Genomic DNA, 56,959 nt, shown 5'->3' on the forward strand with positions numbered 1-56,959 from the left:
TCGGTGTATCAGTTACACCTCAGTGATGCCATCGCAGGCAAGCCAGCTCCCACATAGACCGCATTCTGCTTCAAATCGCAAAGGCATGTTGAGTCTGACCCTGGTGATAACGCAATCGGCTGACCGGCCGCTCCGATTTCAGAAACCCCACGACGGCCTCCCGACTGTCCCGGCATGCGGCCTTGTGTTCCATGTCCAGGAAGTGCCCCGTCGCCTGGATGGTGCTGAAGCTGCTGTGGGCCACATGCTGGCCGAACAGCTTGGCGTCCTGGGCGCTGGTGTATTCGTCCCATTCGCCGTTCAGGAACAGCACCGGAATGTCGATCTGCTTGGCCGCCTTGAGGTAGCACAGCCGATCGCTGTTGAGCACTTGGCTGATGTGGAAGTGCATCTGCCCATATTCGTGCTCGGCCAGGCTGCTCACATGCTTGTAGTTGAAGCGCTTGAACAACGACGGCAGGTGTTTGCCGATGGTGTTGTTGACGAGGTGCCCGACGCGGTCGCGGTCGAGGTTGCCGAGGTAGTCAACGCCACGTTCAAGGTAGTCGCGCATGGGCGTGTTGATGACCGGTGAGAACGAGCTGATCACCGCCTTCTCCACACGTCGCGGGCGGTGGGCGAGGGCGACCAGGGTGGCGGCGCCGCCCCAGGAGAACGACAGCACGTGTTCGGCGGCGAAGTGGTCGATGAGTTCCAGGAGGATCTGGCCTTCGACGTCCTTCGTCAGCATTTGCTCATGGCGGTTATGGATTTTGGAACGGCCGGCGTAGGGCTGGTCGTACAAAACCACATTGAATTGCGGGTGCAGGCTTTTCACGGTTTGGGCGAAGGATGCCGTGGTGGCCATGGAGCCATTGACCATGATGATGGTCTTTGCAGCAGCGTCCGCGCGATAGAACTCCGTGTAAACCCGATACTGACCCTGTATATCCAACACAGCGATTTCTGGCCTCATGTCGTAAGACTCCTGGCAAGCGGGTAGGGCGCGCAGATAACTCTGCACGAGCTTTGTGACAGGTAGGCATACGCCTGGAAAAGGGAGGCCCATGTCGATCCGATGACGGCTGGTCGACGGGTGTTGTTATGGCGGGCGGTTTTGCCTGGAAGGCCCGTAGATCAAGCGCGGGCGGGGCAAAGTGTTTCTTGGAGGTTATGGGCGACTCGCCAGTCATATTTCGGCTGACGGTTTGATTCAAGCAGCACAGGCGCCACCTCGCAAGGCGCCCAACTGGTTTTTTGCCATCACCGGCTGAACGGTCGTCAGACCTGTCGGATCTCGTCGTCGGTCAGCGCCCGATACGCTCCTGGCGCAAGGTCCGCATCCAACACCAAAGGGCCCATCCGTTCGCGATGCAAGCCGATCACCTTGTTGTCGAAATGCCCGAACATGCGCTTCACCTGATGGTAGCGCCCTTCGACAATGCCCAATCGCGCCGTCGTCGGTCCTAGCAACTCCAGGGTGGCAGGTTGGGTGGTGAGGTCTTCAAAGGCAAAGTACAGGCCGGCGGCAAATGTCGTGGCGTATTCGGGGCCGATCGCTTGCTCGGTTTCCACTAGGTAAACCTTGGGCAACTTGGTCTGCGGTTGCGTCAGGCGCCGGGACCACTGGCCGTCATTGGTGAGCAGCATCAGGCCGGTGGTGTTGAAGTCCAGACGGCCGGCGATGTGCAACTCGTCTTTGTCTGGCACATCCAGCAGGTCGAGGACGGTCGGGTGCTGTGGGTCCGCTGTGGCGCTCACACAGCCCTGCGGCTTGTGCAGCATGAAATAGCGCGCCGGTTTGCCGGCCTGCAACACCTCATCGTCGACGCATACGCGGCTGAATTCGCGCACCTCGTGATGAGGATCGCTGACCGCCACGCCATCCACCGTCACACGCCGTTCAACCAGCAACACGCGTACTTGCTGGCGATTGAAGCGGGGCAGGTTGCTGAGGAACCGATCAACGCGCATTACGGCTGTTCTTCGCCGCGCAATTGCGCGTCCACTTGGGCGCAGCGTGGGCACAGGCACGCCTGGTTGCGCAGCGCATCGGGCAAGGCCTCAAGCACGGCCGGGTCGATGGTGACGCTGTAGCACCAGCAGGCTTGATCGGCCGTGCGTGGGTCGGCCAGGGTGCAGTCGTTGCGGGCGCCGCAGGCGGGGCAGAGGGTTGGCGTGGTCATGGCTCGGTTCAGGCTGGATCTCGGTGGGGTGGCACGATACAGCGTCGCCGCAGACCGTGCCAAACAGGCTGGAAAATGCCGACGCTCCGGTCGTCCGATCTACGTGTTTCAAGCTGTGTCAAAAACGCACCAGATTCGGTTTTTGATGTCAGATGTTTCGTCATTCAGTGAAAGCTGAATGCCGCCCCCCAGCGTCGCTGGAGGAGCTCTTCCGCGGTCCAGGAGGCCGCCATGTATCGACGACTGTTACTCACTGCCTTGCTCGGCCTGACCTTGTCCGCGTGTGTGCCCTATTACGACGGTGGCGGCACTTACTATCGCTCCGAGGTCTACACCACCCCGGCACCGACGTATTACTACGGCGGCGGTTCTTCCTACTACGGGCGCAGCTATTACACGCCGGCACCGCGCTACTATCCTGCGCCACGCTACTACCAGGCGGCACCGCGTTATTACCAGCCAGCGCCGCGTTACTACTCAAGGCCTGGCTACCGGCCCTATCCGAACCAGGGTTGGGACAATCGCGGTGGTCACGACCGGGGGGGCCGTGGTGACGGCGGCCATCGCGGGCACCGTTAACGCTCAGACAAATCCGCCAGGGGGTGCCGGCCTTCCCACGCTTTGTGGAAATGCGCCTGCACCACCGCTTCCGGCACCGCCTGCACATCCGGCCAATGCCAATGGGGCTGCTGATCCTTGTCGATCAGCCGCGCACGCACCCCTTCGGTAAATTCCGGGTGACGGCAGCAGTTCAGGCTCACGGTGTATTCCATCTGGAACACCTGGGCGAGGGACAAATGACGGCCACGCTGGAGCTGTTCCCACACCAGGTGCGCAGTCAACGGGCAGCCTTCGCTCAGGGTCTTGCCGGCGCGGCTGAATAGCGGGTCGCTGTGGTCGCGCAACTGGCTCAAGGCGCGCCAGGCGCAGCGCACATCGCCGACATCCAGCCATTCGTCGATCTTCGCCCGGCGCGGCAGCCACTGCGCTTCGGGTTGCTGGCTGAGCGCTTCCTGGGCCAGGGCCTTGAGCAGGCTGTTGAGCTGCATCGGCGTTTGTTCCTGCCAGTTCAATTGCAGCAAACCGTCGATCAGTTCGTCTTGCTGGTCATCGCGCAGGAAGCGGTCGGCCAGGCCCAGGTCCAACGCATCGCGACCGTTGATATGCGCGCCGGTCAGGCCGAGGAACAACCCGAGCTTGCCCGGCAGGCGCGGCAAAAACCAACTGGCGCCCACATCCGGGTACAGGCCGATGCTGATCTCGGGCATGGCCAGGCGGCTGCTCGGCGTGACGATGCGCACCGCCGCACTTTGCAACAAGCCCATGCCGCCACCCAGCACGTAGCCGTGGCCCCAGCAGATCAGCGGTTTTGGATAGGTATGCAGGCGATAGTCGAGACGATATTCCGCTGCAAAAAACTGTGCAGCCAGCGCCGGAACAACGCCGGGTTGCTCACGGCACTCCATCGCGAGGCTGCGCACTTCGCCACCGGCGCAAAAGGCCTTGGGCCCGTTGCCACGCAAAAGCACGCACACAATATTCGGATCTTTCGCCCAACCGTCCAGGCGCTCGCCCAAGGCCAGGATCATCGGCAAGGAAAGGGCGTTGAGGGATTTTTCCGCGTCCAGGCTGGCGATACCGAGGCGGGCACCGTCGCTGCCGGTCAGCTCTTCGAAGTGCAGGTTCATCGTGACCTCATTCGGGAAGGTAGAGGATCAGTATGATCGCTTCGCAGGAAAGTGCCGGTGGTGTGTCAGATCAATTGACAAGCGGGGTCGGCTTTCCTAGGGTTCGCCTCATTCTTTTTGACAAGACCATTCCAACATGACCGAAGGCGACCGTATCAAACTCGAACCCACCTGGAAGCACGCCCTGCGCGATGAGTTCGAGCAACCTTATATGAACCAGTTGCGCGAGTTCCTGCGCGAGGAACATGCGGCCGGCAAAGAAATCTATCCACCCGGCCCGCTGATCTTCAACGCGCTCAACTCCACGCCGCTGGACAAGGTCAAGGTGGTGATCCTTGGCCAAGACCCGTACCACGGCCCCGGCCAGGCTCACGGTTTGTGCTTCTCGGTGCAACCGGGCATCCCGACGCCGCCGTCGCTGCTCAATATCTATAAAGAACTCAAGCGCGACCTGAACATCGACATCCCCAACCACGGCTGCCTGCAAAGCTGGGCCGACCAGGGTGTGCTGATGTTGAACACCACCATGACCGTGGAACGCGCCAACGCCAATGCGCATGCGGGCAAGGGCTGGCAGTTCTTTACTGATCGGATTATCGAAGTGGTCAGCGCGCATCAGCCGCACTTGGTGTTTTTGCTGTGGGGTGCCCATGCCCAGGGCAAGCAGAAGCTGATCGATGCCACCAAGCATCTGGTGCTGACCTCGGTGCACCCGTCGCCGTTGTCGGCATATCGCGGGTTTTTGGGGTGTGGGCATTTCAGCCGTACCAACAAGTTTCTTGAACAGAATGGCGAGACGCCGATTCAGTGGGCGCTACCGCCTGTCTGATTGACACAGTTGCTGCTATGCCGCCCTTCATCTCGATTCTGCTTGTTTAGTCATGGGTTTCACGATTTTGCACGGATCAGGCAGTAGGCGTACCTGTTAGATCTGACAGTATCCACGTTCAGCTCGAGCGAATTAACTATTCTCCCCGGCCCGGGAATCTGGTGCATGCCAGCCCTTGGTCGACGTCGGCTTACTGCTGATTGCCAAGGAGAATAGACATGCCTAAACCCACCGTATCGACTCCAATACTCGCAAATACCAGGGCGCCCGGAACCCTTGAAGCGGATGCCCCGGAGGCGCCCGACGCGCTGCCGCTCATGCCTGACGATGTTGGTTTTAAAATCCCAGTGCCTTTTCAAAGTACGGGGTTGCCGGTAAGGGTGCCGGTGCTGTGGGGGGGGACTGGTGCGCTGTTTCCCGGTGACGTCACTGCCGTTGAATGGAATTTGGATGGCGTACCGTTTGACACCAAACGGGTGGAAGCACCTTACGATGCCACTGACTTGCCCCTCGTTGATTCGGTGGTACCGCCCCATTTGATGGACAGCCCTGGCCTGCATAGCCTGAGCTATCAGGTGTTCCTGAGGGAAAGCAGTGGGAACCCCCCCGAGCCTTCTTATGTAACCTTGCTGGACAGTGACAAGGTTGGGCCTAATCAGGGGCAACGCGGCCCACGCTTGCGATTTCCGCCTGACATTGAGCTAAACGGTGTCACTGACGCCTACCTGGATAACCCCGCCAACAACAACGGTGTGGTCGGCACCATCGTATCGCCGACCATACCGGCCTGGCTGGACATGCGATTGGGCGATATCGTCGAAGCCTACTTGACCCTTTTGCCGTTGCGTCGCCCCGCGCGCAAGCATCCACGGCACCTGGATGTTGTCGCCACGACCACCATTACCCAAGCACACAAGGACGGGGCCCCCGTTGAAGTGTTTTTTCCCGGGGACGTCCTGCGTACCCTGGCTAATCGAGAGTACAACGCACATTACTTTCTGAAAGACCGTTCCGGCCGGGAATCTGGCCCCTCTTTTACCTCTGTTTTGTATATCAACCTGACAGTAACGCCAGCTGAGCTACGCGCGGTTGAGGTGCCCCAGTTGAGCGATGGGCGTATCACGCTGAGCGATGCCCGCCAGCCCGGTGGCGTGTTCATGAATATTCTTGAAATATTTGGCGCTGCACCGGGCGATATTCTGCGTCCTATCTGGAACTTTATTTCTCTGCCTGAAATTGAAATCGCGGCTATCCAGGCTTGGCCCATCTGCGTGCCAATCCCGTATTCAGTCCTGGCCACGGGTGGCTTTGAATTTACGCCGGGTACGATACGTGCCGGGTACACATGGAAGCGAGGCGTGGCGCCGGACAGGCCATCGCTACCTCGGTTTGTGCCTGTCAACCTGACGGTAGCCGGCAACGTTAGCCCGGACAATCCGGATCCGATCAACCGCTTGCTGGAGGTGGTCACCGTCAAGGGGCGAGACGGTGACAATCTGGTGACCCTCAATGACGTGGGCTTTCCTCTCAGGGTCGTGACCTTACTGTTCGACGACCCTAATGCGGGTGAAGTCCTGGAGTTGATGGTAGGCACCCATCCGGCACCAGTGGCCACCTATACCGTGCAGCTAACCGACGTCGCCGGGCAGGAAGTCGAATTTTTCGTCGATTGGGATCTGATCGAACCCATCTTTGGCAGCGGCGGCATCTTCCCGTTCTTCTATTGGACCTTTAACGGCGTGAACCGCCAGCGTGCGGTGGACACGCCGGTGATTGTCAATCTTGTGCCCATCGTCGGCTTGAAGAACCTTGAATACGTTGGCGTCACCTATGGGCCAGAACCCGATGCCGGGTTTATCAGTTGCCGATTGCGGCCTTGGGTGAACGGTGTATTCGTCCTGATTCCGGGGGACGTTCATCTGCTGGCAGCGGGTGATCTGGTGGTTCTGGAGTGGGCCAGTTACGCCAACCCCAATGGTCATCCGAGTGGCGTCATGCCGGAAACAATTGCAACGTTCCCCCATACGTTGACTGCTGACGAGGCTCGAGATGGGTACGAGTTCAGGGTTGCGTTCGACCCCTTTATCCTGCATCCAGGGCTGGTGAAACCAGCTGCCGGGCAAACAAATCCGCGGCATGGTTCCGCTGTGGCACGGTACCGGGTGATGAAACCCGCAGGAGGAGGGATGGGCTTCTCTCCTCGCCGATTGGTGGCTATCACGTTGATCCGTCCCGGTGGCCTCGCGCCTTGTACTTCGGACGATTGAAATTGCGCACGGGTGTTAAACCCGTGCGTCTCAAATGCTCGTCACCTGTCAAGGTTCACAGTTACGAGTAATCGAAAACTCACATTTAATGGTGACGAGATCAGCAGGTTTGCAAGGCCAGGTAGTTGTCGGTCGTAGTTCGTTCTTCTCGCATAGACGACCCCGAGTTGTCCGGGTGAAAACGTATCCCTACCAGGAGTGTGCACCATGTCCAACACGCCCCAAAACATCGGCAATAAAAAAACCTGCGGGGAACCGCAGCAACCCATGGAAGATTGGGAAGACCCGGTAATCGACCCCAACCTGCGGCCTGCCCCGGTGATCCCCGGGTTATTACCCGCTATTACCGGGGACCCGCATAGGAATATTATGGATCGGGACATGCAACTGACAGGCGCGGTACTCCGGGTCCAGCGGTGGGATCGGGGGGGCTTTATCAATCCCTTCGAAACACTCACCGTATACGCCAACGACAGGCCTATACACGTTGAGACCTACGAGGCCAGCGACGTTTTGCCAGACCCTGTGGTGGTGAATCTGGGGCCTAAATCTGCGTTGCAGACCCATGGGCTCAAGGACATACGGGTGCTTGTACTCAATTTCGGCAACAACGAAGAAAACTACAACATTATTCGGGTCTACGTGGATAAGCAGGACCCCAACTATAACGCGCAACCTGGTTTGATTGGATTTGAAGATTATGGCTCGGAACTGACCCCTGCTGACCTGGTAGGAAAACTCGGTCTCGAATTCACCATTCCTGATCCTGCCGATCGTCGTGGGGGCGATATCCGTAGGGTTTTTGTCGGGACGAACCCGATTCCGCTCGAGGATGACGTGCCACTGACAGGCCCCATCGAAGGGATCATTCCCACCGCGATGATCCTGGAAAAGGCAGGCGAAATTCCCGTGCGGTACAGTCTGGAGGATCGAGCAAAAAACGCCACCGTGCTTTCCCACCCGGCTTATGTACGAGTCAGCCTCAACAACCCACCGACATTTGGTACGGTCTCGGTGGTGGAGGGGCCTTTGGTCAATAAAGCGGAAGCCCGCGAGGGTGCAACGGTACGCTTGGTAAGCCTCACCGGCCATCTACCCAGCGATACCTTGGTGGTTCGTTGGGGAATAGTTGAAATCTACCGGCAAACCATCGGCATGGGCATCTTCCCGCTAGACATTCCTGCGGAGTTTGCGGCCATTGCAGCGGGCGGTGACTTTTACACGGCGGACATTGTGCTCACCATCGAGCGCACGGACGGCAGCACTTACCCTGGGCCCGATACGCAGGTAGACGTTGACCTGCGTGAGCCGGGTGTCACCAACCCGGGCGAAGGCCCGGTAGACCCGGCCCTGGCCAGGCCTGATCTGATTGGCGGAGGGCCGCCGCCAAACCCACTGAACCATCTCTCCGATAAAGACCGTGGGTTTGATGCAACCGCTACATGGCTGTTAGCACCCGGCCTGGAGTCAGGTGATTTCGTTGATTTTGTCTATAAGGGCAAGGTTGTCGCCACCTACCCTGTGACGGGCTCGGAAGCGCCGGGGTTTATCGTGACGCGCACCGTGGCCTGGAGCGACATCGAAGAGCCGGGGAACGGCACTGTTCCCCTGTTCTGTCTCATCCGCGATGCAGTCAATTTCAAACATTCGCCACATCAGGACGTCATCGTCGACGTCTTCAATCTGAGCGGCCTCGCCGATGCGATTTTCAATAATGCCCAGGTCGTTCCAGGGCAGCCGAACTTCAGCTACTACTTCAACTGCACACATCAACCTTGGCTGGGTGTGCCGATCAAGGTCCTGGATCCTGGAGTGCTCCAGATCAATGACGAAGTGATGATCGAGGCTGTCAGGTACGCGTTTGTCCCACCTGGCACACCGGTCGGTACGCCTGTTGGTACGCCCATAGAGAGTGCGTGGTTCACAATCAACAGTCCTGAAGTCAATCTCGGCCTGGTTGTGCCCATGGACTTGAAAGCCTGGTTCGAAGACCACACCGGCACTCTGGGCCGGGGCTATGTCGGTGTGCGCTGGAGACTCCATCGCCCTTCTACGGGAGACCGGGGCATCTCCGATGAGGTCCGGGCGGCCTGGGATCTCGTTGGCTCTGGCGGCGGTGTGCCGGGTAGTTGCGTTCCGGGGGCGTCACGTCGTAGCGGGACGCTTTGAAGCAAGCGTGAAGCCCCATCCTTTCTGTTGGAAGGGTGGGGCTTTTTTGTGCGTGATGACCTGTGGTCGCGATACAAGGAGCATTAAGGAAAGTCCTACACGCTTTGGGAAATCAGATCTTTAGTCTCTGCGCCGAAGAAAACGGAAACCTATTCGATACGGGGTCCGGGTTCGAACCGGTATTTACTTTTGAGGCTACATGACATGACTTCTATTACTTCTCCTCGTTTTCGCTTGTCGCGTTTATCGTCAATCATCAAGCTCATGGCGGTTGCCCCGCTGTACCTTTTGAGCGAGCAAGCACTTTCCGCGATTGTTGTCGACGGTAACGTCGGTAGCGGCAAACTCGACGTCTATCCCGGAACAGGCGCTACCGACTACATCGCCCAGAACGGTGCGACGCTCAACGTCCACGAGGGCGCAACGGTCAAGGAAATCCGCGCTACGACCGGCTCCAATCTGACCCTGACCGGTGTCAACGTGACCTCTGCACACGCTACCCAGGCGGCGATTTCGCTGTCCAACTCGAACGCGGTCATTACCGGCACGAAGATTACCAGCCATAACAATGGCGGCTTGAACGTGGTTCGCCAGCCGAGCACGACTACGGGTTCTTACGCACAGGTCAATGGTAGCGAAATCATCGGTGCGACCTGGGGCGCCAACGTCACCACCCATAGCTTGCTGGAGCTGAACAACTCCACGTTGACCGGGAAAAGCCAGCAGGGCCTGGTGCTGCAGGGAGGGGCGGCGATCGCAACCGGTAGTGAAATTACAGGGGCTACCAGTGGTGTGGTGATGACCGGTGAGAGCCTGACCGCGCCTGCGACACCTCAATTGACACTGGATGGTTCGCGGGTGGTTGGCCTCAGTGGCCCGGCAATCAGCGTGCACAGACCGTTCACGGCTGAAATCGATGTGCGCAATGGTTCTACCCTGGTCGGCGGCAACGGCAACATGGTCGAGCTGACGGGTGGCGGCAACGCCAACATGCGTGTCAACAACAGCGAACTGGCCGGTAATATCCAGGTGGGTACCGACAGCGCGCTGGACCTGAGCCTTGACCGCGCCATCATGAACGGCGACGTGATCAACAACGGTGGCACGGCCAGCGTCGGTTTGAACAACGGTTCGGTCTTGACTGGCCGCCTGGAGAACGTCGACAAGCTCGCGATCAACAGCGACGCCACCTGGGTAATGGTCGATAACCAGCAAGTGGGCGACCTGTCCATGAGCGGCGGCAACGTCAAGTTCGGCGACCCGGGCGTGTTCTACCAACTGGACGTGGAGAACCTGTCGGGCAACGGCACCTTCATCATGACAGCGGACTTCGCCACCTTGACCGGCGACTTCCTCAACGTCACCGGCACGTCCTCGGGCGACCACAAGCTGTTGATCGCCAGCAGCGGTGCCGACCCGTTGAGCGATGATCGCCTGCACGTGGTGCACACCGAAGACGGTGGCGCCAAGTTCAGCCTGGTGGGTGATCGTGTGGATGTGGGGACCTACTCCTACAGCCTGATCGATGACAACGAAGGCAAGGACTGGCTGCTGGCCCCGGGCAGCAAGGTGATCAGCCCGAGCACCAACTCCGTACTGGCGTTGGCCAACGCGGCGCCGAGCGTGCTCTACGGTGAGATGACCAACTTGCGTACACGCATGGGTGAGTTGCGTCACAGCGACGGCAAATCGGCCGGGCTGTGGAGCCGTGCCTATGGCAACAAGTTCGAAGTGAACAACAGCGACAAAGAAGTGCACTACAACCAGACTCAGCGCGGTTTTACCCTGGGTGCTGATGTGCCGCTGTCCGGTGGTGACGGTCAATGGTTGGCCGGCTTCCTGGCCGGTCACAGCACCTCCGACCTGGACTTGAGCCGTGGCAGCAAAGCCACCGTCAACAGCTACTACGCCGGTGGTTACGCCACGTGGCTGGACGCTGAAAGCGGCTTCTACTTCGATGGCGTGCTCAAGTTCAACCGCTTGCACAATGAGTCCAACGTGGCGATGAGCGACGGCAAGAAAGCCAAGGGCAACTACACGCAGAACGCGGTAACCGCCTCGGCCGAAGTGGGCCGTCACATCAAGCTGGACGACGGTTTCTTCGTCGAGCCTTACGGCCAACTGTCCACGGCGATCATCCAGAGTCAGAGCTACGAGCTGGACAATGGTTTGCAAGCCAAAGGCGCACGTACCTCTTCGGTAGTGGGCAAGGCCGGTGTGACCGTTGGACGTGACATCCAATTGGACGCTGGCAGTGTGCTGCAGCCGTACTTGCGCACCGCGGTGGCGCACGAGTTCGGCCAGAGCAACAAGGTGTCGGTGAACGGCAACAGTTTCAACAACGATCTGTCGGGTTCTCGCGTCGAGATGGCGGCGGGTGTGGCGATGGCGGTGTCGAAGAACTGGAAGGTGCATGCGGATGTAGAGCGCAGCATGGGCAAGAGTGTTGACCAGCCTTGGGGGGTGAATGTGGGGGTGCGGTATGACTTCTAAGGCGACGTACGAATAATCTGTCATTGAAAAAAGCCTCGTGTCGTGAGATACGAGGCTTCTTTTTTTACACAGTATTGATGTGAACTTGAGGTCCGTGAACGAACCGTTGACGTTGTTTAAGCGTTCTATACCAACTGTTGCTAAGAGATATAGTAAGCGAGTTTTAAGCCGCTACCGTGCGTATGAGCATAATAAGGAGGTATACCCGTACCCGTCTGCGGATTTGCGAAGCGATAGTTGTCTGGAAACGGCGCTGCTTCTGAACTCCACGCGTCTCCTCCGTAAATGGGTGGAGAAGGGAAGTTACTGCCAAATCTGTTTCTGATGGATGTGAACTCCGCGAGTGAGGGCAGCCTGCCATACGACGACTCACCTACTTTGGCACTGTACCAGTCACTCCCCCCTATGTAGGTAAGTCTCTGATAGGCGCCACTTACTTGAATCCGATAGCTGGCAGTTTGTGCAGGTACTGAGCTGTCTGTCACCGTTATTGTGACCGTTCCAGGGTTAAGTATGTCGACAACTCCCGTAGATGCATTCACTCCAATGATTGAAGGAGCGCTGCTACTGTATTTGTAAGGCGTTTTTCCACCGCTGGCTGTACGAGTTGATGGAAGGTACGCGCGTTCTGTGCTGCCGTACAAATTAAAACGAACCAACAACCACCCACCGAGATTTACAACCCTGGTATCACCGGGAATAGTTAGCGCTGGCACAGAACTCAGCGTGTATGTTCTGGGCTCCAGGCTTATCGCGGTACCTTCAACGTTGCTCCCGTCCAGCGATACCTTCGCTTCAACTGTCAACGAGCTACCATTTGGCAAGGGTGCAAGGTAGGTACTCAGTATCGAATCAAGCGTTTTCTTATCGGTGAACTCCTGAGCACTAACGACTCTCCCATCACGCACCGTATGGTCACCGGCAGTGTGTTTAAGCTTAATGAATACTGCTTGCCCGGACCTGAAGAAAGGCCATTGTTCTATTTGTACATCGTTAGAGATTTTTACATTGATGGTATTGCCTGATGCCTGGGGCACTGAAACCACATCCAGGGTGCTGGACGGCAACGGATCGACGTTCAGTTTCAGGTGCGCCGACTCAGTGGGGTTGCCGTTGCGCATTACCGTGAAAAATATCGTGCAGAAACTGTTCAGGTAAGCCGCAACGAAATGGCTCAGAAGCGTGAAGGTAATGTAGTTTTGCCCGGCGTCCGGAACCCCCGGTTTTGACGGAATAATCGGTTCACCCAAGCCCGGCATACCCAGAATACGAACGGTTACATCGTCAGTAGGGAGAAGGTCGGTAGCCGGTACCCTGATGGTGAGAATGATGGGCGATGGAGGCAAAACGTGCAGCGGGTTCAGCACCGCTTCTTCAGGTGAAATGGCAGTTGCCTCCAGTACCGTTGGTGGAGTCGGGAGCCTCAACGCCATGCCGACATTGATGGTGAGATCCCTGGAAAACAGAGGAGTAGCACCTGGTGCTGGAATGACCTCGTAGTACAACCTCATCGTGCTGTTCAGGTTGGCCAGCACGATCATTCGTGGAACGGTAAACGGCAGGACTGAACCCTCCCAGTTGAGGTCCACGTCGAACCAGTTGCTTATAAAACTGCCGCCTGACTGAGTGCCAATGGCGATCAGCCGTACCTGGGCCCCTTCGACGATTACTGGATGGGGGTCAACGCGCACGTTGAGGTTTGCCAGGCTGATGGCGGGGTCGAACGTGAGGTCTGGAGGTGTTGCTTGCACCGTCCACGGCCTCGGTAGTACTGCTTGTGCATCGCCGACCGGTACAGTGATCGCCTTTGAGGGCGGCCGTTCGGCAGCGCCGTTGATTTCGTAAAACGCAACGAAGTAGCCACCCTCCAGTGCGGCGAAGAAGGCATTTTCCAAGAGGAACATCAGATCGTCAGTGCCCGCCATGTCGGTAAACGTTGCGTATGCGGGTCTTCCATCAGCAGTCAGGCCTGTCACGATCAGGTCGATGCGGTCATTCGGCAACTGACCGAAATAGCGCGGAACCACAATTCTCACCGGGTTGGTGTCGGCGGGTAATGCACCCTCTTCGAGGTCCAAAACGGTCGGCGCTTTCAGGCCATCCTCGATCGGATCACCATCGATGGCATACAACACCCCTTCGGAAGGGCGATCAGGGACGTCTGCTCGAACCCGTTTGTAGGTGATCAGGATCAGCCCTCCCGATAGCTGCAAGAGAAAACCAAGGTCCAGAGGGATGTACACGCGAATCGGCGTAATCGAGGTGACCGGATAGTTGATGACTTTTTCAGAGACACTGCCATCTGCGGCAAGCCCTCTTACGGTTATGACCACCGAATCGCCGGCGAGGTAGCCCTGGTTGCGGATCAGTAGTTCCAGCGGCGTATCGACTACAAGACCTCGGGTGTCGATGAAGTCTTGGTTGCGTACAGGATCGTAGTCGGATTCGGATGCAAACATCGCTGGCAGCAGCGGCTCGGTCGAGGCGCCAGAGTCCACTTGTATCAGTCGAGGCGGCGATGCCCCGGGGGAGTTGTTGCCGACCATATCCCGCACATTCCATTCGGCTAAACGAACGCCGTCGGGCACTTGGCTCCAAAAACCGAAATATAGGGTGAATTTGATGGAGGCATTGCTCGAGGCTTCAAAAGCGGTGACCGTATGGCTGTACGTTGCTCCGCCAATACTCACGGTGATGACATCATGTTCATTGCGCCAGTGAACTTGCGGCAATGACCTGTCCAGTGGGTAGTTGTCGATTTCTACCTCGACGCCGAGCTGCATCTGGGCTTGGGTTACGAGACCAAAGGCTTCAATCAACGGGTTGGTAAACTTCAACACGGCCATGTTTTCGTTATAGGGCTTGTTGAAGGTTGGGAATGGGCTGACCGGCAGCTGACGATCAACGTGGATATTAAAGAGCGGGGATTGATCGGAATTGCCACCAAGCGGCGTTAGAAAGGCTTGTATTGTATTGTTGGCCTGGTCGGTAAAGCGACTGCTGTTGATGAACAGGACAATCGCCTTGGCATTGATGGCTTCATCGTCGGTGACCGTGTGGAATGCAACCTGGACTCCGTTGACCCTGAGGCTGATGAAGTCGAACTCGTTTTGGCCCAGGTACGCATTTACAATACAGATCACACCAAACTGGTTAACGATCAAGGCTGCCGCATTGAGTCCTCCGTCGTGGCCCGGAACCGGGTTCCAGAGTGTGGGGAGGTACAAGGGCAGAGCGGTGAAGGGCGTATTGATAAACGCCTTGCTATTTAGTATCGCCCCGGCGGGCGGCGGTGATGTGAAGCCTTCACGTCGATAGAGGTTTGGTGGCAGTCCACCTGATGATGAGCTGCTGACGGGGGCAAGTTGTTGATTCGTTGCACTGCGAGGTTCTGCACGTAGAGCTGGAACATTGAGCTCTTCATCACTAACGGGTTCAGGGTTTTGATCGAGAGTCATGATAGGCATCCTGGTAGATAGGGTTGAGGCGATCTGGAGCCTGTCTGTTCAGGCGAGAGATGCTGTTTCGATTCAACGCCGTTACCCGTTGTGCAACTAGCTGTGAAAACTGACAGTGCCGACGAATGGCACTAACCCGCTAAAGCACGACGAACGCCACCGTGTCGTCGCCAATACTCGCCACGTACCCCTGGGAGCCATCCGCTGCAACCACCACACCCCGTGGCTTGTTGAAACCTGCATAGGCACCGATGACTCGCTGCAAGCGCGTGTCGATAATGCCGAGTCGGTCGCCCTCGGTTTGCGTCACGTACGCGAGGTCTCGCCCGCGCTGGAAGACGACATCGTACGGCCCTTGCAAACCGGTTAGGGTCTGCTCGATACGTTGGGTCTGGGTATTGCCGATGGCCACGCCGGTGTCTCTGCGGGTTATGTAAACCTGCGACGCACGGGGGCTGTGGACAATGCTGGTGGGGTTTGCAGCGGCAACGCTACTGATCAGTGTGTTGTTAGTCAGATTGACAATGGCCCAACCGCTGAGGGTAGCGATATGGGCGCGGCTATTGTCGGGGCTCAGTGTGATGTCGATAGGGTTGGGGACCGGCACCGAGGCCAGCCGTTGGTGGTTGGTGGTGTTGAGGATGATCAGCATTGCGGCGCGATTGTCCGCTACATACAAGCGCGAGCCCGTGCTGTTGAAGGCGATCCCGTTGACGGTGTCGAACCCGGTCAGCGTATCGACCAGTGAGTGATCCTGGGGGCTGTAGACGCGAATTGGTGTCTGGGTTGCGACGCTGTTGTCGGTGACATACAAACGCCCGGTCGTTGGATGAACGGCCATCCATATGGGTGACCCGGGTACTTCGAAATTGTCGATGACCCGGTTGCGCTGTGTATCGATCACCCAGATCGAAGGCTGCCCAAACAGGCAACTCACGTAGAGCCGGTTTTCGTCGGGGCTGAATGCCAGGGTGTTCGGTCCCCGGCCTACCGTAATACGCTCAAAGATGCCGTGGGCGTTGTTGATTCGGTAGTTGACGGTTCGCAAGTCGGTGGCGAAGTACTTGCCGATGTTGCCGTTGAGGGAGACCCGTACCTCCACGCTCAAGTTGCTGAGGGTGGGCAGCATGCGCAGGTAATCGTTGGGCAATGGCAGCTCGATACGTCTGGCAGCGAACTCCTGTGGGCTCACGGGTGTGCCTTCGCGGAGCGCGAGGCCAGCAGGGCCGGGGCCATTGATATCGATCCAGACGGCTTGGCCTGCGCGCATGAACGGCCATTCGCGCACTAATACGGTACATGTCGAATTGACGTTGATGATGCCGCCAACCGCTTGAGGCACGCTGACCAGATCCAGTAATTGAGCGGGCAGTAGGCTCACCGTCAAGGTCGAGACCTGGGAAGCTGTCGTGGCTCCTGCGCGCGTTACTTTATAAGACAGCGCGGCGGTCTTGCGCAGGTTGGCGGCAATCGCCAAATTGCCGACGGTGAAGTCGACGTAGCCCTGCGTTGGGTTGCCGGGCAGAGGATTCAGGATTGGTGTTCCTGGGCCGGGTGTACCACTGAATGTCGGCTTTATATCATCGCTGGCCAGCATTGGGCTGTAGCTCACCCGAAAGGTACACACTGGCGGAGCAGGGGGCAGCACGTGAATAGGGTTGAGGGTGGCGGTGGCAGGCCCGGTGAACGTGCTTTCCAGAACTCGTGGTACCGGCAACTGGAGCCCGCTGCCGACTTTCATCACCAGCGCCTGGGAGTAGCGGGTGCGTTGGTTGGGGCTGTCCACCCGGTAGTAAATACGTGCCGAACCGTTGAGGTTGGCGACGATGAATACCCTGGCGATAACGAAGGGCAAGTCCCGGCCGACCCAGGGTGGCGTGATGGGAAATGCAGCGGGAGGCACACTGCCGCCCAGGGCACTGCCTTCAACATACAAAGTGACCGCGGCACCGTCGGTGAATGATGCGTGGCCTGGGACCGTGACGTTTGCATTGCCTTTGGAGATTTCTGGGTCAAAGGTCAAATCGGGGGGCGGTGCTTGCTGGACCTGCGGCGCGGGAAGGGCGTCTTGGGGTTCGCCGATGTTGAGTGTCAGGATGGCAGAGGGTGGTCGCTGCCCGGCCCCGTTGATGAAGTAATAGAGCATGAGACGGCCGCCATCGAGTTGGCGAATATCGCCATCAACGCCGTTGGGCAAGTTGAAGAAAATATCGCCAAGGCCGGCGTCATGCGCATGCTCTTGATAGAAAAGATGACCGTTGGCGTAGGTGCCTTCCAATACCAAGGTGACTCGGTCGTTGGGTTTCTGGCCCGTATAGGCGCTGATTCGGACAGTCACCGGGTCGGTGAGCGGGTGCAATACTCCGCCACTGGCAGAGAGGACTTGCGGTGCGACAAGGCCGGTGTCTGTGGGTGTGCCGGTCACCTGGACAAAGGTATTTTCCGATGGCAAGTCGATTTGCCCGCTACGGACTCGCTCATAGCTTAGCTGGATCAGCGCGCCGATGAGCAAGCGCACATCAGCGTTGGGCCATGGAAAATCAGCGAAGGGTACGGTAGCGGAAGCAATAGTGGCGTTGTAGATCTGTTCGACATCGACCCCGTCTTGCGTGCGTCCCCGGATCTTCAGGCGGATACCGTCGCCGGGAGCCCAGCCTTTGCCCGCAATGGCGACCCGCAGGGTTGCATCGTTTCCCGCTAGTCTGTCCGCGTTCAGGGTGCCACTGGGTGCTTCGACGATTTGGGCGGGGTCCAGTAACCGCTCGTTGGGATCAAGGCGCACCTCGATCAACTGAACTGGCGAGCGGCCGGGGGCGTAGTTGACGACTTCGTCGATGACTTCGTAGGAACAGGCATGATGGCCACTGCCGATCAGGAGCCAGGACCCGTAATAAACCATAATGGTGATCGGATTACGGTTGCTGGCTTCACTCTCGTTTACGGAGTGTTCGATGATTTGTCCGCCGATAAACAGGCGAATACGGTCTCGTACCGCCCTGTGGGTGTTGGTGGGGCGGCTGGCATCCACGGGATAAAACCCAATTTTCACACCGACCCCGCGGCCAGCGGCGGTCGAATCGATCAACGTCAGTGCAGGTTGTGGGCGTGGCAACTGCTCATTCACCCAGGGTGGTCCGGAAACGGCATCGTTGCCGGTTGGCGAGACGGTATCGATTTTGAGCCTAAGGCTTTGGGTTTGCTCAACGTGTTGGTTAAGGTGGGTGACCCTGATAAAAACCGGATCTAGCGGGCCATCAGGCAGGCGAGCCATGGAGATATGCATGGCAATCGGCCTTTGTTCGCGTGCTTCTTGTTTGGTGACGGTGTGGAAGTCGACTGGGGTTGCCAAGTTGCCGCAAAACAACTCGATGAAGTCGTCTTCGCGCTGACCGGCGTAAGATCGCATGATACAAATCAGCCCCTCACTCCCGTGGCTCTCCAGTAGTTGTCGGAACACACCGCCGGAAAAACCTACCAGAGGTATCGTTAGCCCAGGAATGTAGGGTGTCAGTTGTGAGACAGGAGGTTGGGCGCTCTTAACAACAGACATGATCTATACCTCACAAAGGGCTAAGGGCAGCAGCAGGCTGAGCGTGTGGTGATTGAACGCAGAGTGCATGCAGTGCGGGTAGCTGTGAGAAATGACAGTGCCGACTAGCGGTAGCGGCCCAGGACGGGCCACTTGAAAGAGAGGGATCAGGGCTGACGGTTCCAGTGCCTGAACAACGGCTCCGCCAGAAACAACACAAACAACAACCGCATCACCTGCATCGCCGTCACCAACGGCACCGACAGTTGCAGGGTCTCTGCCGTAAGGCTCATCTCGGCAATCCCGCCGGGCATCATGCCCAGGGTCAACGAGCGCAAGTCCAGATGAGTCAGCGCGCTCAGCCCCACTGCCGCCAACGTCGCCAGCGCCATGGTCAACGCCGTACCAATCAACGTGCGCCCCATGAACGACGGCGCCCGGCGAAAGAACTGCCGATTGAAGTGGCAACCCAAACCACTGCCAATCAGCCACTGGCCAATCTGGCTGCCGCCGTCGGGCAAACCGATATGCAGATCCCACACAACACTGGCCGTCGCACTCACCAGCAACGGCCCGAACAGCCACGGGTTCGGCTGACGCAAACGCTGCCAACCCCAGGCCACCAACGCGCCAAGCGGAAACAACGCCAACAGCCAAGGCCAACTCACCGGCGCCGGATGAAACTGCGGCGCGCCGCCCTCCAGCAAATACTTGAAGATCGCCGGCACACACAGCACCACCACCAACACCCGCAGACTCTGCCCCGCCGCGACACGGCTGAGCACCGCGCCGTTGCGTGCGCCGAGGTTGACCATCTCGCCGGAGCCGCCCGGCATGCTGGAGAAAAACGCGGTGGCGCGGTCTTCACCGCTGCGCCGCATCAGCCACACGCCGACCACACTGGAAAGACTGGTGACCAGCGCGCCAAAGAAGATCAGCCCGAAGTGGCTCATCACTTGCTCGATCACCACCGGCGTAAAGTGCAGGCCGATGCCGATCCCCACCACCCATTGGCCGCATTTGCGCCCGCCGGGAATCTCCGCCAACTGCCACGGCGTGAGGCACCGCACGAGGATGATCGCCAGCAGCGAGCCGACCATGTACGGCAACGGCCAGCCGACAAGGCTGGCCAGGTAACCGCCGGCCAGGCCGACCAGCGGTGTTCCCCACCAATGTTTAAAGGTGACCTCAGACATCGGCCACGGCACGACGCTGCAGGGCACGTTTGCGGTAGATCCGCACCAGCGGGAAGGCCAGCATCAGCGCGGTCAGGACCCACACCCCAAAGGTGATCGGGCTCGACCAGAGGATGTCCAGCGCACCGTTGGAAATCGACAGCGCGCGGCGCAGGTTCTGCTCCATCAGGCCGCCGAGGATAAAGCCCAGCAGCACCGGCGACAGCGGGAAGTCGAGCTTGCGCAGGATGTAGCCAAAGATGCCGATACCGACCATCAGGAACAGGTCGAAGGTGGTGGCGTGAACCGCGTACACACCGATCGCGGTGATGATCGCGATCACTGGCACCAGCGCCCAGTTCGGCACGGCAAGGATGCGCGTGAAGATGCGGATCATCGGGATGTTGAGGATCACCAGCATGATGTTGGCGATAAACAACGACGCGATCAGGCCCCAGACGATGTCCGGTTGCTGTTGGAACAGCAGCGGACCGGGGGTGATGTTGTACAGCGACAGCGCGCCGATCATCACCGCCGTGGTGCCCGAACCGGGTACGCCGAGGGTCAGCATTGGCACCAGTGCGCCGCAGGCGGAGGCGCCAATCGCGGTTTCCGGGGCGGCGAGGCCGCGCATGTCGCCCTGGCCGAATTTACCGCTGGCACCGGCCAGGCGTTTCTCGGTCATGTAGGCAACGGCCGAGGCCAGGGTGGCGCCGGCGCCGGGCAATACACCCATGATGAAACCGAGCAGGCCGCAACGGATATTCACCACGAACACCGCAGACGCTTCCTTCAGGTTGAACATCATCCGTCCGGTGGCTTTCACGGCTTCCTGGCCACGGTGGGTTTTTTCCAGGAGCAACAGGATCTCGCTGATGGAGAACAGGCCGAGCACCAATACGACAAACTGGATGCCGTCGGTGAGGTGGATGTTGTCGCCGGTAAAGCGGTACACGCCGCTGTTGGCGTCGATGCCGACCGCCGAGAGGAACAGGCCGATCAGCGCCGCGACAAAGGTCTTCAACGGCTTGTCACCGGCCATGCCGCCCAGGCAGACAATCGCGAACACCATCAGTACGAAATATTCCGCCGGACCGAAGGCAATCGCCCATTTGGCCAGCAGCGGCGCAAACAGCACCATGCCGCAGGTGGCGATAAACGCACCGATGAACGAACTCCACGCCGACAACGACAGCGCCACACCGGCCAGGCCTTTGCGGGCCATCGGGTAACCGTCGAGGGTGGTCATCACGGTGGAGGCTTCGCCCGGGATGTTGAGCAGGATCGAGCTGATCCGGCCGCCGTATTCGCAGCCCAGGTACACGGCTGCCAGCAGGATCAGCGCCGATTCCGGCGGCAGGCCCAGGGCAAACGCGATGGGGATCAACAGCGCCACGCCGTTGATCGGGCCCAGGCCCGGCAACAGGCCGACCACGGTGCCGATCAGGGTGCCGCACAACGCGGTCACCAGATTGTACGGGGACAGTGCAACGCCGAAGCCCTGGCCCAAGTAGCCGAAAGTATCCATATCAGTTCTCCAGAACGTCGAGCAGGCCCAGGGGCAGCGGTACATCCATGGCTTTATCGAACAGCAGGTACAGGCCGATGGCCATGAGGCTGACGATCACCACGCTCGGTAACCAGCGGCCGCCATACAGGCGCGCCATGGGGATGCCGATCAGCATGCTGCTGAGGATGAAACCCAGGGGCTCGAAGGTGCCGGCGAATACGATCAACAGGCCGACGCAGATGGCGATCTTGATCAGGGTTTCGCGGTCCAGCGCTGGTTCTTCTTCGGTGTGTTTGGTCGGCTGGGGGCGAATAATCATGTAGATCAGGCCCAGGCTCATCAGCCCGAGCATCAGCAGCGGGTAGGCACGCGGCCCGACCGGCTCATAGGAAAACGCGGCCTGGTACGGCCACGCCATCAGCGCGAGACCGGCACAGACCAGCAGCATGATGCTGGCGAAAATGCGTTGTAAAAGCATAGGAAACTCCTAGGCCGCTTTTGTGGGAGCGGGCTTGCTCGCGAAGAATGCAAGGACGCCGCGTGTATCCAGGCAGCACGCGTCATCGTTGACGTTTTTCGCGGGCAAGCCCGCTCCCACAGAGGGGCGATTACTGGATCAGGCCAAACTCTTTGGCCAGCACTTTGTAGTCAGCCACTTGTTTCTTCACGTAGGTGTCCAGCTCCGGGCCGGTCATGGCGAACGGGAACAGCTCGCGCTGGTCACGCAGCTTGGCGAACTCGTCGGAAGCCAGCAGTTTGTCGAACGCGTCTTTCCACCAGGCGTAGTCGGCATCGCTGACTTTTGGCCCGAGGTAGAAACCGCGTACCACGGGCCAGACGATGTCGTAGCCTTGCTCTTTGGCGGTCGGAATATTCTTCATTTCCGGCTCGTCCAGGCGCTCTTCCGAGAACACCGCCAGCAGGCGCATGTCACCGCTGAGGATGTGCGGCATGGAGTCGGAGATGTCGGTACTGCCCACTTGGATGTGACCGCCGAGCAGGGCCGTGGCGATTTCGCCGCCGCCTTCAAGCGCCACGTAGCGCAGTTCACGCGGGTTGATCCCGGCGGCCTTGGCGATCAGTGCGGTCTGCATCCAGTCCTGGCTGCCGACGGTGCCGCCGGAACCGATCACGACGCTGCCCGGATCTTTCTTCAGGGCTTTGACCAGATCGTCGAGGGTCTTGTAGGGCGAATCGGCTTTCACTGCGATGGCACCGTAGCTGGTGCCGACCGCTGCCAACCAGCGCACGGCGCTTTCATCGAAGCGGCCGAACTTGCCCTGGGCCAGGTTCAGCAGCGAACCGCTGGACCACGCCACCAGGGTGCCGGCATCCGCCGGGCGCTGGGCGACCACGGCGTTGTAGGCCACCGCGCCGACGCCGCCGGGCATGTAGGTCACGCGCATCGGCTTGCTCAGCAGCTTCTCGTTGACCAGCGCGCTTTGCGCCAGCTTGCAGGTCAGGTCAAACCCGCCGCCAGGGGAGGCCGGGGCGATGCATTCCGGGCGCTTGGGTTCTTCGGCGGCCAGCAGTTGGCCGGCGAACAGTACGCAGCCGGCGGCGAGGGCCAATTTACGCAGTGAAAGGGTCATGGTGTTCTCCTTCATTGTTGTTATGAGTGGCTACTACCAGAGTGCGACGCTGTAGCTCACCAGCACGCGCATTTCATCTGCATCACGGGCTGAGTAGTTGGAGCGATAGGTGGCATTGCGCAGGCGCACGGCCACGTCCTTGAACGTGCCGCTTTGCACCACGTACTTGATCTCGCTGTTGCGTTCCCACTCTTTGCCGGTGTCGCCGTTCTTGAGCTGGATGTTGTCACCCGAAATGTAACGGCTCATGAAGCTCAGGCCGGGAATGCCCAGTTTGACGAAGTCGAAGTCGTAGCGCGCCTGCCAGGAGCGTTCTTCGGCGCCGGCAAAGTCGTTGATCTGCACGAAGTTGACGAGGTACGGGTCGCTGCCATCCACATAGGGGAACGCATTGTCGCCGGACATGTGCTGGTAGCCGGCGCTGAGCTTATGGCCATTAAGGGCATAGCTGAACAGGCCGTTGAGGGATGTGTTGTCGATCTTGCCGCCACGGGCGCTGCCGGTGTCGTCGCTGATGGCCAGGCGCAGGTCGGTGGCAAAGGTGCCGGGGCCCATCGGGCGGGCGGCGACCAGGCCGAGGAAGTGCTGGCGGTACACGTCGTCGAGCTGGGCGAAATGGTAGCTGCCGGTGATCTTGTCGGCGAACTTGTAGTCCACGCCACCGAAGTTGAAGTGCTTGCCGGTGGCGCCGCTGACGAAGCGGCTGTTCTTGTTGTTGAGGGCGATGTCTTCGTAGTTGCTGTCGTCGCGGTCCTTGGCTTTGTCCAGGCGGCCACCGGTGAACACCAGGTTCTTGAATTCCTTGGAGGTAATCAGGCCACCGTTGAAGGTCTGCGGCAGGATGCGCCCGTCGTTGGGCTTGAGGATCGGCAGCTCGGGGGCCAGTGAGCCGATCTTCAGCTCGGTGGCGGAGATCTTCACTTTGCCGGTCAGGCCCAGTTTGGAGTATTCGTTGGCGGCGCGGCCGTCGTCGTGGGTCGGCAGCAGGCCGGTGCCGGTGCGGTCGGGGCTGGAGTCGAGCTTGACCCCAAGCATGCCCAGCGCATCCACGCCAAAGCCGACGGTGCCGTCGGTGTAGCCTGATTGCAGGTTGAGCATGAAGCCCTGGGCCCATTCGTCGCGCTTGGATTGCTGTGCGCTGGTGCCGTCGCGAAAGTCGCGGTTGAAGTACATGTTGCGGGTTTCCAGGGTACCGCTACTGTCTTCGAAGAAGGCAGCCTGGCTAAGCGGCGAAAAGCCGGCAAGGGCAGCGGCACTGGCAAGGGCGGTCTGGGTCAGGCGGGAAAAACGCACAGGCGTGAGAGCCTGGGGCTGTGTCGACAGCATCGTGGTGTACTCCGTTATTGTTCTTATTTTGACGAAAACGCTTCAAGGCGTTTTTCGAGTGCTGCGGCTCAGGCAGCGCGGTGGGCATAGACCACCGTGATTGGATGCTAAAGGGCGAAGCTTTCACTAACCTTTCAATGGCCTTTCAATGTTTTCGGGCTTCACAGGGCAGGTTGCGCCTGTAAACTGCCCGCCAAAGCGTGGCGTCGCCCACTCCTGAACGAGGTACAAATCCATGCGTGTCCTGTTGGTTGAAGACCACCTGCAACTCGCCGAAAGTGTCGCCCAGGCGCTCAAGAGCACGGGTTTGACCGTCGATGTGTTGCACGATGGGGTGGCCGCGGACCTGGCCTTGAGCAGCGAGGAGTACGCCGCCGCGATCCTGGATGTGGGCTTGCCGCGCATGGACGGTTTCGAGGTGCTGGCGCGCTTGCGGGCACGTGGGAAAAATCTGCCGGTGCTGATGTTGACCGCGCGCAGTGACGTGAAAGACCGTGTGCACGGGCTGAACCTCGGTGCTGACGATTACCTGGCCAAACCTTTCGAGCTGACTGAGCTGGAAGCCCGGGTCAAGGCGCTGCTGCGACGCAGCGTGTTGGGCGGCGAGCGCCAGCAGACGTGCGGGGTGCTGGTCTACGACCTCGACACCCGCCGCTTCACTGTGGGCGGCGAGCTGATGACGTTGACGTCCCGCGAGCAAGCGGTGCTGGAAGCGCTGATTGCGCGGCCGGGGCGGGTCATGAGCAAAGAGCAACTGGCGTCCCAGGTGTTCGGCCTGGATGAAGAAGCCAGCCCCGATGCGATCGAAATCTACGTGCACCGCCTGCGCAAGAAACTCGACGGCCAACCGATTGCCATCGTGACCTTCCGTGGCCTCGGTTATCTGTTGGAAGCGCGCGATGCATAAACCCAGCAGTCTGCGCTGGCGCCTGCTGTGGAACCTGGCGCTGTTGCTGGTGTTGCTGATGCTCGCCAGCGGCATGAGTGCCTACTGGAACGGGCGCGAGGCGGCGGACACCGCCTACGACCGCACCTTGCTCGCCTCGGCGCGGACCATCGCCGCCGGGTTGACCCAGGTCGATGGCACCCTCAGCGCCAACGTGCCGTATGTGGCGCTGGATACCTTCGCCTACGACAGCGCCGGGCGCATTTACTACCAGGTCAATGACATTGATCAGAAGCTGATCTCCGGCTACGAAAACCTCCCCGGCCCGCCGCCCGGTACGCCGCGCACCGATGACTATCCGGCGTTGGCGCGCTTTTACGACGCGGTGTATCAGGGCCAGCCGGTGCGTGTGGTCAGCCTGCTCAAGGCGGTTTCCGAGCCGAACATGAACGGCATGGCGGAAATCCGCGTGGCTGAAACCGACGAAGCGCGCGTCAGCATGGCCCGCAGCCTGATGGCCGACACCTTGCTGCGCCTGGGCATGCTCGCGGTGGGCGCCTTGCTGCTGGTGTGGTTCGCCGTGAGCGCGGCGTTGCGCCCGCTGGAGCGCTTGCGCACCGCGGTGGAAGAACGCCAGCCCGACGACCTGCGGCCGTTGCCGCTGGTGGAAGTGCAGCATGAGTTCGGCCCGCTGGTGCGCTCCCTCAATCACTTTACCGAGCGCCTGCGCGGTCAGTTCGAGCGCCAGGCACAGTTTATTGCCGACGCCGCCCACGAACTGCGCACGCCGTTGGCCGCGCTGAAGGCCCGTCTCGAACTGGGCCTGCGTGCCGAAGACCCGCCGACCTGGCGCAGCACCCTGGAAAGCGCCGCCCAAGGCACCGATCGCCTGACCCACCTGGCCAATCAACTGTTGTCCCTGGCGCGTATCGAAAACGGCGCGCGGGCGATTGCCGAGGGCGGCGCGCAGTTGCTCGACCTTAGCCAACTGGCGCGGGAATTGGGCATGGCCATGGCGCCCTTGGCCCACGCGCGTGGCGTGGCGTTGGCGTTGGAAGCCGACGAGCCGGTGTGGCTGCGCGGCGAACCGACGTTGTTGAACGAGCTGTTGAGCAACCTGGTGGACAACGCCCTGGCGCACACACCACCGGGCGGCAATGTGATCTTGCGGGTCACGGCGCCGGCGGTGCTGGAAGTGGAAGATGATGGCCCGGGCATCCCGCTGGATGAGCGCGACCGGGTGTTCGAGCGCTTCTACCGGCGTAGCCAGCAGGGCCTGGGGTCGGGCCTGGGGCTGGCGATTGTCGGCGAGATCTGCCGCGCGCACCTGGCGCAGATCAGCCTGCACGATGGCGAACGGGCGGGGTTGAAGGTGCGGGTGAGCTTTATCGCCGGCTAATCAGTAAAACATCGAGCGTGCTTCATCCAGCTCGGCGCGCAGGGCTTCGCTGTAGGGGTCGACCCGCAGCTTCTTGAGTGCCGGCAGGGTGGCGGCCGAGACATTCGCCAAGGGATGGTCGGTGCCGCGATAGCAATACAGCACGGCGATTTGCACCAGGTCGATGTAGTCGAGGGTAGGGGAGTCGCGCTCCATGTCCAGGTACTGCCCCGGCAGGTTGGCCAGCATCTCCGGGAAATCCCAGCCGCGCAGCAGCTTGTCGCCGAGCAGCGGGTGGATGCTGTCGATCACATGGTTGAGTGCCACTGGGTCCGACAGCAGTTCGTAGTGGTCTTCGGCATAGGTCAGGATCGGCAGCACGCCAATCTGATGCACCAGGCCGCCCAGGGCTGCCTGGTCCGGCTTGAGCTGGCTGTGGCTGCGGCACAACGCATAGCTGACGCCCGCCACTTCGAGGCTGCGGCGCCAGACATCGCGCATCTTCTGTTCGACCGCTTCGGAGCGGGCGTGGAAGATCTGTTCCATCACCAGGCCGATGGCCAGGTTGCTGCTGTAGTTGGTGCCCAGCCGGGTGATGGCGGTGTGCAGGTCGGTGACTTCCTGGGTCGCGCGCAACAACGGGCTGTTCACCACTTTGATTAGGCGTGCCGACAGTGCGGTGTCGCGCCCGATCACTTTGCTCAAGTGGCTGATGCTGATTTCCGGGTCTTCAGCGGCCTGACGAATTTTCAGCGCCACTTCCGGTAATGTCGGCAGAACCAGGTCATCGTTGTCGATGGCCGTAATCAAAGCCTGTTGGACTTTTTCCGCCAGCTTGTTCATTCATGATCTCTAGGGTGTTGCAAAAAGGTACGGCGACTAACGCTGGATCTCTCGATCACGGTCGAGCGTGTAAGGCAGGTCAAGCAGGTGCAAACCGGGGCCTTCCAGGGTGCCGAGGTGCACATCGCCATTGTCGGCTGCTTCGGCTTGCAACACGGCCAAAAGTTCAACCGCCTGGTCAGCTTTTGCCGCGATCACCACTTCGCCGATCGCGCTGTTATGGCTGGGGGAAAACAGCGGGGTGCCTGGCTCAGGCAATTCAGCCCCATCGAGGCTCAAGCGGTACAGGCGACGCTTGAGCTTGCCCAGGTACTGCATGCGCGCGACGATTTCCTGGCCGGTGTAGCAGCCTTTCTTGAAGCTCACGCCGCCGATGGCCTGCAGGTTGAGCATCTGCGGGATGAACAGCTCGCGGGTTTGCGCCATGACCTGGCCGATGCCGGCGCGGATCTGGCCCAGCAGCCATTCGTTCAGATCGGTTTCTTTAAGCTGCGCAGTCAATTGGCTGAGTACGGCCTCGGCCTGTTCGACGGGCACCCAGAGTTCGGCGCGGCCGGGCGACACTCGGATGGCGATCAAGTGTTCGTTGCGTACAACGCTGTCGGTGTCGACGGGTAGTTCAAGGCCCAGGCCGGCCAGCGCATGATCCGCATCCATCAGGCCAAAACGCACCCAGGCGGCGCTTTCGTCGGTGAGTTTGGATTTGGAGAACACGGCGTACTTCTTCAGGTCGGCCAGTTGCGGTTCCAGCAGTTCGCTGGCCATGGCCAGTAACACGCCGTCACCTTGCAGCAGGATGCGGAAGCTCGACTGCATGCGCCCTTTTTGCGTGCAGCGCGCGCCGAGGCTGGCCTGGGTGTCGCTCAGGTAATTGAGGTTGCAGGTCAGTTGCCCTTGCAGGAACTTGGCAGCGTCGGCGCCGCGGACGGCGAGAACGCCTTCGTGGGACAGGGGGCAGAAGAAAGCGGAGTCAGCCATGGGTCATCGCAGGTCAAAAAGTCATGGGTGCATCATAGAGGGGCGCCCGGCAAATGGATAGTTTCCGTATGGGGCGACCAAAGCCGACTGTTCCGGTGCGGCCGGGCCTGTATACTTGCCGCCTATTTGAGGAGCGCTCCATGGTCGAAGATGTAGAAATCAATCGCCTCTACTGGCACAGCCGTCGCGGCATGCTGGAGCTGGACGTGTTGCTGGTGCCTTTCACCAAAGAGGTCTACGCGACGCTCGACAAGGTGGACCGCGACCTCTACGTCCGGCTGCTGACGTGCGAAGACCAGGACATGTTCGGCTGGTTCATGGAACGCGCCGAATCGGAAGACCCTGAGTTGCAGCGCATGGTTCGGATGATCCTGGATCGTGTCCAGCCCAAGTAATACCTTTGAATGCCGCTGGCAGGCCTCACGGCTGTTGCTGGCGGCGTATCTCCTTGCCCAGCTGTTCGCGCTGGGCGCGCTGTTGTCCCTCGACCTGCCTTATTCAAGCCTCGGCGTGCTGGTGTGCCTGGCGCATGCTGCCTGGGTTTTGCCACGCCATGTGCTGCTGACTCACCGTTCGTCGGTCCGTGGTCTGCGCCGCGATGAAAGCGGCTGGCAGTTGTGGAGCGTCGCGCGTGGCTGGCACGGCGTGCAGTTGCGTCCCGACAGCCTGGCATTGCCGTTGATCGTGGTGCTGCGTTACCGGGTGCCGGGGGATTGGCGGGTGCGTTCGATCTGTGTGCCCAGGGATGCGCAGGCTGCCGATCTGCATCGGCGCCTGCGGGTGCGCTTGAAGTTCAGTCGCCGTAGGTGGTTGGCACCAGAATAGTGTCGCGGGCCTCGGGCAGCATGTCCGGGTAGTCGAGGGTGTAATGCAGGCCGCGGCTTTCCTTGCGTTCCATGGCGGAGCGGATCATCAGTTCCGCCACTTGGGCCAGGTTGCGCAACTCGATCAGGTCGCGGCTGACTTTATAGTTGCTGTAGAACTCGTCGATCTCATCCAGAAGCAGCCGCACGCGGTGTTGCGCGCGTTGCAGGCGCTTGTTGGTGCGCACGATCCCCACGTAGTCCCACATGAACCGCCGCAGCTCGTCCCAGTTGTGGGCGATGATTACGTCTTCGTCCGAGTCGGTGACCTGGCTCGCGTCCCAGCGGGGCAGGGCGACTGGCACGGCGATGCGCGGCAGTTGTTCGAGGATGTCCGCCGCTGCCGAACGGGCGTAGACGAAGCATTCGAGCAGCGAATTGCTGGCCATGCGGTTGGCGCCGTGCAGGCCGGTGAAGCTGGTTTCGCCAATCGCATACAGGCCGGGCACGTCGGTGCGGCCGTGTTGATCGACCATCACGCCGCCGCAGGTGTAGTGCGCGGCCGGGACCACGGGGATCGGGCCTTTGGTGATGTCGATGTTGAAGGCCAGGCAGCGCTCGTAGACCGTCGGGAAGTGCGTCTTGATGAAGGCTTCGGGCTTGTGGCTGATGTCCAGGTAGACGCAGTCGATGCCCAGGCGCTTCATTTCATGGTCGATGGCGCGGGCGACGATGTCCCGTGGCGCCAGTTCGGCGCGGGGGTCGAAGCGCTGCATGAAGCGCTCGCCGTTCGGCAGTTTCAGGTGGGCGCCTTCGCCGCGCAGGGCTTCGGTGATGAGGAAGCTCTTGGCCTGCGGGTGATAGAGGCAGGTCGGGTGGAACTGGTTGAATTCCAGGTTGGCCACCCGGCAGCCCGAACGCCAGGCCATGGCGATGCCGTCGCCGCAGGCGCCGTCCGGGTTGCTGGTATAGAGGTAGACCTTCGCGGCGCCGCCTGAGGCGAGGATGGTGAAACGTGCGCCGTAGGTGTCGACTTCGCCGCTGCCGCGGTTGAGCACGTAGGCGCCAAGGCAGCGCTCGCCGTCCAGGCCCAGGCGTTTTTCGGTGATTAGGTCGACGGCGACGCGTTGCTCCAGCAGTTCGATGTTGGGGCGTTGGCGGGCTTGTTCGAGCAGGGTCTTGAAGATGGCGGCGCCGGTGGCGTCGGCGGCGTGGATGATGCGGCGGTGGCTGTGGCCGCCCTCACGGGTCAGGTGGAACTCGAAACCACCATCGTCGCTGCCGGCGTGTTCATCGCGGGTGAACGGCACGCCCTGGTCGATCAGCCATTGGATGGCCTCGCGGCTGTGCTCGACGGTGAAGCGCACGGCGTCTTCGTTGCACAGGCCGCCGCCGGCGTTGAGGGTGTCTTCGACGTGGGATTGCACCGTGTCAGTGTCGTCCAGCACGGCGGCGACGCCGCCCTGGGCCCAGAATGTCGAGCCGTTGGCCAGGTTGCCTTTGCTCAGTACGGCAATTCGCAGGTGGCTGGGGAGGGTCAGCGCCAGGCTCAAGCCGGCCGCGCCGCTACCGATCACCAGAACATCGTGTTGAAACTGTTGGCTCATTTGAAGGATTCCGCAAAAAGCGATCCAAAGGGCTGGCGCAAACAGGACGCCTGGATCGGCGAATCAAAGGGTCACACGGCCTACTAGTATATAGAGGGGCTGAGCGGCACAATAGCCGGGCATTCGTGGCAATGTGAGATTACGGTGCACGGCGTGGGTAAAATCGGCCGGTTATTGAAGTGGGAACTTTTTGCATAAGCCCCGACTCAATAGCAGGTTGCCCGAAAGCTGGGAAAACGTTGAGTTTATTGGCCCGTCGGGAGCATTGGACGCGTCAGAAAACCGGCGACAAGATTATTCGCGCAGTCGGCGTTGCCCGTGCTGCGTTTTTCGTGTGTGCCAAATCAGTGCATGCCGGAAACTTGCTTTGAGGGGGAGAACTTTTGCGAAAAGTCCTAGTCTATGTTTGCAAGCCTGATCGTTTAGTTATGCAAGCCTCCTTCAAGCACAACGAGGAGTGTTCATGCTAACCCAGGAAGAGGATCAGCAGCTGGTCGAGCGCGTTCAACGCGGCGACAAGCGCGCATTTGATCTGCTAGTGCTGAAATACCAGCACAAAATTCTCGGGTTGATCGTGCGGTTTGTGCACGACACCCATGAAGCGCAGGACGTTGCACAGGAAGCCTTTATCAAGGCGTACCGTGCACTTGGCAATTTCCGCGGTGACAGTGCGTTTTATACGTGGCTGTACCGCATCGCCATCAACACGGCGAAGAACTATCTGGTGTCTCGCGGACGCCGCCCACCGGATAGCGATGTTAGTTCAGAAGATGCTGAATTCTACGATGGTGATCACGGCCTCAAAGATCTCGAGTCGCCGGAGCGTGCATTGCTGCGCGACGAGATCGAAGGCACCGTTCATCGCACCATTCAGCAACTGCCAGAAGATTTGCGTACGGCGTTAACTTTACGTGAATTCGACGGTCTGAGTTACGAAGACATTGCGAGCGTCATGCAGTGTCCGGTGGGGACTGTACGGTCACGGATCTTCCGGGCCCGGGAAGCCATCGATAAAGCCTTGCAACCGTTGTTGCAGGAAAACTAAAGACAGCGGCGACAGCCAAGAGAGGAACCGCCATGAGTCGTGATGCCCTGCAGGAATCGCTGTCCGCAGTGATGGATAACGAAGCGGATGAACTGGAACTTCGTCGAGTGCTCAACGCATTTGATGATGCCGAAACCCGTGATACCTGGTCTCGTTACCAAGTCGCTCGGGCGGTGATGCACAAGGATCTACTAATCCCTCGTCTGGATATTGCTGCGGCCGTTTCTGCCGCACTGGCTGATGAAGCCGTTCCGGCAAAAGCTGCTCGTGGTCCATGGCGTAGCCTGGGTCGCCTGGCAGTCGCTGCCTCGGTGACCGTTGCTGTATTGGCCGGTGTTCGCCTGTACAACCAGGACGAAATCGCCGGCGCCGAACTGGCCCAGCAGACTCAGCAGCCGGTGATGGCTGGACCCCAGGTCAAAGGCCCAGCAGTATTGGCCGGCTACAAGGAAAGCTCTGACACCACCGGCCCGATGGCCAATGGTGTTCTGCAAGGGCAATCCGGCTGGCAGGACCAGCGTCTTCCAGGCTACCTGCGCCAACACGCTCAGGAATCAGCTCTGAAAGGCACTGAAACCGCTCTGCCTTATGCTCGCGCAGCAAGCCTGGAAAACCGCTAATCCGTAAGGAGCTTTATGCGCGCCATACCGCTCCTTACGCTTTTGCTCAGTAGTTGGTTTGCACTCCCCGCCCACGCCGATGAAGCCCAAGACTGGCTGACTCGACTTGGGCGTGCAGAGCAGCAGCAAAGCTTTCAAGGTACGTTCGTCTACGAGCGCAACGGCAGTTTTTCTACCCATGACATCTGGCATCGCGTCCAGGACGGTCAGGTCCGTGAGCGGCTCTTGCAGCTCGATGGCTCTGCCCAGGAAGTCGTGCGGTTGGATGGCCGTACCCAGTGTGTCAGCGGCGCCCTTGTCGCAGGCCTTGGCAATTCGCGTGATGCTCCGTCACGTGCGCTTGATCCGCAAAAACTCAATGAATTCTATGATCTGGCCGTCATCGGTAAATCCCGCGTGGCCGGTCGTAATGCAGTGATCGTATCGATCACGCCGCGTGACCAATACCGTTATGGCTTCGAGCTGCATCTGGACCGTGAAACTGCCTTGCCGCTCAAGTCCCTGTTGCTCAATGACCAGGGGCAATTGCTGGAGCGTTTCCAGTTCACGCGCTTGAACACGTCGGCCGTGCCTGATGATCGCGATTTGCAGCCCAGCAGCGAATGCACGCCCATTGCCGCAGCCAGCGGTAACGCGCCAGAAGTCGCGTCAACCGAGCACTGGCATCTGGAATGGTTGCCGCCAGGTTTTCAACTGACCAACAGCAGTGCCCGCAAAGACATCCAGACAAAAGCCACAGTCGACAGCCTGATGTATGAAGACGGCCTGGCGCGTTTCTCGGTGTTCCTTGAGCCGATCAACGACGCAAGCGTGACTGAAACCCGCACCCAGCTGGGCCCTACGGTTGCCGTCTCCCGCCGCCTGAATACGGTGGATGGCGAGATGATGGTGACGGTTGTTGGCGAAATCCCCATCGGTACCGCCGAACGCATCGCGCTATCCGTGCGCGGTGAAAAAAACACCAGCGCCCAGCCGTGAGTTGTTAATCCTATGTTCATCCTGAGCTTTCACTGTGGAGCCCATGCCGGGTCGGTTGCCGAGAGCATGAAATGAATGGATCAGCATTTTCACTTGCAAAAATCCCCCATGTTTTTTATAGGTCAGGGCTTGTCGGCCCTGGCCTTGCTTTGTTCGCGGAACAAAAATGTCGGTCGCAGTTTTCGGCGTTTCTTGAACCCTGTCGCTCAACCCTGCTCGTCGTAACGGGAGCTGTATGTCGATACCACGTTTGAAGTCTTATCTATCCATCGTCGCCACGGTATTGGTGCTGGGCCAGGCCTTGCCTGCGCAAGCGGCCGAGCTGCCTGACTTCACCCAATTGGTTGAACAGGCCTCGCCTGCGGTGGTGAACATCAGTACCACGCAGAAACTGCCGGATCGCAAAGTCTCCAACCAGCAGATGCCAGACCTGGAAGGCCTGCCGCCGATGCTGCGCGAGTTCTTCGAGCGCGGCATGCCGCAACAGCGTTCCCCACGCGGTGGCGGTGGCCAGCGTGAGGCCCAGTCCCTGGGCTCGGGTTTCATCATCTCGCCGGATGGCTACATCCTCACCAACAACCACGTGATTGCCGACGCTGACGAGATCCTCGTTCGCCTGGCCGATCGCAGTGAGCTGAAAGCCAAGCTGGTGGGCACTGACCCGCGCTCCGACGTGGCCTTGCTGAAGATCGAAGGCAAAGACCTGCCCGTGCTGAAACTGGGTAAATCCCAGGACTTGAAAGCCGGGCAGTGGGTGGTCGCCATCGGTTCGCCGTTTGGCTTTGACCACACCGTGACCCAAGGCATCGTCAGCGCCATTGGCCGCAGTCTGCCGAACGAGAACTACGTGCCGTTCATCCAGACCGACGTGCCGATCAACCCGGGCAACTCCGGTGGTCCGCTGTTCAACCTCGCCGGCGAAGTGGTGGGGATCAACTCGCAGATCTACACCCGTTCCGGTGGCTTCATGGGCGTGTCGTTCGCCATCCCTATCGATGTGGCCATGGACGTTTCCAACCAGCTGAAAAGCGGTGGCAAGGTCAGCCGTGGCTGGTTGGGCGTGGTGATCCAGGAAGTGAACAAGGATCTGGCTGAGTCGTTTGGCCTCGACAAGCCAGCCGGTGCCCTGGTTGCACAGATCCAGGACGACGGTCCTGCGGCCAAAGGTGGTCTGCAGGTGGGTGACGTGATCCTGACCATGAACGGCCAGCCGATTGTCATGTCGGCGGATCTGCCCCATCTGGTCGGCGCACTCAAGGCCGGCAGCAAGGCCAAGCTGGAAGTGATTCGCGAAGGCAAGCGCCAGACCGTTGAGCTGACTGTTGGTGCCATCCCTGAGGAAGGCGCCACGCTGGATGCCCTGGGTAACGCCAAGCCGGGCGCCGAGCGCAGCAGCAACCGCCTGGGTATTGCCGTGGTGGAGCTGACGGCTGAGCAGAAGAAGAGCTTCGACCTCAAGAGTGGCGTGGTGATCAAGGAAGTGCAGGACGGCCCTGCTTCCCTGATCGGCCTGCAGCCAGGTGACGTCATCACTCACCTGAACAATCAGGCGATCGACAGCACCAAGCAATTCACCGACATCGCCAAGGCGCTGCCGAAGAATCGCTCGGTGTCGATGCGTGTGTTGCGTCAGGGACGTGCCAGCTTCATTACCTTCAAGCTGGCCGAGTAATCCGCTAGCCCAATAAAAAGCCCCGCCTTCGGTTAACGAAGGCGGGGCTTTTTTGTGGGCGATGGGTTTAGCTCATCATCCCTTTCACCAGGCGTTCCTGTTCGATCAGCTCACGCTGGCGCGCGTCGATGCGTGACGACAGCGGAAAGTTGCTGCCCGCCCTGCGCTTGGCGAAGTCCAGCTGTTGAATGGCCTGCTGGAAGTCGCCCACCAGTGCAAAGTACTCGGCGCGTGCCTGGTGCAGGCCGATGATATTGCCGGACAGTCCGCGCGTTTCGGCGACCTGATACCAGACATCGGGATCATCGGGACGGGATTTAAGCAGGCCGTCCAAGGCCTTCTCCGCCTCGGCGGTGCGGTTCTGCTTGAGCAGCAGGTCAACCCGGATCTGATTCAGCGGGTAATTGCCGGGATACTGGGTCAGCATTCGATCGGTACGCTGCTGGGCATCGGGCAGATGGTTGTTGTCGATTTCCAGCTGGATCAGCGCCAGGTTGTAAGTAATGTCGTTCGGCGCCTTGGCAAGCAGCGCCGTCAGGTTCTCCCGCGCTTGTTTGAACTGGGAGCCTTTGATCTGAGCAATGGCCAGGCCGTAGCGCGCCACATCGTTTTTCGGGTTCTCGTCCAATTGCGCCTGGAACCGTTTGGCGGCTAGGCCTGAGGTGTCTTCGTACTGCAACTGTACCCGTGCGCGGATCAGTTGATAGCGCAGGCTGTCTTCCTTGCCGCCAGGCTTGGCTTGCTCGGCGCGGTTGCGGGTGTCGGCGATCCGCGATTCGGTCACCGGGTGCGTCAGCAGGAATTCCGGCGGCTTGGCGTCAAAGCGGTATTGGCGCCCCAAACGTTCGAACATGGACGGCATGGAGCGTGGGTCGTAGCCGGCCTTTTCCAGGTTGAGGATGCCGATGCGGTCAGCCTCTTGCTCGTTCTGGCGCGAAAAGCGGCGTTGTTCCTGGATGGCGGCGGCCTGGGTGCCGGCAATCGCGGCAATGCCGGCGTCGCCTGCACCGGCGGCAGCGGCGATGATGCCACCGAGCAGGGCGGCCATCATCGGGATTTGCATGCGCTGTTGTGCTTCCACGCCGCGTGCGAAGTGGCGTTGCGACAGGTGAGCCAATTCGTGGGCCAGTACCGAGGCGTATTCCCCCTCGGTCTGTGCGTTGAGGAACAGGCCGCCGTTGACCCCGACGATCCCGCCTGGCGCCGCAAAGGCGTTGAGTTGCGGGCTGTTTATCAGGATGAACTCCAGGCGCCGGTCATTGACCTGGCTGGTCTCCACCAGTTTGTAGACGCTGGTTTCGACGTAATCCTTGAGTTGCGGGTCGTTGAGCTGTGAGACCTGGCCGCGCAGGTAGGCCAGCCACGCACGGCCCAGTTGGTATTCCTGTTGTGGCGAGACAATGGCAGAACTGGCGTCGCCAAGTGACGGCAGGTCGTCAGCGAAGCCTGGGGAGGCCAGCAGGCAAGCCAGCGTCAGCAGGGTGGGGCGCAAAAAAGTCATGCACAGAGCCTTTCGACAAAGAGCTTACTGTAGCCGGACACTGAGCTTCGGACCAGATATTCTAAGCAGCCCAAACGGATGCCCGGAGTAAAACCATGACCGACGCTGTAGCCTTCGATGCCGAACTCGATGCCAGCGGCCTCAATTGCCCGTTGCCCTTGCTCAAGGCCAAGCTGGAACTCAATCGCTTGGCCAGCGGCGCAGTGCTCAAGGTCATCGCCACGGACGCAGGCTCCCAACGTGATTTCCGGACGTTTGCCAGGTTGGCCGGTCATACCCTGTTGCACGAAGAAGACGCCGCCGGTGTGTACCGTTACTGGTTGCGCAAGGCCTGAAAAAATAGCCCCACCACGCCGAGGTTGATTGATGTTCAAAGTGTTACGAGACTGGATTCAGCGCTACTTCTCCGATGAAGAAGCGGTGGTGCTGGCGGTCCTGCTGTTCCTTGCCTTTACGGCGGTGCTCACCTTGGGCGGCATGCTGGCGCCGGTATTGGCGGGGATGGTGCTGGCCTACCTGATGCAGGGCCTGGTCACCACCCTGGAGCGTTTGCGCTTGCCGGGCGGCGCGGCGGTGGGGCTGGTGTTCGCGTTGTTCATGGGGCTGTTGGTGCTGTTTATCGTGGTGGTGCTGCCGTTGCTGTGGCACCAACTAATCACCCTGTTCAATGAACTGCCCGGCATGCTCGCCAAGTGGCAGTCGTTGTTGCTGCTGTTGCCGGAGCGTTACCCGCACCTGGTGTCGGATGAGCAGGTGTTGCAGGCCATTGAAGTGGCGCGCGGCGAGATCGGAAAGTTCGGGCAATGGGCGCTGACCTTTTCCCTGTCCAGCTTGCCGTTGCTGGTGAACATCATGATCTACCTGGTGCTGGTGCCGATCCTGGTGTTTTTCTTCCTCAAGGACCGCGCCATGATCGGGCGCTGGGTACGCGGCTACCTGCCGCGCGAACGGGCGTTGATTACCCGAGTGGCTGAGGAAATGAACCGGCAGATCGCCAACTACATCCGTGGCAAGGTCATCGAAATCATCATCTGCGGCGGCGTGACCTACATCGCCTTCATCGCCCTGGACCTGAACTACGCCGCGCTGCTGGCCTTGCTGGTGGGGTTGTCGGTGGTGGTGCCCTATGTGGGCGCGGTGGTGGTGACGGTGCCGGTGACGTTGATCGCGCTATTCCAGTGGGGTTGGAGCGACCAGTTCATCTACCTGATGGCGGTCTACGGGATTATCCAGACCCTGGACGGCAACGTGCTCGTGCCCTTGCTGTTCTCGGAGGCGGTCAACCTGCACCCGGTGGCGATCATTTGCGCGGTGTTGTTGTTCGGCGGGTTGTGGGGATTCTGGGGGGTGTTCTTTGCGATCCCCCTGGCGACGCTGTTCAAGGCGGTGCTGGATGCGTGGCCACGGCAAGAACCCGTGGTAGCACCCCTGCTGTAACGGTAGGGCACTCCGTGGCGAGGGAGCTTGCTCCCGCTGGGCTGCGCAGCAGCCCCAAAAAAGCCGGGAGCGCTTCGCACTCCAGCGGGAGCAGGCTCCCTCGCCACAATTTATGCCTTGTTCAGCGCCTGGGCTGCTGCCAGAACAGCATCCACGTGGCCCGGCACTTTCACACCGCGCCATTCCTGACGCAGCACGCCATCCTTATCGATCAGGAACGTGCTGCGGTCCACGCCCAGGTATTCCTTGCCATACAGCTTCTTCAGCTTGATCACATCAAACAGCTGGCAAACCGCTTCGTCCTTGTCGCTGATCAGCTCGAAGGGGAACTCCTGCTTGGCCTTGAAGTTCTCGTGGGACTTCACGCTGTCCCGCGACACGCCAAACACTTCAGTATTGGCCGCCTTGAATGCCGCGTACCTGTCGCGGAAACCCTGGCCTTCGGTGGTGCAGCCCGGCGTGCTGTCCTTCGGGTAGAAGTAGATCACCACTTGCTTGCCCTTGAGGGCGGCGAGGCTGAAGGTCTGGCCGCTGGTGGCCTGGGCTTCGAAATCGGCTACGGGTGTGTCGATGACAACCGGCATGGAGCGTTCCTTACATTGGGTTCTGAGGGCGCCAAGGCTCGATCAGTGCGTCGAGGTTCAGCGCATCGGCGAAGTCCAGGAACTGATCGCGCAACCAGCTGATCTGCACACCGGCCGGCAAGGTGACGGTGAACGTCGCATTGAGCATGGTGCCGCCGGTTTGTGGCGCCTGGTAGGTGTCGCAGGTCAGGTTCTCCAGTTCGACGTTATGGTCGATAAAGAACTGGCACAGCTCGTTGACGATGTCCGAGCGGTAGGCCGAGCTGACATAGGCCACATAGGGCAGGGCCTGCGGGCGGTTTTCCAGGGCGGCGCTGCGCACCACGTTGACGGTGAAATCGTGTTTCTTGGCCAGGCCAGGCAGGCCGGTTTCCAGGCGCGCCAGGGCGTCCCAGGAACCGGAGATCTGCAAGACCAGTGCACTGCACTCGCCGTGGCGGGTCAGGCGGGAGGTCACGACGGCGCAGCGGTTCTCATGGCTGGCGCGGCACAGGACGTTGGTCAGCTCCATGGGGTTGGCGCCGAGGGCACTGATAACAAGGAATTGTTCGCGAACTGTGGGGGTGGACATGCAGCCTTCCTAAAGCGATGAGCGGTCGATACCGCGTGGGCTGTATCGATCAAAGGCTGAAGGGTAGCGAAAAGCGCAGCCAAGGGCTAGGAGGTGGCGTTTTCATTGCGTGAACGGCTGGATTTCGACCCTCTTGAAGGCAGGCTTTGGCCCAATGATGGCATTGCCCGTCGTTAAGTTGCGCCAGAACGCATCCTCAGGCGGTACTTCGCTTGTGCAAGCATCTTGGCGCCAGTACCATTACGGCTCTCTTTTTCCGGCAGGAGCGGTTGCATGATTGCGGGCAGTATGGTGGCACTGGTCACACCCATGGATGCACAAGGTCATCTCGACTGGGACAGCCTGGGCAAACTGGTGGACTTCCACCTGCAAGAAGGCACCAACGCCATTGTGGCCGTCGGCACCACAGGTGAATCGGCCACCCTCGATGTGGAAGAACACATTCAGGTCATCGAATTCGTGGTCAAGCGCGTTGCGGGCCGCATTGCCGTGATCGCCGGTACGGGCGCCAACTCGACGCGTGAAGCGATCGAGCTGACCAAAAACGCCAAGAAGGCCGGCGCCGATGCCTGCCTGCTGGTGACCCCGTACTACAACAAGCCGACCCAGGAAGGCCTGTACCAACACTTCCGCACCATTGCCGAAGCCGTTGATATCCCGCAGATCCTCTACAACGTTCCAGGCCGCACCGCGTGCGACATGCAAGCCGCGACCGTGATCCGCCTGTCCACCGTGCCGAACATCATCGGTATCAAGGAAGCCACCGGCGACCTGCAGCGCGCCAAGGACATCCTGGCCGGTGTGAGCAGCGATTTCCTGCTGTATTCCGGTGACGACGCCACGGCGGTCGAGCTGATCCTGCTGGGCGGCAAGGGCAACATCTCCGTGACCGCCAACGTGGCCCCACGTGCCATGAGCGAAATGTGCGCCGCCGCCATCGCCGGTGACGCCGTGACCGCGCGTGCGATCCACGAGAAGCTGATGCCGCTCAACAAGACACTGTTTATCGAATCCAACCCTATTCCCGTGAAATGGGCGCTGACTGAAATGGGCCTGATGCCGGACGGTATCCGTCTGCCGCTCACCCGTCTCAGTGAAGCCTGTCACGAACCGCTGCGACAGGCCCTGCGCCAGTCCGGCGTCCTGGTTTAATTGAGGAAGCACTACGCATGAAGCGATTGGCCGGACTTTCCGCACTTGCCTTGATTATCTCCAGCACCAGTGGCTGCGGTTGGATCTGGGGCCCGGAAGGCTACTTCCGTGACCGCGGCAGCGATTACCTGGAAGCACAAGCAACCAAACCGATGCAATTGCCGCCGGACGTCAACGTCGCCAAGCGCCTTGACCCGTTGCTGCCGATCCCGCGCAACGTTGCCGACGACACCACCAAGGGTGAGTACGTCGTGCCACGTCCACAGCCGATCTCGGCCGTGGCGGATGCCAGCGACTACAGCCTGCAAAAAAGCGGTGATTCGCGCTGGATCGTAGCGCAGCGTCCACCTGCCGAAGTCTGGCCGGTGGCCGTACAGTTCTTCCAGGACAACGGTTTCCGCATCGACCAGCAGCGCCCGCAGACTGGCGAGTTCACCACGGCATGGCAGCAGGGCAGCGAACTGTCCGCCACCATGGCCAAGCGCCTGCAAGCCGGTGGTGTCGCCGCCGACAGCGAAGCCCGTGTGCGTGTGCGCATCGAGCCAGGCGTGCAGCGTAATACCAGTGAAGTCTACGTGGTCAGCGCCGAGCGTCCTGCCGGCAGCACGGCCAATGTTGATTTCACCAACCGTTCGGTCAACACCGGTGTCGACTCGGCATTGGTTGACGAGATGCTGGCCAGCATGAGCCGTATCTCCGAGAAGGGCGGTTCGGTTTCCCTGCTCGCCGCGCGTGACTACGACACCCCGAGCCGTGTCAGCCTCACCGAAGACGGCAGCGGCAACGTGGTGCTGAACCTCGGCGAAGACCTCGACCGTGCCTGGGCCAGCGTAGGTCGCGCCCTGGAGCAGGGCCCTTGGCGTGTTGAAGACATCAACCGCAGCCTGGGCCTCTACTACATCAACGTGGCCGAAAAGGCCGAGCGTAAAGACGACGAGCCAGGTTTCTTCGGCAAGCTGTTCGGCAGCAAGCCGACCAAGGAAGAAGTCGAGACCCGCGCCGAGCGCTACCAGGTTCGTTTGAGCAAGGTTGGCGAAAGCGTGCAAGTCACCGTCGAGAAAAACATCAATACCGTCGCGCCAGCTGAAACAGCGCGCAAAGTGTTGGGTGTGATTCAGGACAACCTGGGCTGATCCGATGCGTTTTGCCGTTCTCGGCAGCGGTAGCCAAGGGAACGGCACGCTGGTCGCACATGACGACACGTATGTGCTGGTGGATTGTGGTTTCTCCTTGAAAGAGACCGAGCGACGCCTGCTGCGCCTGGGGGTTCACCCCGCGCAGCTGAGCGCGATACTGGTGACCCACGAACATGCCGACCACGTGCATGGCGTGGGTTTGCTGTCTCGGCGCTACAATCTTCCGGTGTACCTCAGTCGCGGCACCTTGCGCGGGATGCGCAAACCCATAGAACCCGCAGGTTTCCTGGCCGGTGGTGAGCAACTGCAAATCGGTGCCTTGAGCATTGATGTGATTGCCGTCGCCCACGATGCCCATGAACCGACGCAGTATGTCTTCAGTGGCGGAGAGCGACGTTTCGGCGTGCTTACCGACCTGGGTTCCTACTGTTCCAAGGTACTGGACGGTTACCGTGACCTCGATGCGTTGATGATCGAGTCCAACCACTGTCGAGACCTGCTGGCGCGTGGTCATTACCCGCGCTTTCTCAAGCAACGGGTTGGCGGCGAACTGGGACATTTGAACAACCACCAGGCGGCGTACCTGGTGTACGAGTTGGGCTGGCAAGACCTGCAACACCTGGTCCTGGCCCACTTGAGCAGCAAGAACAACCTGCCGACGCTTGCCCGGCAATGTTTTGTCGACACCCTCGGGTGCGACCCGGACTGGCTGCAACTGGCCGATCAAGATTCAGGGCTCGACTGGCGACACATCGCCTAGCCCACCTCACTCAAAGCGGAGCCCATCATGGAAAAACGTGAAGAACTCTACCGCGGCAAAGCCAAGTCGGTGTACAAGACCGACGACGCCAACCGCCTGATCCTGCTGTTTCGCAACGACACCTCGGCGTTCGACGGCAAGCGCATCGAACAGCTGGACCGCAAGGGCATGGTGAACAACAAGTTCAACGCCTTCATCATGCAGAAACTCGAAGAGGCCGGTATTCCGACCCAATTCGACAAACTGCTGGGCGACAACGAGTGCCTGGTGAAGAAGCTCGACATGATCCCGGTCGAATGCGTCGTGCGTAACTACGCCGCCGGCAGCCTGGTCAAGCGCCTGGGCGTGGAAGAGGGCCTCAAGCTCAATCCTTACACGTTCGAACTGTTCCTGAAGGACGACGCCAAGGGCGACCCGTTCATCAACGAATCCCACGTCGTGGCGTTCGGTTGGGGCACCGCTGAGCAACTGGCGCGCATGAAGGAATTGTCCCTCAAGGTCAACGACGTGCTGAGCAAGCTGTTCGACGACGCCGGCCTGCTGCTGGTGGACTTCAAACTCGAATTCGGCGTATTCCACGACGGCTCCATCGTCCTGGGCGACGAATTCAGCCCGGACGGCTGCCGCCTGTGGGACAAGGACACCAAGAAGAAGATGGACAAAGACCGCTTCCGCCAAGGCCTCGGTGACGTCATCGAAGCTTACGAAGAAGTCGCCAATCGTCTCGGCGTACCGCTTTAATCGACGCAAGCATCTGATAGCACGGAAAAAAATCTCGTTTCGAGCTTTGCTTTCCTGAACCACGCTGTTATGATGCGCGCCGTTGGAGAGATGCCAGAGTGGCCGAATGGGACGGATTCGAAATCCGTTGTACCTTCACCGGTACCTAGGGTTCGAATCCCTATCTCTCCGCCATTACATAGAAAAAGCCCCGTAGCTGAATAAGCTACGGGGCTTTTTTGTTGATCGTTCCCACGCTCCGCGTGGGAACGCCTCTTGGGACGCTCCGCGTCCCGCCAGGCAGCGCCAGACTCAGGCCCTGCGCAATGGTGACGCAGAGCGTCACAGTGAGCATTCCCACGCAGAGCATGGGAACGATCAATCTATTTCTTGTCCCTAGGCTTTGCCGAAGGCTTTTTATCCGTTTCCTTCACCGTTTCCCTCGGTCGCTTCTTGGCCTCTCCCTCTGTCACATATTCCCCTGTAACCGCGTCACGATACTTTGTTGGCATACAAGCTCCTTATTAGCCTGTCGCCACGTCGGCGACTCTTTCGAGGCTAGCCCAGGGGCTTGAGTGCACAAGCTTCATCCTGCGGATTCTTATTACGACGTTTTTCCAAAATATTGATGGGCCGAAACAAAAAAAGCCTGCTGAACGTAAAGCTCAGCAGGCCCTTTAGTAGGTGACTTTCTGCTCAGGCCGGCTGAGCCACCAAGCTATTACTCACCTTGCGCCCCAACACCAGTACCGTCACAAACCCCGCACCCACCAACACCGTGGCCAGGCTCAGCAGCACCGCACTGCCCATCTGGTCGACGATGCGCCCGCCAAAGAACGAGCCCAGGGCAATAATCACCTGGAACAGGGCAACGAACAGCGGCATGCCACGTTCGACGTCCTTGGGTGCGACGACAAACATCCAGATGCTGGCGCACGCCGGGAAGGCGCCGAAGGCGAAGCCCCAGAGCGCGATCAGCATCGCGGCGCCGGTCATGCCGGTGGCGAAGTGGGGGAACAGGGCGGTGCTGGTGCCGATCATCAGTGCCACCAGCAGCAAGGTGTTGCGCACGCTGCGGTTGGCGGCGAAGCCGGCAAAAATATTGCCCAATACGCCAGCCACGCCGTAGAGCAGCAGCAGCGAGCCAATCGTTGGGCCATCGAAGCCGGCGCTCTGTTTGAAGAAAGGTGCGACGTAGGTGTAGGCGGCAAAGTGCGCCAGGCCGATCAGCAACACGGCGATCAATCCAACCCGCGCTTGTGGGTTGATAAACAACGCGGGCAGGTCACTGACACGAATGGCCTTTTCCGGGGTGAGGCGGGGCAGCAGGAACACTTGCGCCAGCAGCACTGGCACGCCCACCAGCGCGGTGACCAGGAAGGTCATGCGCCAGCCCATCAGGCCGCTCAGCCAGGTACCCACGGGCACGCCCAGCACGGTGGCCAGGGTCACGCCCATCATGATGATCGAGGTCGCCTTCGCGACACCCACGCCCTTGGGCGCCAGGCGGCCGCTGAGTGCGATCGCCGTGGCCCAGAAGCCGCCGATGCTGATGCCCAGCAGCACGCGTCCGAACAGCAGCAGGTTGAAGTCACTGGCGAAGGCCACGACCGAGTTGGCGACGATCATGATCAGCGTCAGGCTGATAAGCAGGTAGCGACGATCCATGGTGCCAATAAAAACCGACAGCAAAGGCGCGGCGAGGGCGGCCATGATGCCGGGCAGTGTCACCATCAGGCCTGCATGGCCGGCACTGATGCCGAGGTCGCTGGCGACGTCGTTGAGCACGCCTACCGGCAGAAATTCGCTAGTGACCAGGGCGAAGGCGCCCACGGCCACCGAGAGAATGGCCAGCCACTGCTGTTTGACGCTTTGTTGATTATGTTCGGGAAGGCCGCTAGGGGCCTGGCTGGCGCTTGGCATGGGGTTGGGTTCCAAGATGAATGTCGCCTGAAGCCAGACGAGGGGAGGGAGTCAGGGGGCGATTATAGGAATCGCTGGCGAATATCGGGCAGGCGCTCGTTTCGATAGTAATCATCAGTGCTATCGATGCGAAGTGTCTGGCCAGGCGCTATTGCGTTCGCGTGAGCTGATTCAGTGAGGCGTCGTGAGGTATGACGCCCGCCAGCGCGCCGGAGTCGTGCCCTCCCAGGCGCGAAACGCGCGATAAAACGAGTTGGTGTCTTCGTAGCCCAGCAGGCAGGCAATCTCGTCGATTTCAACCGAGGGTTCACTGAGCAGGTGGCGCACCATCGCCTGGCGCGTTTCCAGCATCAGTTGGCGGAAGTTCGTGCCTTCTTCGGTCATACGCCGTTGCAAGGTGCGCTCGCTCATGCCGATTTCCCGCGCCACCTCGGCCATCTCCGGCCGACCACTGGCGAGGGTGCGCTTGAGGGCGCTTTTCACTTGAAGGCTGATGGTGGACGGCGCGGTGGCTTCGGCCAACGCGGCGACCAGGGCCGGATTGAGCATGTCGAGCAGTTCGGGGTTATGGCTGGGGAAAGGGCGCTTCAGATCGGCGGCGTCAAATATCAGGGCATTACGCTCGGCGCCGTAGCGTACGGTGCAGCCATAAAAATCGGCTAACGCGTTATCGCCGCTGTGCGGTCGAGCCAGTTCGACACGGCGCGGGATGACATGCACCCTGGAGCCCCGTCTGCCCAACTCGACGAATGTGGCAAATGCCGCGTCGATCAAAAGCGTAGGAGGCGGGGCTTGGGTGCGCAGCCAATCGATAGTGACGGTGCAGGTGGTGCCTGTTTCTGTGACCTGTAAGCGTTCAAGTGTGCACAGCTGCTTGAAACGTGCGAGGCGGTGCAAGCCATCGCGAAAGTCGCGGGCGATAAATGCCACAAAGCTGGAGGGTGGCAGTGTGGCGCTATCCAGTTGGGTGACCATCAGGATCGCGGCGGCCGGGTTCGGATTGAGCGCCGCGACGGCTTCCCACAAACGGAAAAACTCCTCGGTACTGACTTGGCGACGGTCCCTGTGTGCATGCAAGTTGAGCGTGCCGGGCAGCCGGGCCTGACGCAACACCGCCGCTGGCTCGAGGCCGATGGCTTTCAGGGCCTGCCAGAAGACGTCCGAAATAGTGAAGCGCGATTGGCGTGCGTCAGGCATGGGTCACCTTTTGTTTCAAACGATCAAGTCAGTCAGAGGCCGACACGCTGAGATCACGCCATTTTTCGTCGGAGGCGGCCAAGTCTTCCGCCGCTATGGCGGCGTAGTGCACGGCATCGCTGCCGATCAGCAGGCGCAGGGGAGCATCGTTGGCCAGCGCCAATTCAATCACGATCTCGGCAACCCGCGCCGGGCTGGTCGGTAGAATGCCAGGGGAGTTGAGCAGGTCAACCAGGAAGCCGACGCTTTGCTGGTAAGGCTCGCTGATCGGTCGGATGGTCATGGAAGAGCCTGCCCAGTCTGTGCGCATGCCGCCCGGCTCCAACACCGTCACTTGCACCCCCAGCGGGCTTACCTCTTGCGCCAGCACGGTCGAAAAACCGCTGACGGCCCACTTCGCGCTCTGATAAGCCGCGAGCCCCGCCATGCCAATACGCCCGCCCACGGACGATACCTGAAAGATGTGCCCGCTGCCCTGGCCGCGCAACACCGGCACCACGGCCTTGGTCACCTGTACCACGCCATACAGGTTGGTCTCGATCTGCGCCTTGAAATCGTCCAGCGTCACATCTTCAACCGACGCCAAATCGCCGTAGCCTGCATTGTTGACCACCACATCCAGGCGGCCGAAACGCGACACCGCAGCGTCGACAGCGTGCAAGACCTGTTGGTTGTCGGTCACGTCCAACTGCACGGGGAAAATCGCCGTGCCGTACTCGGCGACCAAATCATCCAATTGGCGCAGATTGCGTGCCGTGGCAACCACACGATCACCGACGCGCAACGCTGCCTCGGTAATGGCGCGGCCAAGGCCACGGGAACTGCCGGTGATAAACCAGATCTTGGACATGTGAACACCTCTTCGTGGGGGACGCTTGAGTTAGCCAGTGCACGAAGGATGGTCGAAGGAGGGGGCTTCTACACTAGCAAGAGGGGGCCAGTTGACTTGCGAAGTGCGCCAATTGTTGGATTGGTAATTGGGGAGGGGACTTGACCCAATACAAACCGGAGGCATCGTTTCCACATCTACCCCGGGACGTGTTTTACCGGCTTTATCAGGCTTTCGGCAGGAATTCCAAACATTTCGTGCAGCTTCCAGATCATTGGCAATGTCAGTGCTCGTTTGCCATTCAGCACCTCATACACCCGGTTTTGACGACCAATCGCAGGCACAAGATCGGCTGCCGATAGCCCGGATTGTTCCATTCTGAAACGAATGGCATCGACCGGGTTAGGGAGGTCCACGGGGAAGTGTTTCGCCTCATAGGCCTCGATCAAGGTGATCATTACATCAAAATAATCACCCTCCGGTGTGCCGGGCTCGGGCTCATTGTCGAATAGCGGGGAAACAGACTTGAGCGCGTCTTTGTAGTCCTGCTCAGTGTGGATAGGTCGGATATTCATGGGTTACTCCGTTTCAACGGTATCGGCGTCTATCGTGTCGTACTGCTTATGCGTGCCGACAAACTTGATATAGAGGGCTCCGTAGCGGTAAGCCACAGCGACCACAAGCCGGTAATCGTTGCCTTTGATATTGAAGACAACCCTTCGGCTCTTGAGAATGCTGGCGTTTCGAAACTGCTCCTTGATGTCTGTCGGGTCGGACCAGTCGGCGTTTTTTGCTTCGTCTATCCAGGCGAGTAGTGGCTGTTCAGAATCAGGGTACTTCTGCCAAAACGCCTTGAGTTGGCTGATCGCGATAATTCTCATTGGAGGATCCTAGTCCCGCGATGGGACTTGTGCAAGCGGGGGGGCTAGTACAGCCATTTTTTCTTGTTGCCTGTAGCTATCAAAGAAATTTTCCACATAAGAAATTTCCCTCGTAGCTATGCATGATCGGCCCCAGGAACATGAAAGGGCCGCATGCGTACAGGTAGGACGGAGGCGGTCGTGAGTGGCAAACGGGCAGTTTCAACGGAAGTGGCAACCCAACCCAAAGGGTCATGCCACACCATTCGCGTTCGGTTTCTTTCGCGGATGATTCCCGGTGATCTGGAACGGCTTCGTTTTTTTGATCGGGAACTGAAAGTTGCGCACCGACACAGCCAGCCAGGCAGGTGAACAGTACAAAAGCGAGTAGAGTTTTTTCCATTTCAAACCGACTTGGGGAGAAGTTTTCGACGTTCTCAGTATTGTCGTTCGCCGGTGTTGTGCTCGTGAGTAGCACAAATAACTTATTGATATTTATGACTACTCGTTTCCCACTTGCGCCAGCGAAACGCTGACACCTAGCCAGCGTCGCAATGTCAGCCGCCGTGATCTGCGCCGCGGGCCGCCGCTACTCAGGCGTCAACTCCAACACCCGACTCCTCCCACCCTCGGCCACCAGATACGTCCCACGCCCGCTCGGCACAATCGACTGGGGGGCTTTGAGGAACGACAGAATGGTCTGCTGGCGCCCCTGCTTATCAATCAGCAGCAACCGCGCGCGATGCGTGGCGTCTTCGTTGATCCACAGCCCGCGCTCGTCGCACATCAGGAAGGTCGGCTGGTTCAAGTTGCTCAGCACCACCGGGTCGCTGCCGTCGGCGGTCAGCTCGCGCACCACGCCCTTGTTTTTTTCGTTGTAGAGCAGGCGCCCGTCCGTGCAGCGCACGATGGCTTCGCCTTCCTGCACCTGGTCGCGCACTACGCTCAGCGACTGGTCGCTCCAGCGGTAACGCAGCAGGCGCCCGGCCGGCTTGCGATCTTCGATGGCATACAGATCGTCGCCCTCGACCCACAGACCTTGCACGCTGTCACCCTTGAACAGTTCGGTAACCACGCCGTCCTTGTAGAAACTGACGGGCAAGTCGGCGGACTCCTGGCTGAACACCCAACCGCCACGGGTTGGCACCATGCCGTCGGGTTTTGACAGGTGGGCCACCACCACCTCACGCGATCCGTCGGGGTGGATGCGCACGATGCTGCCCTTGCCCTTGTCGAGTTCCTGGCTGACCACCAGCGAGCCGTCCGCCTCGGGCATCAAGGACGCGGCCTTGGGCACATCGGCGTGCACCACCCGCACCTTCCACCCCGCCGCTGCGCTGACGGGGTAGTAACTCTGCCAGGCGAAAAAGCCTAAGGTTGCCACGCACAGCAGGCCAAAAGCGCACAGCGAGAATCGCAGCGCGCTGTGCTTGTTTAACGGTCGGGTCATCGATCAAAGCCAGTGGTCAGTCGCAAGGCCGAACACCCTATCAAGCCTGCTCCACAACTTCACGCGTCTTTGTTCCCTGCCAACCAGGTTCAGGGCCGGGGTTCCAGGCCCTGGCGGATTTTTTCCAGCAGCTCATCGATATGAAACGGCTTGGTAATCAGGTCCATGCGTTCACCCAGAAAGTTCTGGCGGTTCGCCGCATTCTCGGCGTACCCGGTCATGAACAGCACCGGCAAGTCATCGCGCAAGCTTCGGGCGTGGTCTGCCAGTTCGCGGCCGGTCATATAGGGCAGGCCCACATCGGTGAGCAACAATTTGATCGTAGGTTCAGCGCGCAACAGGGCAATGGCCTCGTCGCCATCGGCTGCCAAGCTACATACGTAGCCGGCATCGATCAGTACTTCGGCAACAAAGCTGCGCACCGACGGCATGTCTTCGACGATCAGGATATGTTCACCGTTGTTTACGCCTGGCGGCGCCAAGGTTTTGGTGGTCGGGGTAACGGGCCCTTCGGCGGCGGGCAGCATGATGGTCACTTCGGTACCCTGACGGGTCACGCTGCGGATTTGCGCATCGCCGCCGGATTGCCGTGCAAAACCGTAGATGGTCGACAGGCCCAGCCCGGTGCCCTGGCCCACGGGCTTGGTGGTGAAGAAGGGGTCGAAGACTTTATCGATCACGCTGTGTTCGATGCCCACGCCGTTGTCCCGTACCGACAAGGCCACGTAAGGACCGTTTTCCAGCTTGAGGTTGCCGTTGGAATACGCAGGGTACGTCGTGACCCAGATATTGCCGCCCTGGGGCAATGCATCCCTGGCGTTTATCACCAGGTTCAATACCGCGCTTTCCAGTTGGATCGGGTCCACCATGGCCACGGCGGGGTGTGTGGTGAGCTCCAGCTTCAGGGCGATATTTTCGCCAATGGTGCGCACCAGCAACTCCTCCAGCGAGCCGATATGCGCGTTGATATCGATGGGCCTCGTGTCCAACGGCTGCTGGCGGGCGAAAGCGAGCAGGCGGTTGGTCAGGCCGGCGGCGCTCAAGGCTGAGCTAAGGGCGGCGTCGGCATAACCCAGGACTTTCTCGGTGTGCTGGCTGTCGATGCGCCTTTTTATCAGTTCCAGGCTGGTGATGATCCCCGTCAGCAGGTTATTGAAGTCATGGGCGATACCGCCGGTGAGCTTGCCCAGGGCGTCCATCTTCTGCGCCTGGAGCAACTGCGCTTCAGTGCGCGCCAACTGGCTGGCCGCGTTGGCCAGTTCGGCCTGCTGGTGGCGTTCGCGATGGCGATGTTCGGTCACGTCCTCGACAAACACCAAGCTCAGGTCGGCACGGCGGTAGGGCGAAATCTGCCATTCGGTTTCCCGCAACTGACCATCGACGGTCATCTGCAACGTGCCCTTCCAGCGCTCACCGGCCGTGAGGCGCAGGCACAGTTCCTGAATGACCGAGTATTGATCGGCCGCGAAGCATTCGAGCAGGGCGTCCGGGTTGAGGTTGTCGTGAATCAGCTGGGCGAAGGCGTGGTTGCATTCGTGAACCTTCAATTGCGCATCCATTACCGCAATCGGCGCGCTGATATTGAAGAAGATCTCGCGAAACCGTGCCTCGCTCTCGCGCAGCGCGTATTCGGTGTCCCGTACCCGCAGCAAGGTGCGCAAGGTTGCCAACAGCACCTCGGGATCGATCGGGTGAATCAGGTAGGCGTCGGCCCCGGCGTCCAGGCCGGTGATGATATCGCCGGTCTCGATGGAGGCGGCTGACACGTGCACCACAGGCAGGGGGGCGGTGGTGGGGTCGGCGCGCAGGCGGCGCACGATATCGAAGCCGCTCATGTCCGGCAGATTCACGTCCAGGATCAGCGCGTCAATGGTTGCCGAGGCGATCAGGTCCAGGCCTTCCTGGCCAGTGCCGGCCTCCAATACCTGGTAGTGATGACGTTCCAGGCGCCGCCGCAAGGCGTAGCGCGTGGCGGCGTTGTCGTCGACGATCAGTAACTGAATCTCACGTTTCATCGACTTTCTCGCTGGCAATGGAAAAAGGAATGATCACAAAGAACAGCGAGCCTGCGCCCAGGGTACTTTCCACCCCCACCCGACCACCGAGCAGTTCGCCAAAGCGCTTGCACAACGACAGCCCCAGGCCCGTGCCGCGCAGGCGTTTTTGCAGCGGCGAGTCGATTTGGGAAAAATCCTCAAACAGGTTGTTATGCAGTTCGGCGGGGATGCCCAGGTCGGTGTCCTGCACCGCAAAGCGGATTTCATGCGCGTTTTCCATGCGCGCCGACACCCGCACTTCGCCGTGCTGGGTGAATTTCAGCGCGTTGGAGATAAAGTTGCGCAGGATCTGCGCCAGCTTCTTGTCATCGGTGTAGAGCTTGGGCAGGCCGGAGGGCTCTTCGAAGATCAAGTCCACCGACGACGCATCGGCAATCGGGCGGAACATCCCGCGCAAGGCCGAGAACAGGTCGAACATATCGAACCACGCCGGGGAGATGGTGATGCGCCCGGCTTCGATCTTGGCCAGGTCGAGCAAGTCGTCGACCATTTCGCGCAATTCCCCTGCGGAGCTGCGGATAAACCCGACCTGGGTGTGCTGTTCCGGGCTCAATGGGCCGTCCAGCTCATCGGCCAGCAGGCTGGTGATGCTCAGGATCGAACCCAGGGGGGTGCGAAACTCATGGCTCATGTACGACAAAAAACGGCTCTTGAGGTCCGACGCCTGGCGCAGTTGGTCGGCCTGGGTGTCCAGTTCGGCATACAACGCCAACACGCCTTGGTTGGTCTCGTCCAATTCCGTGCGCAGGGCGTCTGCCTCTTGGCGCAGGCGCTCGATTTGCGCGGTGAGCGAGGCGGTGGTTTCAGCCATCAATGGCCTCCAGGGCAATCACGAAGACGGTAACGTCATCCCGGCCGCGACAGAAGTCACGGTGCAGGATGGCGGCGATCAGGGCCGGATGGCGGTGGGCGAGCCCGGGGTAATCCGAAAGATTCCAGCGTGATTGCAGGCCGTCGCTGTAGAGGATCAGCAACTGGCCCGCCACTTGAGCGTAGTCGAAGGGGTGTGCCTTGCGAAATTGCACGCCGACAATGCCGGGGTGAGACGCTAGTCCGCGCGACTTGTCCGGGCCGATCAGGCTGGCGCCGATATTGCCCACGCCGGTAAAGCGCAGGTTATCCGCGAGAGCATCGTATTGGGCCACGGCCATGGCGCCGCCACGGGTGCCGCCCATGGCGACATGCATGTCGTTCATCAACACCGTCGCATCGACGAAGGCCGCCTGTGCGAACACCTGTTCCCCGGCCTTGGCGGCGTGCTCCGCCAGCTCACCGTGGCCCAGGCCGTCGGCCACCAGTACGCTGAACCGGCCAGGCTCGATTGCCAAGTGCCAGGCATCGCCGCAGTGGGGGTCGTTGTGCAGGGAATGCTGGCTGACGCCGTAGCGAACATCGTTCACTGGCGCGTTACGCGGCCACAACCTGGCCAGGATCGCCGTGCCACGCGGGTTTGCGTGCACATCGAAAACCTGGGCCTGGCGCGAGATGGCGCCCAGGCCAATGCCTTGGGTGCCGCCGGTGGAAAAACCGTCCACCAGACAGTTATTCAACTCAAAGCCCTGGCCGCGGTCGACCGCCAGCAGCTCCACGCCGCCGTTGCCCGTGGCCCGCAGGTGCAGCGCGCCATGCTCGGCATGCTTGAGGATATTGCTGGCCAGTTCCGTGGCCACCAAGGCCACGCGTCCGGCATCGGCTTCGTCGAAGCCCAATTGTTCGGCGAGCTTTTGCGCCGTTCGCCGAGCGTGGCCGATCTGGCTTGTGTCTTCAATCAACAATACGTGCGTCAGGGCACTGGGAATGTTCAGGCCCATCGGGTGATCGTCACGCGGGTACCCTGGCCTGGCGCGGTATCCAGCTCAAACTCTTCCACCAGGCGCTTGGCCCCGGTGAGTCCCAGGCCCAGGCCGCTCCCGGACGTCCAACCGTCGGTCATCGCCAGCTTGAGGTCGGGAATCCCGGGGCCTTCATCGCGAAAGGTCAGGCGCACGCCGGTGCGATGGTCTTTCTCGATCACCGCCCAGTCCATGTAACCGCCACCGCCGTAGACCACCGTGTTGCGCGCCAACTCGCTCACTGCCGTGACCAGCTTGGTCAGGTCGATCAAGCGCATGCCGCAGTCCTGGGCCAGTTTGCGTACCAATTGTCGAGCCAGCACAACGTCCTGTTCTATCAGCACGGGATGGGTGCCGCTGCTGGCTGGGGTCATGAGTGTTCTACCCGGTCGCGCAGCAGTTTCATGCCGCGCTCGACATTCAGCGCAGTGGCGACCCCTGGCAAGGTCATGCCCAGTTCCACCAGGGTAATGGCCACGGCGGGCTGCATGCCCACCAGCACCGTCTGGGCGTCCATGATGCGCGACAGGCCGGAGATGGTGCCGATCATGCGGCCGATGAACGAGTCGACCATGTCCAGCGCCGAGATGTCGATCAACACACCGCGCGCCGAGGTGCGGCTGATGCGTTCAGACAAGTCGTCCTGCAAGGTCAGTGCGAGTTGGTCGTGCATGTCCACTTGAATGGTCACGAGCAAGAACTCGCCCATTTGCAGAATAGGGATGCGCTCCATACTCAAACGGCCTTGGTTACGGTAACGCCCAGGCGCTTGAGCGACAGGGCCAGGGCGTCCGCCAGGTTGGCCTTGGTGATGACGCCCTGAAGGTCGAGGCCCAGATGCACGATGGTCTGGGCAATTTGCGGGCGTACACCGCTGATAATGCAGTCAGCGCCCATCAGGCGGATGGCCGTGACCGTCTTGAGCAGGTGCTGGGCCACCAGCGTGTCGACGGTCGGTACGCCGGTGATGTCGATAATGGCAATTTCCGCGCCGGTGTCGACGATGCGCTGCAGCAGCGACTCCATGACCACTTGGGTGCGCTGGGAGTCCAGGGTGCCGATCATCGGCAGCGCCAGTACGCCATCCCACAGTTTCACCACCGGGGTGGACAGCTCCAGCAGTTCTTCCTGCTGGCGCTTGATTACCGACTCGCGGGACTTCTGGAAGGTGCGGATGGTGTGCATGCCCAGGGCATCCAGCAGTTCGGAAATCTCCCACAGCTGTTCGGCCAATTGCGCCGGTTGCGCGGCGTATTCGCGTTGCAGCAAGGCGAACAGCGGGCCTTTGAGGGCAAAGATGAAACTGGCGGTTTGCTGGGAGTCATGCCCGAGCAATGCGCGGCTGTGGGAGAGTTTTTCCAGGAACACCCGGGTCTCTGCCCAGCATTCCTGGTTGATGTTTTGCGAACCACTGTGTTGCAGCACACCGGTCAGCAGGCTGAGAAACTCGTTGGCCTGCTGTTTGATGTCTTCTTCTTTAAGGTTGCGCGTGGCTCCGGAGGCTTCAAGGCTTTTGACCCAGGCTGTCGACAATTCAGACTTGCTGGCCTGTAGTGCGCTGACGGTGTTCGCGTGAAGTGTTGCCATGGGGAAAGCTCCTTGGATGCCTATGAGGTGCTGCGCAATTTATACTAATTTCAACTGTTTTAATTTGTTTCGAAGGTGCCCGTCGCTTGACGCACACGGGCGCACTGCGCGAGGGCGCTGGGGCTCGGTTACTATAGTTATATTCCCTCGATCAGCCAGTGACCCCCCGTGATCATCAACTTCGACCTCAACGACCTCCAAGCCTTCCGCGCCGTGGTGAACAAAGGCAGCTTTCGCGGCGCCGCCGAGGCGATTCGCATCTCCCAGCCGGCGCTGAGCCGACGCATCGAAAAGCTGGAATCGGCCCTGGACGTGAAGTTGTTCGAGCGCACGACCCGGCGTGTGAGTCTGACCATGGTGGGACGCGCTTTTCTCCCGCAAGTGGAAAGATTATTGGATGACCTCGACATTGCCTTGATGGGCATCAGTAATGTGGCCTCCACGCGCATGGGCAATGTCACCATCGCCTGTGTGCCGTCTACCGCGTATTACTTCATGCCCCACGTGATTTCCGAATTCCACAAGCTGTATCCGAAGATTCGCGTGCGTGTGCTGGATGCCAGTGCCGGCGAGGTGTGCAATGCGGTGGAAAGTGGCGAGGCGGATTTCGGCGTGAGTTTCAGCGGCAGCCTGGCCGACGAAGTGGAGTTCGAGCTGCTGTTGCAAGAGCGCTACGTGCTGGCCTGTCGCCGCGATCACCCGTTGGCCGGGCGCGCAAGCGTGCCTTGGGCCGAAGCCTACGAGCACGACTACATCAGCGTGGACAAGACCTCCGGCAACCGTTTCCTGCTGGATCAGGCGCTGCGTGGCGTGCGGGTGAAAAAGCCGAGCATCTGCGAGACGCACCACGTAACCACCATGATCGGTCTGGTGGAGGCGGGGCTCGGGGTGGCGATGGTGCCGTCGATTGCCATGCCGGCGAACGAGCACCCGATTCTGGTCAGCGTGCCGCTGGTGGAGCCGCACGTGATGCGCAATGTGGGCTTGATTAAGCGCCGCGGGCGGACGTTGCCACCGGCGGCGCTGGAGTTGGAGCGGTTGGTGCGGGAGATGCCGTTTCGGTCAGCGTGACACTGAGTCCAGCCCGGTGGACTGCACCACCGGTTGCGCTGCGGGCGAGGCGAGGAATTGCAGCAGCGCCTTGGCCTCGGCCGGGTGTTCGGCGTTGACCGGAATACCGGCCGCAAAACGCGTCACGGACTGCACGTCTTCCGGGATCTTGCCGACGTAAGTCACTCCCGGCACCGGTAACAATTCCGCGACCTGCTGCAGACCGACTTCGTAGTCCCCCTTGGCCACTACGGAGGCCACCGGGATGCGTTCGATCATGCTGCCCTTGGCCGGCATGCCGAGTTTGTGGAACAACTCCTTCTGCACATACACGCCGCTGGCACTGTCCGAATACGCCACGGACTTGGCCTGGCTCAGTACCGCCTTGAGCTCGGCGTCGGTGCCGATCGCCGGCTTGGTCGCGCCGGCCTTCACCACCAGGCCGATGCGCGAGTCCGCCAGTTCCACGCGGGAGGCCTTGTCGACCTTGCCCTGCTTGATTAAATCATCCAGGGCATAGCCGACCATAATCACCACGTCTGCGTGTTCGCCACGGGCCAGGCGGTTGGGAATCGCTTCCGGCGCCTTGCCCATCGACGGGCCGAGGATGGTGTCCAAGGTGTCGCCACTCTGCTGGGCGTATTGCGGGCCCAGCAGTTTATAGGCAGCGGTGAAACCGCCGGAAGTCATCACCTTGAGCTCTTCGGCCTGGGCCGTCAGCGTCAACGCGCCGAAAGCCAGGGCCATCAGGGGCATGAGCTGCATTACGAAGCCTCCTGCATCACCTGGCCGCGCATGTTGGCGCGGCGATACAGGGCCAGGGTCGAGCACAGCGCGCAGGCCGCCGCGAACATCATCCAGTAGGCCGGCGAGGCCTTGTCTGCGGTGATGTGGATGAACCAGGTGGAGATCGCCGGGGTGAAGCCGCCGAAGATCGCGGTCGCCAGGCTATAGGCCAGGGAGAAGCCTGCCACGCGAACTTCCACCGGCATGATCTCGGTAAGGGCCGGGATCATCGCGCCGTTGTACAGGCCATAGAGGAAGGAGAACCACAGCAGGGTCTCCAGCATATGGGCAAAGCTGGGGGCGTTCACCACGAAGGACAGCGCCGGGTAAGCCGTCAGAACAGTCAGCGTCGTCATGGCGATCAGCACCGGCTTGCGGCCGAAGCGGTCGCTCAGGGTGCCGCCGATGGGCAGCCAGACAAAGTTCGACACGGCCACCAGCAAGGTCACCAGCAATGCGTCGGAGGTGCTCAGTTGCAGCACGGTCTTGCCGAAGGTCGGCGCGTACACGGTAATC

General features: G+C 60.3%; 51 protein-coding genes and 1 tRNA gene (1 of these 52 cut by a window edge). 21 read left to right on the forward strand and 31 right to left on the reverse strand.

What is annotated here, in order from left to right:
- Positions 1–70 precede the first annotated feature (70 nt).
- The 3 genes from NUV89_RS03160 to NUV89_RS03170 all read right to left on the reverse strand — a co-directional run bounded on the left by NUV89_RS03160 (position 71) and on the right by NUV89_RS03170 (position 2,165).
- A complete protein-coding gene (locus NUV89_RS03160; protein WP_257780262.1) occupies positions 71–955 on the reverse strand; it encodes an alpha/beta fold hydrolase in 885 nt (294 codons plus the stop codon).
- A gap of 305 nt (positions 956–1,260) precedes the next feature.
- Positions 1,261–1,953: a 16S rRNA pseudouridine(516) synthase gene (locus NUV89_RS03165; RefSeq protein WP_257780263.1), complete on the reverse strand. Its 693-nt coding sequence runs from the start codon at positions 1,951–1,953 to the stop codon at positions 1,261–1,263.
- Positions 1,953–2,165, reverse strand: coding sequence for a cysteine-rich CWC family protein (locus tag NUV89_RS03170; RefSeq protein WP_257780264.1), 213 nt, complete (start codon positions 2,163–2,165; stop codon positions 1,953–1,955). Before NUV89_RS03170 ends, NUV89_RS03165 begins: the two co-directional genes overlap by 1 nt.
- 231 nt (positions 2,166–2,396) lie before the next feature.
- Between NUV89_RS03170 and NUV89_RS03175 the strand changes: the two genes are divergently transcribed.
- On the forward strand, positions 2,397–2,744 hold the full coding sequence (locus NUV89_RS03175; protein WP_257780265.1) for a hypothetical protein: 348 nt from the start codon (positions 2,397–2,399) through the stop codon (positions 2,742–2,744).
- Here the strand turns inward: NUV89_RS03175 and NUV89_RS03180 are convergent.
- A complete protein-coding gene (locus NUV89_RS03180) occupies positions 2,741–3,853 on the reverse strand; it encodes an enoyl-CoA hydratase/isomerase family protein (RefSeq protein ID WP_257780266.1) in 1,113 nt (370 codons plus the stop codon). The two genes, NUV89_RS03175 and NUV89_RS03180, sit on opposite strands and share 4 nt — an antisense overlap.
- A gap of 136 nt (positions 3,854–3,989) precedes the next feature.
- On the opposite strand from NUV89_RS03180, the gene ung reads away from it, so the two are divergent.
- The 4 genes from ung (at position 3,990) to NUV89_RS03200 (ending at position 11,611) form a co-directional block, all read left to right on the forward strand.
- Positions 3,990–4,682 (forward strand): uracil-DNA glycosylase, encoded by a 693-nt coding sequence (gene ung, locus NUV89_RS03185; RefSeq protein WP_257780267.1) that lies wholly within the window; start codon positions 3,990–3,992, stop codon positions 4,680–4,682.
- A 218-nt stretch (positions 4,683–4,900) separates the two neighbouring features.
- Complete coding sequence (locus NUV89_RS03190) at positions 4,901–6,949, forward strand: hypothetical protein (protein WP_257780268.1); 2,049 nt, start codon at positions 4,901–4,903, stop codon at positions 6,947–6,949.
- A 207-nt stretch (positions 6,950–7,156) separates the two neighbouring features.
- Positions 7,157–9,118: a hypothetical protein gene (locus tag NUV89_RS03195; RefSeq protein WP_257780269.1), complete on the forward strand. Its 1,962-nt coding sequence runs from the start codon at positions 7,157–7,159 to the stop codon at positions 9,116–9,118.
- 204 nt (positions 9,119–9,322) lie between these two features.
- Positions 9,323–11,611, forward strand: a complete 2,289-nt coding sequence (locus NUV89_RS03200; RefSeq protein WP_257780270.1) for an autotransporter outer membrane beta-barrel domain-containing protein — start codon at positions 9,323–9,325, stop codon at positions 11,609–11,611.
- A 140-nt stretch (positions 11,612–11,751) separates the two neighbouring features.
- Here the strand turns inward: NUV89_RS03200 and NUV89_RS03205 are convergent, their stop codons facing one another.
- From NUV89_RS03205 to NUV89_RS03235, 7 genes are all read right to left on the reverse strand, one after another.
- Positions 11,752–15,069, reverse strand: a complete 3,318-nt coding sequence (locus NUV89_RS03205) for a hypothetical protein (protein ID WP_257780271.1) — start codon at positions 15,067–15,069, stop codon at positions 11,752–11,754.
- Between the two features lie 139 nt (positions 15,070–15,208).
- The gene (locus NUV89_RS03210) at positions 15,209–18,475 is read right to left on the reverse strand and encodes a YncE family protein (protein ID WP_257780272.1); all 3,267 of its coding nucleotides are present in this window, start codon (positions 18,473–18,475) and stop codon (positions 15,209–15,211) included.
- Between the two features lie 290 nt (positions 18,476–18,765).
- Positions 18,766–19,794, reverse strand: coding sequence for an AbrB family transcriptional regulator (locus NUV89_RS03215; protein ID WP_105522596.1), 1,029 nt, complete (start codon positions 19,792–19,794; stop codon positions 18,766–18,768).
- Positions 19,787–21,301: a tripartite tricarboxylate transporter permease gene (locus NUV89_RS03220; protein WP_065899413.1), complete on the reverse strand. Its 1,515-nt coding sequence runs from the start codon at positions 21,299–21,301 to the stop codon at positions 19,787–19,789. Before NUV89_RS03220 ends, NUV89_RS03215 begins: the two co-directional genes overlap by 8 nt.
- Position 21,302: 1 nt before the next feature.
- Entirely contained in the window at positions 21,303–21,761 is a 459-nt protein-coding gene (locus NUV89_RS03225) for a tripartite tricarboxylate transporter TctB family protein (protein ID WP_257780273.1), read from the reverse strand.
- Between the two features lie 130 nt (positions 21,762–21,891).
- Positions 21,892–22,875 carry a tripartite tricarboxylate transporter substrate binding protein gene (locus tag NUV89_RS03230; RefSeq protein WP_124525852.1) on the reverse strand — a complete coding sequence of 328 codons (984 nt, stop codon included), beginning with the start codon at positions 22,873–22,875 and terminating at the stop codon, positions 21,892–21,894.
- Between the two features lie 33 nt (positions 22,876–22,908).
- Positions 22,909–24,201: an OprD family porin gene (locus NUV89_RS03235; RefSeq protein WP_257780274.1), complete on the reverse strand. Its 1,293-nt coding sequence runs from the start codon at positions 24,199–24,201 to the stop codon at positions 22,909–22,911.
- Between the two features lie 235 nt (positions 24,202–24,436).
- On the opposite strand from NUV89_RS03235, the gene NUV89_RS03240 reads away from it, so the two are divergent.
- Complete coding sequence (locus NUV89_RS03240) at positions 24,437–25,108, forward strand: response regulator (RefSeq protein ID WP_017736361.1); 672 nt, start codon at positions 24,437–24,439, stop codon at positions 25,106–25,108.
- Entirely contained in the window at positions 25,101–26,486 is a 1,386-nt protein-coding gene (locus NUV89_RS03245; protein ID WP_017736360.1) for a sensor histidine kinase, read from the forward strand. The genes NUV89_RS03240 and NUV89_RS03245 overlap by 8 nt, the downstream gene beginning before the upstream one ends.
- Here NUV89_RS03245 and NUV89_RS03250 read toward each other — a convergent pair whose 3' ends face one another.
- A complete protein-coding gene (locus NUV89_RS03250) occupies positions 26,487–27,308 on the reverse strand; it encodes an HDOD domain-containing protein (RefSeq protein WP_257780275.1) in 822 nt (273 codons plus the stop codon).
- A 36-nt stretch (positions 27,309–27,344) separates the two neighbouring features.
- On the reverse strand, positions 27,345–28,286 hold the full coding sequence (locus NUV89_RS03255) for a folate-binding protein YgfZ (RefSeq protein WP_257780276.1): 942 nt from the start codon (positions 28,284–28,286) through the stop codon (positions 27,345–27,347).
- A gap of 140 nt (positions 28,287–28,426) precedes the next feature.
- On the opposite strand from NUV89_RS03255, the gene NUV89_RS03260 reads away from it, so the two are divergent.
- Complete coding sequence (locus tag NUV89_RS03260; RefSeq protein ID WP_017736358.1) at positions 28,427–28,681, forward strand: succinate dehydrogenase assembly factor 2; 255 nt, start codon at positions 28,427–28,429, stop codon at positions 28,679–28,681.
- Positions 28,665–29,111 carry a protein YgfX gene (locus tag NUV89_RS03265; protein ID WP_257780277.1) on the forward strand — a complete coding sequence of 149 codons (447 nt, stop codon included), beginning with the start codon at positions 28,665–28,667 and terminating at the stop codon, positions 29,109–29,111. The genes NUV89_RS03260 and NUV89_RS03265 overlap by 17 nt, the downstream gene beginning before the upstream one ends.
- Here NUV89_RS03265 and nadB read toward each other — a convergent pair.
- Entirely contained in the window at positions 29,080–30,696 is a 1,617-nt protein-coding gene (gene nadB / locus NUV89_RS03270; RefSeq protein ID WP_257780278.1) for an L-aspartate oxidase, read from the reverse strand. The genes NUV89_RS03265 and nadB overlap by 32 nt on opposite strands.
- A gap of 463 nt (positions 30,697–31,159) precedes the next feature.
- Here nadB and rpoE point away from each other — a divergent pair, with 463 nt between their 5' ends.
- From rpoE to NUV89_RS03290, 4 genes are all read left to right on the forward strand, one after another.
- On the forward strand, positions 31,160–31,741 hold the full coding sequence (gene rpoE / locus NUV89_RS03275) for an RNA polymerase sigma factor RpoE (protein WP_003172477.1): 582 nt from the start codon (positions 31,160–31,162) through the stop codon (positions 31,739–31,741).
- Between the two features lie 32 nt (positions 31,742–31,773).
- Complete coding sequence (locus NUV89_RS03280) at positions 31,774–32,361, forward strand: sigma-E factor negative regulatory protein (protein ID WP_016975168.1); 588 nt, start codon at positions 31,774–31,776, stop codon at positions 32,359–32,361.
- Positions 32,362–32,376: 15 nt separating this feature from the next.
- Entirely contained in the window at positions 32,377–33,339 is a 963-nt protein-coding gene (locus NUV89_RS03285) for a MucB/RseB C-terminal domain-containing protein (RefSeq protein ID WP_257780279.1), read from the forward strand.
- Positions 33,340–33,574: 235 nt separating this feature from the next.
- Complete coding sequence (locus tag NUV89_RS03290; protein ID WP_257780280.1) at positions 33,575–35,011, forward strand: DegQ family serine endoprotease; 1,437 nt, start codon at positions 33,575–33,577, stop codon at positions 35,009–35,011.
- Positions 35,012–35,078: 67 nt separating this feature from the next.
- Here the strand turns inward: NUV89_RS03290 and NUV89_RS03295 are convergent, their stop codons facing one another.
- Positions 35,079–36,512: a M48 family metalloprotease gene (locus NUV89_RS03295; RefSeq protein WP_017736335.1), complete on the reverse strand. Its 1,434-nt coding sequence runs from the start codon at positions 36,510–36,512 to the stop codon at positions 35,079–35,081.
- A gap of 95 nt (positions 36,513–36,607) precedes the next feature.
- Here NUV89_RS03295 and NUV89_RS03300 point away from each other — a divergent pair, with 95 nt between their 5' ends.
- The gene (locus tag NUV89_RS03300) at positions 36,608–36,847 is read left to right on the forward strand and encodes a sulfurtransferase TusA family protein (RefSeq protein ID WP_064451315.1); all 240 of its coding nucleotides are present in this window, start codon (positions 36,608–36,610) and stop codon (positions 36,845–36,847) included.
- 31 nt (positions 36,848–36,878) lie between these two features.
- The gene (locus NUV89_RS03305; protein WP_124525840.1) at positions 36,879–37,949 is read left to right on the forward strand and encodes an AI-2E family transporter; all 1,071 of its coding nucleotides are present in this window, start codon (positions 36,879–36,881) and stop codon (positions 37,947–37,949) included.
- A gap of 110 nt (positions 37,950–38,059) precedes the next feature.
- Here NUV89_RS03305 and NUV89_RS03310 read toward each other — a convergent pair whose 3' ends face one another.
- Complete coding sequence (locus NUV89_RS03310) at positions 38,060–38,533, reverse strand: peroxiredoxin (RefSeq protein WP_257780281.1); 474 nt, start codon at positions 38,531–38,533, stop codon at positions 38,060–38,062.
- A gap of 10 nt (positions 38,534–38,543) precedes the next feature.
- Positions 38,544–39,104, reverse strand: coding sequence for a glycine cleavage system protein R (locus tag NUV89_RS03315; protein WP_003189463.1), 561 nt, complete (start codon positions 39,102–39,104; stop codon positions 38,544–38,546).
- 273 nt (positions 39,105–39,377) lie between these two features.
- Here NUV89_RS03315 and dapA point away from each other — a divergent pair, with 273 nt between their 5' ends.
- The 5 genes from dapA (at position 39,378) to NUV89_RS03340 (ending at position 43,067) form a co-directional block, all read left to right on the forward strand.
- Entirely contained in the window at positions 39,378–40,256 is an 879-nt protein-coding gene (gene dapA / locus NUV89_RS03320; protein ID WP_017736332.1) for a 4-hydroxy-tetrahydrodipicolinate synthase, read from the forward strand.
- Positions 40,257–40,273: 17 nt separating this feature from the next.
- Positions 40,274–41,389, forward strand: coding sequence for an outer membrane protein assembly factor BamC (bamC, locus tag NUV89_RS03325; RefSeq protein ID WP_017736331.1), 1,116 nt, complete (start codon positions 40,274–40,276; stop codon positions 41,387–41,389).
- A gap of 4 nt (positions 41,390–41,393) precedes the next feature.
- A complete protein-coding gene (locus NUV89_RS03330; protein WP_257780282.1) occupies positions 41,394–42,152 on the forward strand; it encodes an MBL fold metallo-hydrolase in 759 nt (252 codons plus the stop codon).
- Between the two features lie 27 nt (positions 42,153–42,179).
- Positions 42,180–42,893, forward strand: coding sequence for a phosphoribosylaminoimidazolesuccinocarboxamide synthase (gene purC, locus NUV89_RS03335; protein ID WP_003172493.1), 714 nt, complete (start codon positions 42,180–42,182; stop codon positions 42,891–42,893).
- An 84-nt stretch (positions 42,894–42,977) separates the two neighbouring features.
- Positions 42,978–43,067, forward strand: a tRNA-Ser gene (locus NUV89_RS03340).
- Positions 43,068–43,568: 501 nt separating this feature from the next.
- Here the strand turns inward: NUV89_RS03340 and NUV89_RS03345 are convergent.
- The 12 genes from NUV89_RS03345 to NUV89_RS03400 form a co-directional block, all read right to left on the reverse strand.
- Positions 43,569–44,795, reverse strand: a complete 1,227-nt coding sequence (locus NUV89_RS03345; RefSeq protein WP_257780283.1) for an MFS transporter — start codon at positions 44,793–44,795, stop codon at positions 43,569–43,571.
- Between the two features lie 171 nt (positions 44,796–44,966).
- The gene (locus NUV89_RS03350; RefSeq protein ID WP_257780284.1) at positions 44,967–45,992 is read right to left on the reverse strand and encodes an AraC family transcriptional regulator; all 1,026 of its coding nucleotides are present in this window, start codon (positions 45,990–45,992) and stop codon (positions 44,967–44,969) included.
- A 28-nt stretch (positions 45,993–46,020) separates the two neighbouring features.
- Entirely contained in the window at positions 46,021–46,842 is an 822-nt protein-coding gene (locus NUV89_RS03355) for an SDR family NAD(P)-dependent oxidoreductase (protein ID WP_257780285.1), read from the reverse strand.
- Between the two features lie 176 nt (positions 46,843–47,018).
- Complete coding sequence (locus NUV89_RS03360; protein ID WP_017736322.1) at positions 47,019–47,396, reverse strand: type II toxin-antitoxin system HigA family antitoxin; 378 nt, start codon at positions 47,394–47,396, stop codon at positions 47,019–47,021.
- A gap of 3 nt (positions 47,397–47,399) precedes the next feature.
- The gene (locus NUV89_RS03365; protein WP_257780286.1) at positions 47,400–47,702 is read right to left on the reverse strand and encodes a type II toxin-antitoxin system HigB family toxin; all 303 of its coding nucleotides are present in this window, start codon (positions 47,700–47,702) and stop codon (positions 47,400–47,402) included.
- Positions 47,703–48,270: 568 nt separating this feature from the next.
- The gene (locus NUV89_RS03370) at positions 48,271–49,131 is read right to left on the reverse strand and encodes a hypothetical protein (RefSeq protein WP_257780287.1); all 861 of its coding nucleotides are present in this window, start codon (positions 49,129–49,131) and stop codon (positions 48,271–48,273) included.
- Between the two features lie 89 nt (positions 49,132–49,220).
- The gene (locus tag NUV89_RS03375; RefSeq protein WP_257780288.1) at positions 49,221–51,146 is read right to left on the reverse strand and encodes a response regulator; all 1,926 of its coding nucleotides are present in this window, start codon (positions 51,144–51,146) and stop codon (positions 49,221–49,223) included.
- Positions 51,136–51,999, reverse strand: coding sequence for a sensor histidine kinase KdpD (locus NUV89_RS03380; protein ID WP_257780289.1), 864 nt, complete (start codon positions 51,997–51,999; stop codon positions 51,136–51,138). The genes NUV89_RS03375 and NUV89_RS03380 overlap by 11 nt, the downstream gene beginning before the upstream one ends.
- Entirely contained in the window at positions 51,992–52,999 is a 1,008-nt protein-coding gene (locus NUV89_RS03385) for an ATP-binding protein (protein ID WP_257780290.1), read from the reverse strand. The genes NUV89_RS03380 and NUV89_RS03385 overlap by 8 nt, the downstream gene beginning before the upstream one ends.
- Positions 52,990–53,394 (reverse strand): ATP-binding protein, encoded by a 405-nt coding sequence (locus NUV89_RS03390; RefSeq protein ID WP_257780291.1) that lies wholly within the window; start codon positions 53,392–53,394, stop codon positions 52,990–52,992. Before NUV89_RS03390 ends, NUV89_RS03385 begins: the two co-directional genes overlap by 10 nt.
- Positions 53,391–53,753: an STAS domain-containing protein gene (locus NUV89_RS03395; RefSeq protein ID WP_017254285.1), complete on the reverse strand. Its 363-nt coding sequence runs from the start codon at positions 53,751–53,753 to the stop codon at positions 53,391–53,393. The genes NUV89_RS03390 and NUV89_RS03395 overlap by 4 nt, the downstream gene beginning before the upstream one ends.
- 2 nt (positions 53,754–53,755) lie before the next feature.
- Positions 53,756–54,607, reverse strand: coding sequence for an STAS domain-containing protein (locus NUV89_RS03400; RefSeq protein WP_257780292.1), 852 nt, complete (start codon positions 54,605–54,607; stop codon positions 53,756–53,758).
- 168 nt (positions 54,608–54,775) lie between these two features.
- Here NUV89_RS03400 and NUV89_RS03405 point away from each other — a divergent pair, with 168 nt between their 5' ends.
- On the forward strand, positions 54,776–55,678 hold the full coding sequence (locus NUV89_RS03405) for a LysR family transcriptional regulator (RefSeq protein ID WP_257780293.1): 903 nt from the start codon (positions 54,776–54,778) through the stop codon (positions 55,676–55,678).
- Here the strand turns inward: NUV89_RS03405 and NUV89_RS03410 are convergent.
- Complete coding sequence (locus NUV89_RS03410) at positions 55,670–56,422, reverse strand: substrate-binding domain-containing protein (RefSeq protein WP_257780294.1); 753 nt, start codon at positions 56,420–56,422, stop codon at positions 55,670–55,672. The genes NUV89_RS03405 and NUV89_RS03410 overlap by 9 nt on opposite strands.
- Positions 56,422–56,959: the end of an MFS transporter gene (locus NUV89_RS03415; RefSeq protein WP_257780295.1), read on the reverse strand. The gene runs 767 nt beyond the window's last position; only the last 538 of its 1,305 coding nucleotides appear in the window; the start codon falls outside the window, past its right edge; it ends in the stop codon at positions 56,422–56,424. The genes NUV89_RS03410 and NUV89_RS03415 overlap by 1 nt, the downstream gene beginning before the upstream one ends.

It is taken from the genome of Pseudomonas sp. 18.1.10 (assembly GCF_024655625.1).
Taxonomy (GTDB): Bacteria; Pseudomonadota; Gammaproteobacteria; order Pseudomonadales; family Pseudomonadaceae; genus Aquipseudomonas.

Excerpts from the sequence above, each read along its gene's own strand:
- NUV89_RS03160 (WP_257780262.1), bottom strand. The coding sequence starts at position 955 with ATGAGGCCAGAAATCGCTGTGTTGGATATACAGGGTCAGTATCGGGTT.
- NUV89_RS03165 (WP_257780263.1), bottom strand. The coding sequence starts at position 1,953 with ATGCGCGTTGATCGGTTCCTCAGCAACCTGCCCCGCTTCAATCGCCAG.
- NUV89_RS03170 (WP_257780264.1), bottom strand. The coding sequence starts at position 2,165 with ATGACCACGCCAACCCTCTGCCCCGCCTGCGGCGCCCGCAACGACTGC.
- NUV89_RS03175 (WP_257780265.1), top strand. The coding sequence starts at position 2,397 with ATGTATCGACGACTGTTACTCACTGCCTTGCTCGGCCTGACCTTGTCC.
- NUV89_RS03180 (WP_257780266.1), bottom strand. The coding sequence starts at position 3,853 with ATGAACCTGCACTTCGAAGAGCTGACCGGCAGCGACGGTGCCCGCCTC.
- ung (WP_257780267.1), top strand. The coding sequence starts at position 3,990 with ATGACCGAAGGCGACCGTATCAAACTCGAACCCACCTGGAAGCACGCC.
- NUV89_RS03190 (WP_257780268.1), top strand. The coding sequence starts at position 4,901 with ATGCCTAAACCCACCGTATCGACTCCAATACTCGCAAATACCAGGGCG.
- NUV89_RS03195 (WP_257780269.1), top strand. The coding sequence starts at position 7,157 with ATGTCCAACACGCCCCAAAACATCGGCAATAAAAAAACCTGCGGGGAA.
- NUV89_RS03200 (WP_257780270.1), top strand. The coding sequence starts at position 9,323 with ATGACTTCTATTACTTCTCCTCGTTTTCGCTTGTCGCGTTTATCGTCA.
- NUV89_RS03205 (WP_257780271.1), bottom strand. The coding sequence starts at position 15,069 with ATGACTCTCGATCAAAACCCTGAACCCGTTAGTGATGAAGAGCTCAAT.
- NUV89_RS03210 (WP_257780272.1), bottom strand. The coding sequence starts at position 18,475 with ATGCGATCTTACGCCGGTCAGCGCGAAGACGACTTCATCGAGTTGTTT.
- NUV89_RS03215 (WP_105522596.1), bottom strand. The coding sequence starts at position 19,794 with ATGTCTGAGGTCACCTTTAAACATTGGTGGGGAACACCGCTGGTCGGC.
- NUV89_RS03220 (WP_065899413.1), bottom strand. The coding sequence starts at position 21,301 with ATGGATACTTTCGGCTACTTGGGCCAGGGCTTCGGCGTTGCACTGTCC.
- NUV89_RS03225 (WP_257780273.1), bottom strand. The coding sequence starts at position 21,761 with ATGCTTTTACAACGCATTTTCGCCAGCATCATGCTGCTGGTCTGTGCC.
- NUV89_RS03230 (WP_124525852.1), bottom strand. The coding sequence starts at position 22,875 with ATGACCCTTTCACTGCGTAAATTGGCCCTCGCCGCCGGCTGCGTACTG.
- NUV89_RS03235 (WP_257780274.1), bottom strand. The coding sequence starts at position 24,201 with ATGCTGTCGACACAGCCCCAGGCTCTCACGCCTGTGCGTTTTTCCCGC.
- NUV89_RS03240 (WP_017736361.1), top strand. The coding sequence starts at position 24,437 with ATGCGTGTCCTGTTGGTTGAAGACCACCTGCAACTCGCCGAAAGTGTC.
- NUV89_RS03245 (WP_017736360.1), top strand. The coding sequence starts at position 25,101 with ATGCATAAACCCAGCAGTCTGCGCTGGCGCCTGCTGTGGAACCTGGCG.
- NUV89_RS03250 (WP_257780275.1), bottom strand. The coding sequence starts at position 27,308 with ATGAACAAGCTGGCGGAAAAAGTCCAACAGGCTTTGATTACGGCCATC.
- NUV89_RS03255 (WP_257780276.1), bottom strand. The coding sequence starts at position 28,286 with ATGGCTGACTCCGCTTTCTTCTGCCCCCTGTCCCACGAAGGCGTTCTC.
- NUV89_RS03260 (WP_017736358.1), top strand. The coding sequence starts at position 28,427 with ATGGTCGAAGATGTAGAAATCAATCGCCTCTACTGGCACAGCCGTCGC.
- nadB (WP_257780278.1), bottom strand. The coding sequence starts at position 30,696 with ATGAGCCAACAGTTTCAACACGATGTTCTGGTGATCGGTAGCGGCGCG.
- rpoE (WP_003172477.1), top strand. The coding sequence starts at position 31,160 with ATGCTAACCCAGGAAGAGGATCAGCAGCTGGTCGAGCGCGTTCAACGC.
- NUV89_RS03280 (WP_016975168.1), top strand. The coding sequence starts at position 31,774 with ATGAGTCGTGATGCCCTGCAGGAATCGCTGTCCGCAGTGATGGATAAC.
- NUV89_RS03285 (WP_257780279.1), top strand. The coding sequence starts at position 32,377 with ATGCGCGCCATACCGCTCCTTACGCTTTTGCTCAGTAGTTGGTTTGCA.
- NUV89_RS03290 (WP_257780280.1), top strand. The coding sequence starts at position 33,575 with ATGTCGATACCACGTTTGAAGTCTTATCTATCCATCGTCGCCACGGTA.
- NUV89_RS03295 (WP_017736335.1), bottom strand. The coding sequence starts at position 36,512 with ATGACTTTTTTGCGCCCCACCCTGCTGACGCTGGCTTGCCTGCTGGCC.
- NUV89_RS03300 (WP_064451315.1), top strand. The coding sequence starts at position 36,608 with ATGACCGACGCTGTAGCCTTCGATGCCGAACTCGATGCCAGCGGCCTC.
- NUV89_RS03305 (WP_124525840.1), top strand. The coding sequence starts at position 36,879 with ATGTTCAAAGTGTTACGAGACTGGATTCAGCGCTACTTCTCCGATGAA.
- NUV89_RS03310 (WP_257780281.1), bottom strand. The coding sequence starts at position 38,533 with ATGCCGGTTGTCATCGACACACCCGTAGCCGATTTCGAAGCCCAGGCC.
- NUV89_RS03315 (WP_003189463.1), bottom strand. The coding sequence starts at position 39,104 with ATGTCCACCCCCACAGTTCGCGAACAATTCCTTGTTATCAGTGCCCTC.
- dapA (WP_017736332.1), top strand. The coding sequence starts at position 39,378 with ATGATTGCGGGCAGTATGGTGGCACTGGTCACACCCATGGATGCACAA.
- bamC (WP_017736331.1), top strand. The coding sequence starts at position 40,274 with ATGAAGCGATTGGCCGGACTTTCCGCACTTGCCTTGATTATCTCCAGC.
- NUV89_RS03330 (WP_257780282.1), top strand. The coding sequence starts at position 41,394 with ATGCGTTTTGCCGTTCTCGGCAGCGGTAGCCAAGGGAACGGCACGCTG.
- purC (WP_003172493.1), top strand. The coding sequence starts at position 42,180 with ATGGAAAAACGTGAAGAACTCTACCGCGGCAAAGCCAAGTCGGTGTAC.
- NUV89_RS03345 (WP_257780283.1), bottom strand. The coding sequence starts at position 44,795 with ATGCCAAGCGCCAGCCAGGCCCCTAGCGGCCTTCCCGAACATAATCAA.
- NUV89_RS03350 (WP_257780284.1), bottom strand. The coding sequence starts at position 45,992 with ATGCCTGACGCACGCCAATCGCGCTTCACTATTTCGGACGTCTTCTGG.
- NUV89_RS03355 (WP_257780285.1), bottom strand. The coding sequence starts at position 46,842 with ATGTCCAAGATCTGGTTTATCACCGGCAGTTCCCGTGGCCTTGGCCGC.
- NUV89_RS03360 (WP_017736322.1), bottom strand. The coding sequence starts at position 47,396 with ATGAATATCCGACCTATCCACACTGAGCAGGACTACAAAGACGCGCTC.
- NUV89_RS03365 (WP_257780286.1), bottom strand. The coding sequence starts at position 47,702 with ATGAGAATTATCGCGATCAGCCAACTCAAGGCGTTTTGGCAGAAGTAC.
- NUV89_RS03370 (WP_257780287.1), bottom strand. The coding sequence starts at position 49,131 with ATGACCCGACCGTTAAACAAGCACAGCGCGCTGCGATTCTCGCTGTGC.
- NUV89_RS03375 (WP_257780288.1), bottom strand. The coding sequence starts at position 51,146 with ATGAAACGTGAGATTCAGTTACTGATCGTCGACGACAACGCCGCCACG.
- NUV89_RS03380 (WP_257780289.1), bottom strand. The coding sequence starts at position 51,999 with ATGGCTGAAACCACCGCCTCGCTCACCGCGCAAATCGAGCGCCTGCGC.
- NUV89_RS03385 (WP_257780290.1), bottom strand. The coding sequence starts at position 52,999 with ATGGGCCTGAACATTCCCAGTGCCCTGACGCACGTATTGTTGATTGAA.
- NUV89_RS03390 (WP_257780291.1), bottom strand. The coding sequence starts at position 53,394 with ATGACCCCAGCCAGCAGCGGCACCCATCCCGTGCTGATAGAACAGGAC.
- NUV89_RS03395 (WP_017254285.1), bottom strand. The coding sequence starts at position 53,753 with ATGGAGCGCATCCCTATTCTGCAAATGGGCGAGTTCTTGCTCGTGACC.
- NUV89_RS03400 (WP_257780292.1), bottom strand. The coding sequence starts at position 54,607 with ATGGCAACACTTCACGCGAACACCGTCAGCGCACTACAGGCCAGCAAG.
- NUV89_RS03410 (WP_257780294.1), bottom strand. The coding sequence starts at position 56,422 with ATGCAGCTCATGCCCCTGATGGCCCTGGCTTTCGGCGCGTTGACGCTG.